Annotated in this window: 72 protein-coding genes and 2 tRNA genes (2 of these 74 running past the window's edge); 45 read left to right on the top strand and 29 right to left on the bottom strand. The window is 32.9% G+C overall.

What is annotated here, in order from left to right; translation table 11 throughout:
• On the top strand, nt 1-87 hold the 3' portion of the coding sequence (locus T478_RS07165; protein WP_048106515.1) for a dual specificity protein phosphatase 23. It extends 408 nt beyond the left edge of the window; the window shows 87 of its 495 coding nt (coding positions 409-495); its start codon lies off the left edge, out of view; it ends in the stop codon at nt 85-87.
• 1 nt (nt 88) lies between these two features.
• Here T478_RS07165 and T478_RS07775 read toward each other — a convergent pair whose 3' ends face one another.
• Genes T478_RS07775 through T478_RS07160 form a run of 3 tightly spaced genes read right to left on the bottom strand, consistent with a single transcriptional unit; the run spans nt 89 to nt 956 of the window.
• Nucleotides 89-241 carry a hypothetical protein gene (locus tag T478_RS07775; protein ID WP_177313245.1) on the bottom strand — a complete coding sequence of 51 codons (153 nt, stop codon included), beginning with the start codon at nt 239-241 and terminating at the stop codon, nt 89-91.
• A gap of 6 nt (nt 242-247) precedes the next feature.
• Complete coding sequence (locus T478_RS07770; RefSeq protein ID WP_177313244.1) at nt 248-400, bottom strand: hypothetical protein; 153 nt, start codon at nt 398-400, stop codon at nt 248-250.
• A gap of 19 nt (nt 401-419) precedes the next feature.
• The gene (locus T478_RS07160) at nt 420-956 is read right to left on the bottom strand and encodes a hypothetical protein (protein WP_048106513.1); all 537 of its coding nucleotides are present in this window, start codon (nt 954-956) and stop codon (nt 420-422) included.
• Nucleotides 957-1,000: 44 nt separating this feature from the next.
• Between T478_RS07160 and T478_RS07155 the strand changes: the two genes are divergently transcribed.
• The 5 genes from T478_RS07155 to cobJ are packed head-to-tail and all read left to right on the top strand — an operon-like array spanning nt 1,001 to nt 4,645.
• The gene (locus T478_RS07155; RefSeq protein ID WP_048107102.1) at nt 1,001-1,273 is read left to right on the top strand and encodes an RpoL/Rpb11 RNA polymerase subunit family protein; all 273 of its coding nucleotides are present in this window, start codon (nt 1,001-1,003) and stop codon (nt 1,271-1,273) included.
• Between the two features lie 9 nt (nt 1,274-1,282).
• Nucleotides 1,283-1,606 (top strand): transcription factor S, encoded by a 324-nt coding sequence (locus T478_RS07150; RefSeq protein WP_048106511.1) that lies wholly within the window; start codon nt 1,283-1,285, stop codon nt 1,604-1,606.
• A gap of 34 nt (nt 1,607-1,640) precedes the next feature.
• Entirely contained in the window at nt 1,641-2,387 is a 747-nt protein-coding gene (gene pcn, locus T478_RS07145) for a proliferating cell nuclear antigen (pcna) (protein ID WP_048106509.1), read from the top strand.
• 35 nt (nt 2,388-2,422) lie between these two features.
• A complete protein-coding gene (locus T478_RS07140; protein ID WP_048106507.1) occupies nt 2,423-3,823 on the top strand; it encodes an aspartate kinase in 1,401 nt (466 codons plus the stop codon).
• Nucleotides 3,824-3,859: 36 nt separating this feature from the next.
• Nucleotides 3,860-4,645, top strand: a complete 786-nt coding sequence (gene cobJ, locus T478_RS07135) for a precorrin-3B C(17)-methyltransferase (RefSeq protein WP_048106505.1) — start codon at nt 3,860-3,862, stop codon at nt 4,643-4,645.
• Here cobJ and T478_RS07130 read toward each other — a convergent pair.
• From T478_RS07130 to T478_RS07105, 6 genes are all read right to left on the bottom strand, one after another.
• Nucleotides 4,642-5,688 carry a tyrosine--tRNA ligase gene (locus T478_RS07130; RefSeq protein WP_048106504.1) on the bottom strand — a complete coding sequence of 349 codons (1,047 nt, stop codon included), beginning with the start codon at nt 5,686-5,688 and terminating at the stop codon, nt 4,642-4,644. The two genes, cobJ and T478_RS07130, sit on opposite strands and share 4 nt — an antisense overlap.
• A 78-nt stretch (nt 5,689-5,766) precedes the next feature.
• The gene (locus tag T478_RS07125) at nt 5,767-6,261 is read right to left on the bottom strand and encodes a winged helix-turn-helix transcriptional regulator (protein WP_048106502.1); all 495 of its coding nucleotides are present in this window, start codon (nt 6,259-6,261) and stop codon (nt 5,767-5,769) included.
• A gap of 80 nt (nt 6,262-6,341) precedes the next feature.
• Nucleotides 6,342-6,728, bottom strand: a complete 387-nt coding sequence (locus T478_RS07120; protein ID WP_048106500.1) for a hypothetical protein — start codon at nt 6,726-6,728, stop codon at nt 6,342-6,344.
• A 53-nt stretch (nt 6,729-6,781) separates the two neighbouring features.
• Nucleotides 6,782-7,357, bottom strand: coding sequence for a hypothetical protein (locus T478_RS07115; protein WP_048106497.1), 576 nt, complete (start codon nt 7,355-7,357; stop codon nt 6,782-6,784).
• Between the two features lie 58 nt (nt 7,358-7,415).
• On the bottom strand, nt 7,416-7,748 hold the full coding sequence (locus tag T478_RS07110) for a dUTPase (RefSeq protein ID WP_048106494.1): 333 nt from the start codon (nt 7,746-7,748) through the stop codon (nt 7,416-7,418).
• A 32-nt stretch (nt 7,749-7,780) separates the two neighbouring features.
• Complete coding sequence (locus T478_RS07105) at nt 7,781-8,674, bottom strand: PfkB family carbohydrate kinase (RefSeq protein WP_048106492.1); 894 nt, start codon at nt 8,672-8,674, stop codon at nt 7,781-7,783.
• 134 nt (nt 8,675-8,808) lie between these two features.
• Between T478_RS07105 and T478_RS07100 the strand changes: the two genes are divergently transcribed.
• Both T478_RS07100 and T478_RS07765 read left to right on the top strand, forming a co-directional pair.
• Nucleotides 8,809-9,237: a hypothetical protein gene (locus T478_RS07100; protein ID WP_048106490.1), complete on the top strand. Its 429-nt coding sequence runs from the start codon at nt 8,809-8,811 to the stop codon at nt 9,235-9,237.
• Nucleotides 9,238-9,291: 54 nt separating this feature from the next.
• Nucleotides 9,292-9,447: a hypothetical protein gene (locus T478_RS07765; protein ID WP_177313243.1), complete on the top strand. Its 156-nt coding sequence runs from the start codon at nt 9,292-9,294 to the stop codon at nt 9,445-9,447.
• Here T478_RS07765 and T478_RS07095 read toward each other — a convergent pair.
• Both T478_RS07095 and T478_RS07090 read right to left on the bottom strand, forming a co-directional pair.
• Entirely contained in the window at nt 9,444-10,640 is a 1,197-nt protein-coding gene (locus tag T478_RS07095; RefSeq protein WP_107734678.1) for a hypothetical protein, read from the bottom strand. The genes T478_RS07765 and T478_RS07095 overlap by 4 nt on opposite strands.
• Nucleotides 10,641-10,644: 4 nt before the next feature.
• Nucleotides 10,645-11,127 carry a peptidylprolyl isomerase gene (locus T478_RS07090; protein WP_048106486.1) on the bottom strand — a complete coding sequence of 161 codons (483 nt, stop codon included), beginning with the start codon at nt 11,125-11,127 and terminating at the stop codon, nt 10,645-10,647.
• Nucleotides 11,128-11,298: 171 nt separating this feature from the next.
• Between T478_RS07090 and T478_RS07085 the strand changes: the two genes are divergently transcribed.
• The 3 genes from T478_RS07085 (at nt 11,299) to T478_RS07075 (ending at nt 12,604) form a co-directional block, all read left to right on the top strand.
• Complete coding sequence (locus tag T478_RS07085) at nt 11,299-11,535, top strand: hypothetical protein (RefSeq protein ID WP_048106480.1); 237 nt, start codon at nt 11,299-11,301, stop codon at nt 11,533-11,535.
• 75 nt (nt 11,536-11,610) lie between these two features.
• On the top strand, nt 11,611-12,024 hold the full coding sequence (locus T478_RS07080; protein ID WP_048106478.1) for a hypothetical protein: 414 nt from the start codon (nt 11,611-11,613) through the stop codon (nt 12,022-12,024).
• 172 nt (nt 12,025-12,196) lie between these two features.
• Nucleotides 12,197-12,604 (top strand): hypothetical protein, encoded by a 408-nt coding sequence (locus tag T478_RS07075; protein ID WP_048106476.1) that lies wholly within the window; start codon nt 12,197-12,199, stop codon nt 12,602-12,604.
• On the opposite strand, the gene T478_RS07070 is transcribed toward T478_RS07075, so the two are convergent.
• The 3 genes from T478_RS07070 to bluB all read right to left on the bottom strand — a co-directional run bounded on the left by T478_RS07070 (nt 12,601) and on the right by bluB (nt 13,978).
• The gene (locus tag T478_RS07070; RefSeq protein WP_048107099.1) at nt 12,601-13,128 is read right to left on the bottom strand and encodes an NADPH-dependent FMN reductase; all 528 of its coding nucleotides are present in this window, start codon (nt 13,126-13,128) and stop codon (nt 12,601-12,603) included. The two genes, T478_RS07075 and T478_RS07070, sit on opposite strands and share 4 nt — an antisense overlap.
• Before the next feature lie 40 nt (nt 13,129-13,168).
• A tRNA-Arg gene (locus tag T478_RS07065) sits at nt 13,169-13,243 on the bottom strand.
• Between the two features lie 30 nt (nt 13,244-13,273).
• On the bottom strand, nt 13,274-13,978 hold the full coding sequence (gene bluB / locus T478_RS07060; RefSeq protein WP_048106474.1) for a 5,6-dimethylbenzimidazole synthase: 705 nt from the start codon (nt 13,976-13,978) through the stop codon (nt 13,274-13,276).
• Nucleotides 13,979-14,043: 65 nt separating this feature from the next.
• Here bluB and T478_RS07055 point away from each other — a divergent pair.
• Nucleotides 14,044-14,118, top strand: a tRNA-Val gene (locus tag T478_RS07055).
• Between the two features lie 15 nt (nt 14,119-14,133).
• Here T478_RS07055 and T478_RS07050 read toward each other — a convergent pair.
• Nucleotides 14,134-14,628 carry a hypothetical protein gene (locus tag T478_RS07050; protein WP_048106472.1) on the bottom strand — a complete coding sequence of 165 codons (495 nt, stop codon included), beginning with the start codon at nt 14,626-14,628 and terminating at the stop codon, nt 14,134-14,136.
• 70 nt (nt 14,629-14,698) lie between these two features.
• Between T478_RS07050 and T478_RS07045 the strand changes: the two genes are divergently transcribed.
• From T478_RS07045 to T478_RS07030, 4 genes are read left to right on the top strand one after another with little or no spacing between them, the layout of a single operon-like run.
• Nucleotides 14,699-15,199 carry a DUF4149 domain-containing protein gene (locus T478_RS07045; protein ID WP_048106470.1) on the top strand — a complete coding sequence of 167 codons (501 nt, stop codon included), beginning with the start codon at nt 14,699-14,701 and terminating at the stop codon, nt 15,197-15,199.
• Nucleotides 15,196-15,690, top strand: coding sequence for a nicotinamide-nucleotide adenylyltransferase (locus T478_RS07040; protein WP_048106464.1), 495 nt, complete (start codon nt 15,196-15,198; stop codon nt 15,688-15,690). The genes T478_RS07045 and T478_RS07040 overlap by 4 nt, the downstream gene beginning before the upstream one ends.
• 44 nt (nt 15,691-15,734) lie before the next feature.
• Entirely contained in the window at nt 15,735-16,889 is a 1,155-nt protein-coding gene (locus tag T478_RS07035; RefSeq protein WP_048106461.1) for a pyridoxal-phosphate-dependent aminotransferase family protein, read from the top strand.
• 31 nt (nt 16,890-16,920) lie between these two features.
• Complete coding sequence (locus T478_RS07030) at nt 16,921-17,655, top strand: peptidylprolyl isomerase (RefSeq protein WP_048106459.1); 735 nt, start codon at nt 16,921-16,923, stop codon at nt 17,653-17,655.
• Here the strand turns inward: T478_RS07030 and T478_RS07025 are convergent, their stop codons facing one another.
• Complete coding sequence (locus T478_RS07025; RefSeq protein ID WP_048106457.1) at nt 17,656-18,684, bottom strand: sn-glycerol-1-phosphate dehydrogenase; 1,029 nt, start codon at nt 18,682-18,684, stop codon at nt 17,656-17,658.
• Between the two features lie 103 nt (nt 18,685-18,787).
• Here T478_RS07025 and psmB point away from each other — a divergent pair, with 103 nt between their 5' ends.
• On the top strand, nt 18,788-19,420 hold the full coding sequence (psmB, locus tag T478_RS07020) for an archaeal proteasome endopeptidase complex subunit beta (RefSeq protein ID WP_048106456.1): 633 nt from the start codon (nt 18,788-18,790) through the stop codon (nt 19,418-19,420).
• Between the two features lie 5 nt (nt 19,421-19,425).
• Entirely contained in the window at nt 19,426-21,363 is a 1,938-nt protein-coding gene (locus T478_RS07015; RefSeq protein ID WP_048106453.1) for a beta-CASP ribonuclease aCPSF1, read from the top strand.
• On the opposite strand, the gene sepF is transcribed toward T478_RS07015, so the two are convergent.
• From sepF to T478_RS06980, 7 genes are all read right to left on the bottom strand, one after another.
• Nucleotides 21,355-21,633, bottom strand: coding sequence for a cell division protein SepF (gene sepF, locus T478_RS07010; RefSeq protein WP_048106451.1), 279 nt, complete (start codon nt 21,631-21,633; stop codon nt 21,355-21,357). The two genes, T478_RS07015 and sepF, sit on opposite strands and share 9 nt — an antisense overlap.
• A 93-nt stretch (nt 21,634-21,726) precedes the next feature.
• Entirely contained in the window at nt 21,727-22,794 is a 1,068-nt protein-coding gene (locus T478_RS07005; protein WP_048106446.1) for a M24 family metallopeptidase, read from the bottom strand.
• A gap of 42 nt (nt 22,795-22,836) precedes the next feature.
• A complete protein-coding gene (locus T478_RS07000; RefSeq protein WP_048106444.1) occupies nt 22,837-23,679 on the bottom strand; it encodes a class I SAM-dependent methyltransferase in 843 nt (280 codons plus the stop codon).
• On the bottom strand, nt 23,663-24,895 hold the full coding sequence (coaBC, locus tag T478_RS06995; RefSeq protein WP_048106442.1) for a bifunctional phosphopantothenoylcysteine decarboxylase/phosphopantothenate--cysteine ligase CoaBC: 1,233 nt from the start codon (nt 24,893-24,895) through the stop codon (nt 23,663-23,665). The genes T478_RS07000 and coaBC overlap by 17 nt, the downstream gene beginning before the upstream one ends.
• Nucleotides 24,888-25,703 carry a 3-methyl-2-oxobutanoate hydroxymethyltransferase gene (panB, locus tag T478_RS06990; protein ID WP_048106440.1) on the bottom strand — a complete coding sequence of 272 codons (816 nt, stop codon included), beginning with the start codon at nt 25,701-25,703 and terminating at the stop codon, nt 24,888-24,890. The genes coaBC and panB overlap by 8 nt, the downstream gene beginning before the upstream one ends.
• On the bottom strand, nt 25,696-26,430 hold the full coding sequence (locus tag T478_RS06985; protein ID WP_048107093.1) for a phosphopantothenate/pantothenate synthetase: 735 nt from the start codon (nt 26,428-26,430) through the stop codon (nt 25,696-25,698). Before T478_RS06985 ends, panB begins: the two co-directional genes overlap by 8 nt.
• A 14-nt stretch (nt 26,431-26,444) precedes the next feature.
• Nucleotides 26,445-27,335, bottom strand: coding sequence for a pantoate kinase (locus T478_RS06980; protein WP_342352452.1), 891 nt, complete (start codon nt 27,333-27,335; stop codon nt 26,445-26,447).
• Nucleotides 27,336-27,400: 65 nt separating this feature from the next.
• Here T478_RS06980 and T478_RS06975 point away from each other — a divergent pair, with 65 nt between their 5' ends.
• The gene (locus tag T478_RS06975) at nt 27,401-28,378 is read left to right on the top strand and encodes a phosphate signaling complex PhoU family protein (protein WP_048106438.1); all 978 of its coding nucleotides are present in this window, start codon (nt 27,401-27,403) and stop codon (nt 28,376-28,378) included.
• Here the strand turns inward: T478_RS06975 and T478_RS06970 are convergent, their stop codons facing one another.
• Nucleotides 28,379-28,894 carry an NUDIX hydrolase gene (locus tag T478_RS06970; RefSeq protein WP_048107089.1) on the bottom strand — a complete coding sequence of 172 codons (516 nt, stop codon included), beginning with the start codon at nt 28,892-28,894 and terminating at the stop codon, nt 28,379-28,381. It lies immediately after the preceding gene.
• Between the two features lie 2 nt (nt 28,895-28,896).
• A complete protein-coding gene (locus T478_RS06965) occupies nt 28,897-29,796 on the bottom strand; it encodes an AsnC family transcriptional regulator (RefSeq protein WP_048106436.1) in 900 nt (299 codons plus the stop codon).
• Between the two features lie 115 nt (nt 29,797-29,911).
• Between T478_RS06965 and T478_RS06960 the strand changes: the two genes are divergently transcribed.
• Genes T478_RS06960 through T478_RS07410 form a run of 9 tightly spaced genes read left to right on the top strand, consistent with a single transcriptional unit; the run spans nt 29,912 to nt 38,276 of the window.
• Complete coding sequence (locus T478_RS06960; protein ID WP_048106433.1) at nt 29,912-31,108, top strand: ABC transporter permease; 1,197 nt, start codon at nt 29,912-29,914, stop codon at nt 31,106-31,108.
• A complete protein-coding gene (locus T478_RS06955; RefSeq protein WP_082008749.1) occupies nt 31,101-31,805 on the top strand; it encodes an ABC transporter ATP-binding protein in 705 nt (234 codons plus the stop codon). Before T478_RS06960 ends, T478_RS06955 begins: the two co-directional genes overlap by 8 nt.
• On the top strand, nt 31,802-33,115 hold the full coding sequence (locus T478_RS06950; protein WP_048106431.1) for a COG1361 S-layer family protein: 1,314 nt from the start codon (nt 31,802-31,804) through the stop codon (nt 33,113-33,115). The genes T478_RS06955 and T478_RS06950 overlap by 4 nt, the downstream gene beginning before the upstream one ends.
• Before the next feature lie 48 nt (nt 33,116-33,163).
• A complete protein-coding gene (locus T478_RS06945; protein ID WP_048106429.1) occupies nt 33,164-34,426 on the top strand; it encodes a translation initiation factor IF-2 subunit gamma in 1,263 nt (420 codons plus the stop codon).
• Nucleotides 34,419-34,787: a type II toxin-antitoxin system VapC family toxin gene (locus tag T478_RS06940; protein ID WP_048106423.1), complete on the top strand. Its 369-nt coding sequence runs from the start codon at nt 34,419-34,421 to the stop codon at nt 34,785-34,787. The genes T478_RS06945 and T478_RS06940 overlap by 8 nt, the downstream gene beginning before the upstream one ends.
• Before the next feature lie 35 nt (nt 34,788-34,822).
• Nucleotides 34,823-35,248: a YbhB/YbcL family Raf kinase inhibitor-like protein gene (locus T478_RS06935; RefSeq protein ID WP_048106420.1), complete on the top strand. Its 426-nt coding sequence runs from the start codon at nt 34,823-34,825 to the stop codon at nt 35,246-35,248.
• A gap of 40 nt (nt 35,249-35,288) precedes the next feature.
• Nucleotides 35,289-37,562 carry an STT3 domain-containing protein gene (locus T478_RS06930; protein WP_048106417.1) on the top strand — a complete coding sequence of 758 codons (2,274 nt, stop codon included), beginning with the start codon at nt 35,289-35,291 and terminating at the stop codon, nt 37,560-37,562.
• Entirely contained in the window at nt 37,562-37,816 is a 255-nt protein-coding gene (locus T478_RS06925) for a hypothetical protein (RefSeq protein ID WP_146150876.1), read from the top strand. Before T478_RS06930 ends, T478_RS06925 begins: the two co-directional genes overlap by 1 nt.
• A 34-nt stretch (nt 37,817-37,850) precedes the next feature.
• Complete coding sequence (locus tag T478_RS07410) at nt 37,851-38,276, top strand: tetratricopeptide repeat protein (protein ID WP_052433945.1); 426 nt, start codon at nt 37,851-37,853, stop codon at nt 38,274-38,276.
• Here the strand turns inward: T478_RS07410 and T478_RS06915 are convergent, their stop codons facing one another.
• Nucleotides 38,277-39,449: a PQQ-dependent sugar dehydrogenase gene (locus T478_RS06915; protein ID WP_048106415.1), complete on the bottom strand. Its 1,173-nt coding sequence runs from the start codon at nt 39,447-39,449 to the stop codon at nt 38,277-38,279.
• 355 nt (nt 39,450-39,804) lie between these two features.
• On the opposite strand from T478_RS06915, the gene T478_RS06910 reads away from it, so the two are divergent.
• Entirely contained in the window at nt 39,805-40,098 is a 294-nt protein-coding gene (locus T478_RS06910; protein WP_048106412.1) for a hypothetical protein, read from the top strand.
• Here T478_RS06910 and T478_RS06905 read toward each other — a convergent pair.
• Complete coding sequence (locus T478_RS06905; protein WP_048106410.1) at nt 40,095-40,967, bottom strand: prohibitin family protein; 873 nt, start codon at nt 40,965-40,967, stop codon at nt 40,095-40,097. The two genes, T478_RS06910 and T478_RS06905, sit on opposite strands and share 4 nt — an antisense overlap.
• A gap of 461 nt (nt 40,968-41,428) precedes the next feature.
• Here T478_RS06905 and T478_RS06895 point away from each other — a divergent pair, with 461 nt between their 5' ends.
• From T478_RS06895 to T478_RS06880, 5 genes are all read left to right on the top strand, one after another.
• Nucleotides 41,429-41,968 carry a hypothetical protein gene (locus T478_RS06895; protein ID WP_048106405.1) on the top strand — a complete coding sequence of 180 codons (540 nt, stop codon included), beginning with the start codon at nt 41,429-41,431 and terminating at the stop codon, nt 41,966-41,968.
• 342 nt (nt 41,969-42,310) lie between these two features.
• On the top strand, nt 42,311-42,703 hold the full coding sequence (locus tag T478_RS06890) for a hypothetical protein (RefSeq protein WP_238573588.1): 393 nt from the start codon (nt 42,311-42,313) through the stop codon (nt 42,701-42,703).
• 445 nt (nt 42,704-43,148) lie between these two features.
• Nucleotides 43,149-43,319, top strand: coding sequence for a DUF5679 domain-containing protein (locus T478_RS07760; RefSeq protein ID WP_177313242.1), 171 nt, complete (start codon nt 43,149-43,151; stop codon nt 43,317-43,319).
• Between the two features lie 209 nt (nt 43,320-43,528).
• Nucleotides 43,529-43,735, top strand: coding sequence for a hypothetical protein (locus T478_RS06885; RefSeq protein WP_048106400.1), 207 nt, complete (start codon nt 43,529-43,531; stop codon nt 43,733-43,735).
• A 64-nt stretch (nt 43,736-43,799) separates the two neighbouring features.
• Nucleotides 43,800-44,882: a DNA cytosine methyltransferase gene (locus T478_RS06880; protein WP_052433942.1), complete on the top strand. Its 1,083-nt coding sequence runs from the start codon at nt 43,800-43,802 to the stop codon at nt 44,880-44,882.
• Here T478_RS06880 and T478_RS06875 read toward each other — a convergent pair.
• On the bottom strand, nt 44,871-45,827 hold the full coding sequence (locus tag T478_RS06875) for a hypothetical protein (protein WP_048106396.1): 957 nt from the start codon (nt 45,825-45,827) through the stop codon (nt 44,871-44,873). The genes T478_RS06880 and T478_RS06875 overlap by 12 nt on opposite strands.
• A 27-nt stretch (nt 45,828-45,854) precedes the next feature.
• Nucleotides 45,855-47,171, bottom strand: a complete 1,317-nt coding sequence (locus T478_RS06870) for a hypothetical protein (protein ID WP_048106394.1) — start codon at nt 47,169-47,171, stop codon at nt 45,855-45,857.
• Between the two features lie 191 nt (nt 47,172-47,362).
• Here T478_RS06870 and T478_RS07590 point away from each other — a divergent pair, with 191 nt between their 5' ends.
• The 11 genes in view from T478_RS07590 to T478_RS06820 are tightly spaced (at most 50 nt apart) and all read left to right on the top strand, a layout consistent with a single transcriptional unit that may run on beyond the window.
• Complete coding sequence (locus T478_RS07590; RefSeq protein WP_048106392.1) at nt 47,363-47,764, top strand: hypothetical protein; 402 nt, start codon at nt 47,363-47,365, stop codon at nt 47,762-47,764.
• Nucleotides 47,754-48,455, top strand: a complete 702-nt coding sequence (locus T478_RS06860; protein WP_052433940.1) for a PD-(D/E)XK nuclease family protein — start codon at nt 47,754-47,756, stop codon at nt 48,453-48,455. The genes T478_RS07590 and T478_RS06860 overlap by 11 nt, the downstream gene beginning before the upstream one ends.
• Nucleotides 48,455-48,595 (top strand): hypothetical protein, encoded by a 141-nt coding sequence (locus tag T478_RS07670; protein ID WP_160271578.1) that lies wholly within the window; start codon nt 48,455-48,457, stop codon nt 48,593-48,595. Before T478_RS06860 ends, T478_RS07670 begins: the two co-directional genes overlap by 1 nt.
• On the top strand, nt 48,592-48,987 hold the full coding sequence (locus T478_RS06855; protein WP_048106390.1) for a hypothetical protein: 396 nt from the start codon (nt 48,592-48,594) through the stop codon (nt 48,985-48,987). The genes T478_RS07670 and T478_RS06855 overlap by 4 nt, the downstream gene beginning before the upstream one ends.
• Nucleotides 48,988-49,269, top strand: a complete 282-nt coding sequence (locus tag T478_RS06850; RefSeq protein WP_048106388.1) for a hypothetical protein — start codon at nt 48,988-48,990, stop codon at nt 49,267-49,269.
• A complete protein-coding gene (locus T478_RS06845; RefSeq protein ID WP_048106386.1) occupies nt 49,259-49,837 on the top strand; it encodes a hypothetical protein in 579 nt (192 codons plus the stop codon). The genes T478_RS06850 and T478_RS06845 overlap by 11 nt, the downstream gene beginning before the upstream one ends.
• A gap of 50 nt (nt 49,838-49,887) precedes the next feature.
• The gene (locus T478_RS06840) at nt 49,888-51,234 is read left to right on the top strand and encodes a hypothetical protein (RefSeq protein ID WP_146150875.1); all 1,347 of its coding nucleotides are present in this window, start codon (nt 49,888-49,890) and stop codon (nt 51,232-51,234) included.
• On the top strand, nt 51,227-54,355 hold the full coding sequence (locus T478_RS06835) for a DEAD/DEAH box helicase (protein ID WP_048106382.1): 3,129 nt from the start codon (nt 51,227-51,229) through the stop codon (nt 54,353-54,355). Before T478_RS06840 ends, T478_RS06835 begins: the two co-directional genes overlap by 8 nt.
• Entirely contained in the window at nt 54,348-55,922 is a 1,575-nt protein-coding gene (locus T478_RS06830; RefSeq protein ID WP_048106380.1) for a hypothetical protein, read from the top strand. Before T478_RS06835 ends, T478_RS06830 begins: the two co-directional genes overlap by 8 nt.
• A 12-nt stretch (nt 55,923-55,934) precedes the next feature.
• Nucleotides 55,935-56,684: a ComF family protein gene (locus tag T478_RS07405; RefSeq protein WP_052433938.1), complete on the top strand. Its 750-nt coding sequence runs from the start codon at nt 55,935-55,937 to the stop codon at nt 56,682-56,684.
• Between the two features lie 6 nt (nt 56,685-56,690).
• Nucleotides 56,691-56,737 carry the 5' portion of a hypothetical protein gene (locus T478_RS06820; protein ID WP_048106378.1) on the top strand. Its footprint extends 742 nt past the window's final position, so the window shows 47 of its 789 coding nt (coding positions 1-47); it begins with the start codon at nt 56,691-56,693; the stop codon falls past the right edge of the window.

Genomic DNA, 56,737 nt, shown 5'->3' with positions numbered 1-56,737 from the left:
CATGTTAGAGAAAAAAGACATGGCTCAATTCAGTCATATGTACAAGAAGAAATGATTTTCCAGTATGCAAAAACTCTAGATGATTAATCTATTCTGGAATTGATTCAGAAACTAGTTTTCCATCAACAATTTTTATTTTTAATCGTATATCGTCTTTGAAAACTAAGGTTAATCCGCCTTCCTCATCAGGATCCTGGACCTCAATCAAATCCTGCATTCTTATTCCATCAAATTTTACCATCTTAAATCACTCCGGAATTGAGACGGTTTCTATCTTTCCGTCTACTGCTTTAATGAACATGAATCTATTATCTTTCAAAATTATTGTAATGCCGCCTTCTTTGTCTGGTTCTTCAACTTCTAAAACTGGTTGTCCAAGTAATCCATCGTATTTTGCCATATTATTACCTCAAATTCAACTAATTAATACTTATTTCAATCTCATCGGATTGGTTTTTTGCATCTCCTTTCTTTATGTAAGGATGTGTTTCCCATGAAGCAAATGCTTCTGCAGAAATTTTATGATTGCCTGTTCCTAATTCTGATGCATTAAATGTGAATTTTTCCTCAAAATCAAAAAATTCTTTTTTTACATCTTCTTCAGTTAATGCTATGAATGGCTCAAAGTTCTTGGCTACCTGAACCCATATTCTTCTATCTTTCATTGGATTAACCAACTTTGGATTTCTGGTCCAAAAAATTGATGCTTTTCTGTAGGTGTCTATTGGTTTACCCAATTCATGTTTTCGAATGCCACCTTTGGCTAATTTTACACCATACTTCAATTTGATAGTATTATCATTTTCATCATATGCCTGCGTCCAATTTTTCTCATTAAATGCATCCCTTAATCCTCCTGTAAGTGAAAATCTAGCAGTAATGGTAATCTTCTCATCACTTGCGTACTCATCTTTTTCTTTACCAAGAGTCATTGCTGAAATCTGAGTTTCGGACATAATTGACATTGATTTATATCCACAATAAGTTCTTTTTTGATCAATTGAACATACAAGTAATTAATTCAGATGCAAAGGAAGCCAGCTTGGCAATCAAAGATGCTGATATTGGTGCTCTTTACATTATTCAGCATGAGCTACTAAAAGATAAGAATACAGACTTTGCAGGTGTAATCATCAAACATCCATTAACCAATGAAATATGGATGCGAGTTAACTCAAAATCAAAACCAATAACACAAATTTCAGCAGCAGCAGATACTGCTATTTCAGAAGTAGCAAATTTACAAAAACTCATCAATTCAAAAATAAAGTGATTTTAACAGATGAAATTCTGTCCTACCTGTGATGTCAGGCTCAAAAAAGATTCCAATACTTCAGTTTTCACTTGCCCAAAATGTAACTACACAGAAGGTGGACCAAAAATAGAAAAACAATCTGTCTCACAGGAAACAGAATCTGATTTTCTTGTATTGGAAGAAAATGAGGGAAAAGATGTATTGCCAACAATGGAAATTAATTGTGAAAATAAAGACTGTGATCATAATGAAGCTGTATGGTGGATGCTTCAGACAAGAAGTGCTGACGAACCAACAACTCAATTCTTTAGATGTACAAAATGCCAACACACTTGGCGAAACTACGCATAAGGTTTAACTTTAGCATTCACAACAAAAAAGTGATTTGGTTTTTTCAGCTAAAACAAATGGGGCAGAGGAATGGAAAGCAATCATCTCTGCAATTTCTACACTTGTAGAAGAAGCAACATTTGAGGCAACTGTCGAAGGAATCTCCTTCAGAGGCATGGATCCATCTCATGTAGCACTAATTGATATCAATTGGCCAAATTCTGCATTTGAAAAATACAACTGTGACAGTGACATAAAATTTGGAGTTCGCATTGATGAATTTTCAAAATTAATCAAAAGATCTGATAAAAGTAATTCAATTGAAATTAACATATCTGACGATAATATGCTTCTAGTCACAATAGGTAAAAATAAAAAATACAAAATGAGATTAATTGAAAGTTCTGCATCTGATACTCCGCTTCCAAAAATTGATTATGATGCAAAAATATCACTAACTGCTTCTGCGTTAGATAAAATTTTAGGCGATGTACAAGTAGTTTCTGACTATCTTACTATCACATCAAATGAATCCTCTGCAACGTTTTCTGGCAAAGGTGACTCTGGTGAAGTTGACATTGCACTAGAAACCGGTCAGGATGAAATACAGGAATTATCCGTAAAACAAGAAAGTACCGGTACATACAGCCTCGAATACCTAAACCCAATTATCAAAGCAGTTGGTGGTAGCGTTGAAGCAGTTACATGTGAATATTCTTCGGCAAAACCACTAAGAGTTGAATTCAAGGTTTCAAATTTAGGCCAAATTCATTTCTATTTAGCTCCTCGTGTTGAGAGTTAAAGAATTTTAAGACCAATTGTTCAAGTGAAACAGATTTGAAATTAGTAGTAAAGTTTGGCGGAACGTCGCTCGCAACCGTGAAGGATATCAAAAACGTAGTGAAAACTGTAGATAAAATAGCAAAAAAGAACAAAACTGTAGTTGTATGCTCTGCTGTTGATGGAACAACTGATGAACTAATCCAAATATCACTGTTAGTAGAAAAAGGAAACAAAAAAGACGCAAACAGAATGCTTGCAAAAATATCTCAAAAACATAAACAATTTGCTGACCATCTTATCACAAATCCTAAAATTTCAAAATCACTTTCAAGCAAATTGAATTCTGATTTATCTGAATTAGAAGAGTTAGTTAATGGATTAATTCTACTAGGAGAAGTAACACCACGGTCATATGATTATCTAATCTCTTTTGGCGAAAAACTATCAATTGATTTGGTATCATTTTCATTACAAGAATTGAAAAACAAATCTATGCCGTTAAGTGGTAAAGAGGCAGGAATAGTTACTGACTCCAACTTTGGTGATTCTCGACCTCTTATGGATACAACAAAAATCCGTCTCTCAAAAACAATTAATGAACATTTGAACAAAAACCTTATTCCTGTTGTAGCCGGATTTGCAGGAGCTGATCAACATGATCATACTACTACATTTGGTCGTGGTGGCTCTGATTATACTGCAACTATAATTGCATCGTGCATTGATGCAGATGAAATATGGCTTATGAGTGATGTTGAAGGAATGATGACAGCAGATCCAAAGTTGATAAAAAATGCAAAACTTCTCAAACAAGTTTCATATTCTGAAGCAATTGAGATGGCTAGATTTGGTGCAAAACAAATCCATCCACGAACATTTGAGCCATTATTATCAAAAAAGATTCCAATGCGAATTAGAAGTAGTTTTGATGTAAATAATCAAGGAACTCTTGTTACATTACCCCATTCCAAATCTAAAGATCCTGTAAAGTGTGTGGCTGCAATTAGAAAAGTGGGATTACTTGATTTGACAGGTGGTATATTGTTTGCAGGGCCAGGTGCTGCTGCAAAAATATTTTCAGTTCTTTCAAAAAATGACATTAATGCAATGATGGTATCATCAAATCCATCTGAATCAAGTATAACAATTGTTGTGAAAAAAGAGGATCTTCACAGAGCAGAAAATGTTTTAGAAATTAATTTGCTAGGTACAACTCTCAAAAAAATCGAAACAATTCCAAATGTTGCTATAATTGCAGTAATTGGTTCTGGAATGAGAGGTAAAGTTGGAATAGCATCCAGAGTATTTCTTGCAGCACAAAAATCAAACTCCAATGTAATGATGATTGCTCAAGGTTCATCAGAACTAAACTTGGCATTTGTTGTGAAAGATAATGATTGCAAGGCAGTTGTAACATCTCTACACAATGAATTCAAACTAAATACCATAAAGTAAGATAGGGATAAATTATTCAATCAATCTTCATTTTTCATGGAAGGTAAACTGTACATTGTTGGAGTTGGTCCAGGCCATCACGATCATATGACATTTCGAGCAAAACAGGTTATTGAGGAAAGTGATACTATTGTTGGTTATACAACTTATGTGAATCTAGTCGAAGATTTGATTCAAGGAAAAGAAATTCACAGCTATGCAATGACTCAAGAAGTAGAAAGAGCGCATCAATGTATTGATTTAGCTAAAGAAGGAAAAGTTGTTTCACTTGTTTCAAGCGGTGATCCTGGAATCTATGGAATGGCTGGATTAATTTTTGAAGTACTTGCAGAATCTGGTTGGGATCCAAAAAGTGGTTTACATGTTGAATTAATTCCTGGTGTTTCTGCATTGAATTCTTGTGCAAGTATTATTGGTTCTCCCTTAATGACAGACTTTGCAGTTTGTAGTATGAGTGATCTGATGGTTCCATGGGAAATCATTGTAAAAAGAGTAGAGGCTGCAGCACAAGGAGATTTTGTTTTAGTAATTTACAATCCTAAAAGTAAGAAAAGAGTTCATCAATTACAAGATACACGAAAAATCTTACTAAAACATAGAAAACCAACAACACCTGTTGCCATAATCAAAGAGGCATATCGTGACTCTGAGACTGTAATTATTACTGACTTGGAACATATGGAAAACTATTCTGAACAGTTAGGAATGACTAGTACTGTTATAGTTGGCAACTCATCAACTTACAACTTCAAAGATTTGATGATTAATCCACGCGGATACAAATCAAAGTACAATTTAGAAGAGCCAGAAATTAAAAACTAGTGACTATTTTTAATTAGTTCAAACAACTCATTACTTAATGAAATTTTATCTCTAATAGGAGCAATTATCTTCACCATATGTTCTCCTACTGTATTTTTCAGATCACCTGGGTGCAAATTCTTTTGAGCAAAATCTGCCTCTAACTCTTCATACGAATTGTATGTTACATTTCCTCCAAACTTTTCAGGTCTTTCTATTGATATTGAATCATATTCATGAAATACAATTTGTCTTGCAATTTCTAAAACAGGATTATTTTCTGTTAGTCCTTCTTCACACCAACCTTTGTTGATTTTCTTTTTAATCTCGTCATCTGAATTGTGTATGAAAATTCCAGAGTTTGGGTCTGATTTACTCATCTTTCCTAGCTCTGTTGTAGAGTCACCTTTTGGTTGTGTTAATCCTGGTAATAATGAATGATGTACAGCAACAGGAACCTTCCATTTCATTTTTGGGAAAATTTCTCTAACTAGCATGTGTATTTTTCGTTGGTCCATTCCTGCATGAACAATATCTAAATCTAAAGAATGAATATCAGCTGCCTGCATCGGTGGATAAAGTAATTTTGCTAAATCAATTTTTTCCTCGTTTTCTGATCTTCCCATGATTGTCAAAGTACGCATTGTTCTTGCAAGAGTCATGTGTTTTGTAAATTTCACAAGTTCTGCCCAGTATTCTTTTTTAGAATCATAAAGATCTGTGCCCATTACGATGTTTACTCCTGGACAAACTAATCGAAATGCATCTGCATAATATTTAGAAACTTTGGAAATTGTTTCAAGATTTCCACCAAGTTTATCGTTAATCAAGGTGTGCCAGTCTGCCAAAAATACGGTACAGTCAATTCCTGCTTTCATAAAGTCATTAATTTTAAAACCTGTGCTGATTAAACTTCCAAGATGTAAAAAGCCAGATATCTCTAATCCTATGTAGTGTTTTGGTTTTGAGTTTGTGTTTAAAAGTTCAATTAACTCTGCTTCATCTTTTACAATTTCTTTTGTAGGAGGTCTTTTGATTAACTCAACTTTTTCTGTAATGTCCATTTTAACAGATTTTTCTTTTATTTATCTATAAAGTCTTGTATTAATCTTTGAAAGTAAAAGCAGAAATTTTCTTACACACTAAAAATCCAGCATCTCAATTGTATTTTCTGAAAGTTTAGTTAGTGATTCTGGATAATATTCACCAAGTATTCCTTTGATTTGCTCTGGATTTTTTAATGAATATTTGTTTGAAGGAATATCGTATTTTTTCTCAACAATTTTCTCTCTGAACAACTCATTGATATTTACAGATACTACTGAAGGTGATTTTTCTATGAATTCTCTAATTTCTTGTGATGTAGCAGTCTTTTTTTTCAATAAAAATAAGATTATTTTTTTCTGGCTGTCCATAGTTAGATATTTGCAAATTTTTGCCTCCTTTTCTTGTATGCCTGCAGGGTATAGGCGTGTAACTCTTGGTGCTCTTTCTAATTCTATGCTTTTTTCTTCTACTAGTTTTTTTACATAGTGACTTAGTGTACCGTTTCTAATGTTTGAAATTCTCATAATCTCATTAAATCTAATGCCCGGATTTTTCTCAATAATTTCTAAAACAATTTCTCTTCTATCCAATCTTTAAATCCCAACTTTGATAATGAATTTCTTTGTTAGCAGTATATGTAGTTATTCTAGATATTTAAAATCAGGAAATGTTAATTTTTTTTATAAAAAACACCAACAGCAAACAGTATTGTCATTATCAAAATTGAAAAATCTAAAATACTTTCACTTGCAGATACATTTTCCAAATCACTTTCTTCAAAAATTTTCACATACATGAATACTGCTTGTCCAAATGCTAAGGCTGCAAACCCAAATGAAGAAAATAACATTCTTGCCATCTTTGATTTTTTGTATCCTATTCCCGCCATAATTGTAAGAAATGCGGCCAAAATGAAACTAATCTGATGTATTACAACATGAAAAAAATCAGCTTGTAAAATCTGATTTACAATTAGAGGTATTGATAAAATTACAACAGAACCAATTATAGTAATTAGAAAAATTGAATACTTTTCTTTAAAAACTGTATATGCCACATTCTGATTTCTGTTTGAGAATATATAACAAAGGTGAAATTTTTGAAACTACTTTACTCGTCAGGTATCATTTCTTCTTTTGATTTTCTAGGTCTCGTACTAAGATAAAATGCGTGTGCACTAATCAAAAATCCTACAGACCAAATTTTTGTTGCAAATATTAGGTTCCATGGTCTATCTGGATCAGGATAATCAACTATCAATCTATCAATGTCTGGTGTTGTACCATCAATTACCATCTGTGCTGTAATTTCTGCATTAAGTACAGTAAAACTCCACAAAACTTCGTACAAACAAATTACTGCAAATCCTAACAACATTAGTTGCAGCAAAGCCATTCTGTATGATTGTAATCCTACAGTTTTCTTCCAACCAATTCTTGAAACACAATACCAAGAAATTACACATGCAAATGATAACCACGTTGTTAGATTTGCAAATCCTTCAAATGGAACATGCGTGTTCACTAAAACTTCTCCCATTACATAATATCCAGTTTCTTGCCACTCTCCAACCATCATGACTACACCGTAAACCATGATGATTCCCATCATTGAGGCAGCAGCATAAAATATGTACAGAAAAACTCTGTACTGTTTGTCTGTTTCATGTAGGTGTCTTGGTTTCAATTCATCGATTTTTAATAGACCTACTATAAAATTATTTCAATCATATTATATGATGAAATTAGTAACCGTCTTTCTGTCGTTGTCTGTTAATTTCATTTTTTCTTTCGTATTCCTTCAAGATATCATCAGGCGTGAGATTTAGCTCTAGCGATGCCTGAACAACAAAGTGCCAAATGTCTATTAGCTCTTCTCTGGCTTCGGCTTCACTAAATTCAGTTGGTGTCTTCCACCACTTCCAGTTTGTTGTACGTTGTAGTTCTACTGCTTCATGCATTATTGCAGTACATAATGCAGAAACCTTACCTTCCGTATCTTTCGGGTATCTGTCAAGATTCATCATATTCTCCAATCCTTTCTGCATAGAAAAAATTGAATCCAGTCTGTCTTCCATAATTTATAAAAAAAAATCTTATCTATAACTCTTCAAAAGGTAACCATTTTTTCATATTGCTTTATTCTTTTTGAAATATCTGATTTTTTCAAAGATGTTAATCCTGCTAATCCATATTTTTCAACAGCAAATGATCCCATGACATTTCCATAAATGATTGATTTTTTTATTTCAGAAAAACTAGTTTTGTTCTTTGCAGCTAAATGTCCAATCATTGCACCTGCAAAAGAATCTCCTGCTCCTGTTGGGTCTACAACTGATTCTAAAGAAAATCCTACTGATGGAAAAATTACATCTTCATGAAATAGTAATGCCCCATGTTCTCCTTTTTTAATAACAACATAGTTGGCCCCCCAACTCATCATTTTTTTTGCACATTTTATCAAATTATCTTCTTTTGTGAGGAGTTTTGCCTCCTCATCGTTAATTACGACGGCATCAACTGATTTTATCATTTTAATTACCGCATTTCTTTTTGTAGCAATCCAAAATTCTATTGTATCACACATTGAAAATTTCACATTATCAAATTCTTTAATGATTTTTGCGTTTTGTTCAGGGTCGTTGTTTGCTAGATAAACAAATTCTGATTTTTTATATGCATCAGGTACAGTTGGTTTGAAATCTGCTAGTACGTTTAGTTCTGTTTTGAGCGTTTCTCTAACGCTCATTGTCGCATCATATTTACCATCATATCTGAATGTCTTTCCATTTAGAACAGTTAGTCCTTTTAGATCAAGATGATTTTTCAATACCGTATGATATTTTTTAGGAAAGTCACTACCAACAACGGCAATTAATCCAGGTTTTGTGAAAAAACTTGCTGAAATGGCTGCAAATGTTGCTGCCCCACCTAGCACATTTTTCAGAGTTTTTTTAGGAGTTCTAATTGTGTCTAGCGCAGTAGATCCAAAAACTGTTAACATGTATTTTTTAGCAGAAATTATGTATAAATCCCTTGTCAAAAAAATTTCTTGTTAGTAATTTGTGTATATCTTTTGATTATTTCTCTAAGCTACTTTGAGCTAGTAAAATAAATCAATAATTGTGTAGATTACACATGGCAAAAATACGAATCAAACAAGGTCCTAATGAAATAGAGATTGATTCTAGAGATTTCTACGTTGATAATGATTCTGCTGCTGAGGTAATTGAATCACTAAAGCAATTACTTAATGAGAGATCGCAACCTGATGTCATGGGTTCATTAGAAGATGCTGAGTTTCACGAGCCTGAATTCTCATCACCATCTACAATTGCAGTAGATGATATCAAACACAAGTTGAGAATTTTAGCAAAAGATTCTTTCTTCGATCAACCAAAAACCGTTGGAGAAACAGTTGCACAAATGTCAGAGTATGGTTGGACTGCAAGTCCATTTGATGTATCAGTTGCATTAACAAAGATGGCATTTAGTAAAGAATTTCTAAAAAATACAGTAGACGATAGAAATCAATATGTTTCAAAAGAAGCACTACTAACTAATTAGAAATAAAGTCTAATCTTAGATAATCTATACATACTGTAAGAGCTATATCATACCATGGATGAAAAACAAGAAATTCCAAAAGAAATTGATGATCATTTCAAACTTTTTGGTAAAGAACCATGGGAAATAGAATATGGCGACAAATGTCCTATATGTAATTCTAGATTTGATGAGTTTGAAGGATGTGCTTGTGATTCAAAGGGCGACTAGTTTTTCTTTAGTTTAAAAATAACTCCTCCAATTATTCCTGCAATAATTACGCCTACAATAATTGCCAAAATCATTGCATTATCTTCAGAATTTTCCACCTGTCCTTTTTTCAAATCATCTGCAAAAGATAATTTATTCACCATTTCTTCCTCATTCATTTGACCAGATTTTTCCGCTAGTTCTGAAGCTGCTTTGGTTCCTGGAATTGGAAGTGCTAACCCTTTTTCTTTTTCTTCAACTTCATTTTTTACTTCTCTTGCTTTGATATTTTCAATTTGATCCAATTTTTTTTGATGTTCTTCTGGTGTTGCACCTACAATTGAAACAGTTCCTTCACCAAATGTTCTAAATGATACATTGACATGTGTCTCATCTTGAGAAAATTCTGTTTTTCTAATTTTATCAACTTGATCTAAATCTATGTCATCATTTTCTGTAAAGTAGACTTCAAATGGATTTAACAAATATTCTAAAGGAATTTTTAAAACAAATAATTGATCTTCACTAATTACATCAAAATTAAGTAATTGTGCTCCTCCGCCAATAAATTCCATTTCAGAAATTTTTCCATTTGATAAGAAGTCTATTGTAAATTTATCATTACTGAAAGGAATTTCTTTTGAAGAAAATTTTTCAGTATCAAAATATTCTAACACCATGTTACATCCAATACAATTAATTCCCTTTGCTTCACTAACATCTATTGGTCTGGAATTAGCAAAAATTAATTCAATGTCATCTTCAATCATCACTGTTATGTCACTTCCAGATTTCAATTCTTTTGTCCATAATCCATAATCTAATTCCATGAAATTATCTAAAGTATATTCTACAATCAAATCATAATTTCCTAATTTTTGATTCAAAATAATGTATTTTGATTCTTCAAATGTTTCTGCATCATATGAGAAATTTAATTTATCTCCATCCTCATCTACTACTGTCAAATTTGAATGAGCACCTGATATTACCTCGATAACTCTAGGCCTATTCTCACTCCATGCACCTGTTTCTATTACATGTTTAACCTGAACATCTGAGTATTTTCCTACTTCAAAAATTATTTCTTGTTGTTCAATTAGTACAGCATTTTTTTCTGCAAGTAAAGAATCTAAATCATCTTGAGCAAAAACTTGAGGTGAAATTGAGATTAATACAATTGAAAATATTATGAATAAAAATTTCTTTTCCAAGATTTTACTCTGAAATTGAAACTTTGAGCATCTTTGCATCTTCATGAGGACAGTCATTTCCATCCCTATCAAGACTTTCTATTTTATGTGCAACATCCATTCCTTCTGTTACTTCTCCAAATACAGTGTATTCTCTATCTAGAAATGTACTATCTTTTGTTACTATGAAAAATTGTGAACCAGCACTATCTGGATCTGTTGCTCGTGCCATTGAAACAATTCCTTCTAAATGTGATCTACTACTAAATTCAGCTTTAACATTGAATCCAGGTCCTCCCATTCCCCATTGACTTTTCATGTTTGGGTCTTTTGTATTTGGGTCTCCACCTTGAATCATAAATCCAGGAATTACTCTGTGAAATAATGTTCCATCGTAAAACCCATCGGTTGTTAATTTTACAAAACTTCTCACAGTTTCTGGTGCTAACTCTGGTAACAAGTTAAATAAAATATTTCCATGATTGGTTTCTATCTTTACACTAGTCAATATCGCATCGACATGCGATTATCATAATAACCTTTTGTTCATTAATTATTTTTTCAATGAAAACCTTTTATCATTGTAATAATTTCATGACTTTTTTTCATAAAGCTGCGAATGACGTTTCTACAATTTTAACAATTGAAATTTTATATAGATCAGTATTACACGATCCTTGTGAATCGTACTAATCAAAGCACTGTAATCAAAGCAGCAATCAATTCTCTGCTCGATAAAGGTGTAACAGACAAACAAGATATCTATACTAAAGTCGTTGATGAATTAGGAGTTCCAAGACCAACTGTAAGAAGAGTTGCTCGTGATTTGAGAAACGAACTATTAGAGAAAATCCAAATCTTACAGTCTGATACTAAAACATCAACTGCTACTGTAGAAGCAACTGCAGAGCAATAATCCTCTTTTCTATATCGATCTAATTCTAAAAATCTACCATTAACGTTATATTTTGGATATTTTTCTTGTTGAACAATGGGTTATGTGAAAAACCATCTTGCTACGCTTGTTTCTGGCGTATGGGCAGCTATTTTGACTGGATTATACTTTCCATTAGTTGACTTTGCACCATCATTATCATTCATCTTCACAATGGCTGTACCAATCATGTGGTTCATGGTGTTCGTCATTTGGATTGCTCAATTAGCAGCAGATCGCAATCATGGAGCCGATCATTCTCATGACGAAAAAAAAAACAATGAGTTAACAGAAAAAGAAATCACCACATACAAACTAGGATTAGAAAAAGATCTTTCTGATGTACATGATGCAAAAGATGAAGAAATTACACATCTAAAAAACGAAATTGAAAATCTAAAGACCAAAGTTGAAATTGAAACAATTCGTGCAGAAATTTATAATCTAAAGATGTTAGCACAACAAAAATAATTATTCTTTACAGTGTTCACACTTGAATTCAAAATTATGGTTCTTCTTACAACTAGGACAGCTCTCTGCTCCACCAAAGTGACATTCGCATAGACATTTCTGTTCTGGTTCTATTTCCATCATGATGATTTATCAGTCATCTTAATATATTATTGATGCAATATTTTTTTTAATGAAGACAAAATATGGAATTTTTGCCGGATTATTTGTTTTAGTTGCAATGATTGGAATGTCACCATCATTTGCAGACTCTAACACAACTGTGCTATCTACCAATGATGGTGTACAACTAACAAAAACAGTTGTACCAATGTCTATTCCTTCTGACAACACAATGCCATGGGGATTCATTGAGGGTACAGTAGAAAATCATGCAGAAGGTTATCCTGTAATACTTCAAATCTATCAAAATGATGAACCAGTTCATTTTGCACAAACAAATGTAAATGAAGATGGTACATACGAATACAAATTTCGTGCAAGAAATCTGGATGGAAATAATGTAGTTACTGTTTACGAAGGTAACTATGAAGTTAAAATCTTCAAATCAATCCAAATTACAGGTCAAAATCTAATCTAATCTTTTTTTGCTATTCCTAATGTTTTATCTACCATTTCATTTAATCTAGATTTCACTTCATCATCTGAAATCTTTCCATCCTCAATTGCTTCTCCTGTTGAATAGACAACGGTAGGATTTGTAATTACTCTGAAATATGACATTAATTGTGTAAATAATGTCTGTACATCTCCAAAGCTAATTGTTCCTCCAGCAACAATTGCCAATCCTGCTGTTTTTCCTTCAGTTTCTTTGTAATTTATGAACTCAAAAATATTTTTCAAGGCTGCACTAAACATAGAATTGTAAACTGGTATTCCTACTAACCACACATCTGCGTCTGTTATGTCCTTGGCTGCCTGTAACGTTTTTTCATTGTAATTAACCTCATTTGCAGCTCCTTTGAAAGATTCAAAACCATCTTCGGCTAAATTGATAAATTTTACCTCTACGTCTTTTTGATTTACATATTCTAGTACATGTTTCATCATGATCTGTGTATTCCCATTTTTTCTTGGACTTCCCGATAAAACTACAACCTTCATGTTCTTCTCCCATTCATACATAATTTAAGTAATAAAAAAGCGGGCTCGAAGGGCTTCGATCCCTCGACCTATAGCTTAGGAAGCTACTGCGCTATCCATGCTGCGCCACGAGCCCAGCAGAAAAATAACTTGAAATAATTTAAGCTTACTTGAGATTGGATTCAATCATTTTTTTAATTATATTCCAAGATTCGTCTTCTTTTTGTTCCCATTTTTCAAAATAAATGACATCTTTTAGATCTAATCTTGGAAGCCAACCTGAGCGTTCTAAATCTGGCTTTGCTTCAAAATTTGTTACATGTCCAAGACAAAGATATGCAACAGGTACAATATGTTCAGGTAAGTTCAATTCTTTTCTTAATACATCATTAGATACTATACTGACCCACCCCAAACCAATATTTTCTGCTCTTGCTGCCAACCACAAATTCTGTATGGCACCACAAACACTGTAAATTCCTGCTTCAGGAATACTTGTTGTTCCAATAATGAAAGGTCCAAATTTTGTTGGATCGTATGTAACGCAAACATTAACGTCTGATTCCATTATTCCTTCTAACTTTAGAGAAAGATATTCAGATCTTTTTGGGTCTTCAACTAATTTTGATGCCTTCTCATGTTCTTTTTGAAAAGATTCTTTGACTTTTTCTTTTGTTTTCATATCTTTTATCAAAATAAAGTTCCATGGCTGTGAGAATCCCACAGATGGTGCGTGATGTGCAGCATGAAGGATTTTCGTTAATGTTTCTTCATTAATTGGTTCTTGTGTAAAATGTGACCTAACATCTCTTCTAGAGTAGATTGCTTTGTAAAATCCTGCCTTTTCATCATCTGTAAATTCGTCGTTCAATTTTCTAGCCTCATTTACATCACCTCTTAAACGTTAATAATGTTCTTTCAAATTTTTTAATTCACGGGCCGGTGGTCTAGTTTGGTTATGATACTGCCTCGACACGGCAGTGATCGAGAGTTCAAATCTCTCCCGGCCCACTCTAAATTTTAAAATTAAGATCTAGTATCAAAATCTAGTTCAACAATGCTCCATGCTGATTCTACTGTCATCATACCTGTTGCACTATATTGAATTGTTTGCCCACTAATTATTTTGTCATAAACGGTTTTGTTAATATCTGACATTACAATAGTTAATTTATTTTTTAATGGAATCTCTGCATCAGGATAAAATGCTGCACGACCTGGCATTGCCACATCTTCTGTTGAATATGTTCCCTGACCAATTTGACTTCCATCAGCATACAACTGATAGGTAATTACTGGCACAGTAACTGTAACTTCACCTGGATTTGCTACAAGAAATATAACTTGTAGTGTTGCACGGCTCTCAACACTGTTCACATCTGTTAGTTCAACAGATTGTAATTCAATTGTAGCCATAGAAAGATCGTCATTATCCAAACTTGCATAATAAACAATTCCTCCCATCATTCCTAATAATGCAACAATTGCAATAACAAGTATCGAACGACCTGGTGGATTCATTAATAATTTTTTTTATTTTATACTAAAAAACCTTGTTAAGAGTCAAATAGAGTTCTAATCATCAATTGTCATGGCATTAGAGCAAGCATTACTAACATGGATTCACATTACAAGTGCTGCAATATGGGTTGGTGGTTCCTTATTCATAGGTGTAGTATTTGCACCAATTTTAAAAAAAATGTCAATGCCTGTTGAAGAAAGAATACAATTGATGGTGCAAGTTGGAAGACGTTTTAACAAACTTGCTTTACCTGCGTTATTCATTTTGATTGCAACAGGAATGTATCAGGCACATCTTGTGTTACAAAAATCTGATATCTTGTATGAAACCAGTTATGGTCATGTTTTAATTATTAAAATGATCTTAGTTGCAGCCTTGTTAGTTCTATATGCTGTTCATGTAAGAATAATCAGAAAAGATGTTGAAGACAAAATTATTGCTAAAGAAATGCCTCAAGAACAATTACAAAAATTAAGAAAAAAAATTATCATACTAGGAGAGGTAACCGTTGTCTTGTCTATCATAATCTTGTTCTTAGCAGCAGTACTCAATGCTGGTGGACAGTTATGATTGGATTTCTAATAGGCAGATTTCAACCATTTCACTTGGGACATTTAGAGGCAATAAAATTTGCATTATCAAAAGTTGAACATCTTCATGTTGGAATAGGAAGTTCAAACAAGAGTCACGAAAAAAGAAATCCCTTTACCGCTGATGAAAGAAAAAAGATGATTTTGTCATCTATGAATAGTGAAATAGAAAAAAATGTGTCACTACACTACATTCCTGATGTTGATGACCATTCAAAGTGGACTCATCTTGTTGATGAGACAATTCCTCAATATGATGTAGTTTTTTCAAATGATGACTTTACACATGAGCTTTACGGTAAACGAGGAAAATCCATAATTGCTGTAGATTTGAAATCCCGCAGTGATTTGTCTGGAACTAACATACGAAATCTTATACTAACCGATCAAAATTGGAAACAATTCCTCCCTTCGGGAACTGTAGAAGTTTTAACACAAATTGATGCAAAAAAACGGTTGGAAGATCTTTAATTATAAATAACCTTCAAACAGGTCAAGCTTAGGAGAAATTAAATTTGGAATATCTAGTTATGTTACCTGGTCCAACAAACGTACCAGAACGTGTTACACGTGCAATGGTTACTCCATCAATTAACCACAGAAGCGATGATTTTGTTGAACTATACGAAGAATGTGTAGATAACACAAAAAAAATATTTGAAACAGAAGGAGATGCAGTTTGTCTATCTGCTTCTGGTACTGGTGCAACAGAATGCTCTGTTGTAAATTTAGTCAAAAAGGATGACAAAGTAATCATTCCTGTTAACGGTGAATTTAGTACTCGTTTAGCACAACAAATTGAATGGGCCGGCGGTCAGGCAATTAGAATTCAAACTGAACCAGGTGTTAATGCAACTTTTGATCAAGTAAAAGAAGCATTTGATAACAACAAAGATGTTAAAGCATTCTATTGTGTATGGAATGAAACATCAACTGGAACTATGATTAATTATTTGGATAGAATTAAAGATCTAACATCAAGAAACGATTCTTACTATGTTTTAGATGGTGTATCTATTGTCGGTGGTGAAGAACTTCACATGGACAAATGGGGAATTGACATTGCAATGACTGGTGCACAAAAAGCATTTGCATGTCCACCAGGAATCTCACCAATTTGTATTAATGGTAGAACTAGAAAATACATGGAAGATAATCCACCTAACACAATGTACTTCAATTTACCAAGATACTTCAAATATTATGAAGAAGCAAAACATACACCTTTCACTCCTGCATTACCTGTACTATACGCATACAGAGAAGCAATGAGAATTATTCTTGAAGAAGGAATGGAAAAAAGAATTCAAAGACATAGAATATGTTCAGATGCATTATACTCTGGACTATCTGCAATTGGATTAACACCATTTGCAGACGAAAACTCCCGTTCTACTGTTGTAATTGCATTAAACTATCTAGATGGACTAGAAGATAAAATCTTCAGAGATACACTTGCAAAGAAATTTAGAATTCTAGTTGCAGGTGGATTTGGAAATCTAAAAGGCAAAGTTTTCAGAGTTGGTTGTATGGGTGAAGTTGATCGTTATCATGTAATGAGATGCATATCTGGAATTGCATCAACATTATCAATGATGGGATACGATACCGACACTCAAGCAGGTCTAAAACTTGCTGAAGAAAAACTAAAGCCATTAGAGTCGCTCTAACTTAATATAAGGAAATTCAAAATCGACTACGTTGACATTCAAAAAAGGACAATTAATTTTACTTGACTACACCGCTAAGATCAAAGATAGTGGTGAAGTTTTTGAAACCACAAATGAAGATGATGCAAAAAAACACTCCATCCATGATCCTAACATAAAATATATGCCAAAATTAGTTTCTGTAGGAGAAGCTTGGGTTCTCAAAGGACTAGATGATGCTTTACCTGAAACAAAAGCAGGTGAAAAAAAGACAATTGAAGTTTCAGCTGAGAAAGGATTTGGTGCAAGAGATAAAGGTAAAGTTAGAATGATTCCTCTAAGAAAACTTGGGGAAGATGCAGAAAAAGTATCAGTAGGCGATACTGTTGAAATTGATAACAAAAAAGGAATTATTCGTTTTATTGGTTCAGGTAGAGTTCAAATTGATTATAATCATAGATTTGCAGGAAAAACAATCGTATATGATGTTGATATAAAAAAATCTCTTGATTCAGATGACGACAAAGTAACTGAAATTTTAAAATCAAGACTGCCAGTAGAAAATGATAAAATTAATTTCAAAAAAACTGGTGGTGTAGTAGACATTACAATACCTGAAGAAATTTACAGAGCAGATGGATTAGCAATAATCAAACACTTTACTCAAATGGACTTGTTCAAATTTGTTCCAGCCCTAACTAAAGTAAACTTTGTAGAATCATACGAGAATAAAACAGCCAAAAAAGAAGAAAAACCAGCAAAACCTGCTGAAAAAAAATCTAAGTAATTAGAGAACGCCTGTAGTTTTTGCAAGCTTTAATGCATCTTTCTCAGTCATTTTAACTTCTTTTAGTATTGTATATCTCTCAGGTCGTAATGATTGTGCTATGACCATTGCTTTAGCTAATGTTTTTGGTTTTAATCCAATCTCTTTTGCTGTTGTTGGTGCACCAGATTTTTTTAGTGTCTTAACAATCTCCTTCCAATTTTGTCCTTGCAGTTTTGCAATCATTATGGAACCAATACCACATTTTTCTCCATGTAATCCAATTCCAAATTCTAAATGATCAATTGCATGTGAAAATAGATGCTCTGCACCTGAACAAGGCCTGCTGCTTCCAGCAATACATGATGCAACTCCTGCACTGATTAATGCTTCAACAATAACTCTAACATCTATGTTCTTTTTTGAAAAATTCTCAGCACTTTCAATTAGTATTTCTGCACTCATTGAAGCAAGATTTGCTGAATATCTTCCATAATACTCCCCTACTTTGTCACGACCTAACTCCCAATCATGAACCGCAGTTACCTTTGCCATCAAATCTCCACATCCACTTGCAAGTAATTTTCTAGGAGCCTTTTTGATTATGTCCAAATCTACAAACACGCCAAGTGGTGCAGTTGCTACTAGTGAGTGTGGTTTATCCCCTCTTACTGAAACAAATGGGCTTGCAATTCCATCATGAGAGGCAGAGGTAGGTATACTGACAAATGGTTTTTTCAGATTAAATGCACATAATTTTGCAATATCTACTGAACGTCCTCCTCCTAAACCTATGATAATATCACTTTTTGTTGATTTTACCTTTTTTTGAATCGTAGCTGTTTCCTTTACTTGATTTGATTTTGCTAGATGCCATACAGCCATTATCTTTGAATTTTTTAATGATTCGTCAATCTCTTTTCCAATTATCTTTTTTACATTTTTTCCTGAAATTATTGAAACTTTTTTTGGGTTGGAAAGTGATCGTAAAAATTCTCCCACTTGTCCAATGTTTTTTTCACCGACAACGATCTGTCTTGGGAGTTCCATTGTATGCGATTTTCCACTCTTCTTGCTCAACACTTCGTTCTTATGACAAAGTTATTTAAAAGGGTCTAATATCATTGATATTATCTCAAAACGAGGTTATCTTATGTCAAACAATGTAGAAGAAAAAATATTACACGGAACAACCACTGTAGGTATCAAGGCTACAGACGGTGTTGTCTTATGTGCTGATATGAGAGCCAGTGCAGGATATTTTATTGCAAATAATAATACAATGAAAATTCAAAAAATTGAACAACATGTTGGTCTTACATTAGCAGGTGGTGTAGCAGATGCACAAAATATTGTCGATGTATTACGTTATCATGCAAATTTACATAGAATTCAAAACCAAGAACCAATTCCAGTTAACTCCTTAGCAAGACTAACCTCTTTAATGTTCCATCAAAATAGAGGTTATCCATTCATTGCAGACATCTTAGTAGGTGGTGTTGATGCAAAAGGTCCTTCATTATTTAATATCGACATGTTTGGATCTGTAGAAAATAAAAATTATGTAACAACTGGTAGTGGTTCTCCAGTTGCATATGGTCTGTTAGAAGAAGAATACAACAAAGACTTGACACTAGAAGATGCAAAAGTTGTTGCATTACGTGCAGTCAAAGCAGCCATAACACGAAATATTGGAACTGGTGACGGAATCAACGTAGCATTGGTTGATAAAAATGGATTCCGTCTTTTAACAGAAGAACAAAAGAAAGCAGTACTTCCTCTTTAGAATAATTGCAAAAAAAACAACAGCAGCAAGCAGATCAATCTAGTCAGAATATAATGGCTACCATACTGACAAGTATACCCAAAGATGCAAATGTCACAAAAATTGATTATGAAGGACCTCGTATTGCTCTTTATACAGACAAACCACGTTTCTTGATGGAAAATAATGAAATAATTTCCAATCTTGTAAATCAAATTAAAAAACGAATTGTAATACGAACAGATGAGAAAATTAGAAAATCTGAAGAAGACGCAAGAAAAATTTTAGACGCCTTAGTTCCAGATGATGCAGGATTAGAAGCTACATTTTTTGATACTGCAACTGGTGAGGTTTCAATTGAAGTAAAAAGGCCATGGCTATGTCAAAGAAATGCTGAGGAGTTCAATCATACTGAAGTTACTGAACAGACTGGTTGGAGACTAAGAATAAGAAAATCAACTACAAAGCCATCAAACACAATAAAATCAATCAATTATCAATTAAAAATCTCATCAGCAGATAGAGCAAAACAGCTAAAATCTGTTGGAGAAGAAATTTTCAGACCTAGACTTGTTCAAAAATCCGAAGTATCCTTGCTAACATTAGGAGGATTCGGGCAAGTTGGTCGTTCTTGTATGTTATTGACTACGCCAGATAGCAAAGTTTTGATTGATTGCGGTGTTAATCCGGGTGCTCGAACTCCATCTGAAGCATACCCTCGTTTGGATTGGGCCAATATTTCATTAGATGAGTTAGATGCTATTGTTATTGGACATGCACACCTAGATCATACGGGATTTCTACCTGTTTTAACAAAATATGGGTACAGAGGACCAATCTACTGTACAGAACCTACTCTTCCTATGATGAACTTAATTCAATTAGATGCAATCAAGGTTGCAGGTGCACAGGGGCGTACCCCAATGTATGCTGAAAGAGATGTTCATCAAATTATGAAACAAACTATTGGTTTGTCATATGGAACTGTAACTGATATTTCTCCTGATATCAAACTTGTATTGGCAAATGCTGGTCATATTTTAGGTTCTGCATCATGTCATTTCCACATTGGTAATGGTGATCATAATTTTGTTTACTCTGGTGATATCAAATATGGAAAAAGTATGCTTTTAGAAAGTGCTGATACAAGATTCCCACGTGTAGAAACCTTACTGGTAGAAAGTACATACGGTGCAAAAGAAGACATCCAGCCTACAAGGGAAGAAGTTGAAGGTGCATTTATCAAATCTGTAAATGAAATTCTCAAAGGTGGTGGCAAAGTTCTCATTCCAATTCCAGCAGTAGGTCGTGCACAAGAACTAATGATGGTTATTGACAAGTACATGAAATCTGGTCAGTTAATAGAATCTCCTGTTTTCATGGAAGGAATGATTCAAGAAGCAACCGCAATACATGAGGCACATCCTGAATATCTTGAAAGATCATTAAAACAAAAAATTCTAGAAACTGATGATAATCCATTTGATTCTGAATATTTCACAAATATCGAACACGCAGATGGAAGAGATGAACCGTTAAGAGAAGATACTCCTTGCATTGTTATTGCTACATCTGGTATGCTTGAAGGTGGTCCAGTCTTAGAATATTTCAGAAACTTTGCGCCAAACCCAAAAAACAAAATTCTCTTTGTTTCTTATCAGGTTAATGGAACTTTAGGAAGAAGAGTCATGGATGGTGCAAGACAAGTAACTATCATGGGTAGAGATGGCAAAGTGGAAGTTGTTACAATTAACTGTGGTACAGAAAAACTTGAAGGATTTAGTGGTCACAGTGACTACAACCAATTAATGTCATATGTACAAAGATTAAGACCAAAACTTCGTAGAGTTTTAGTTAACCACGGAGAAAGAAGAAAATCACAAAACCTCTCATCAGCAATTAATAGAATGTATAGAGTAACAACTCATTATCCACAAGTTCAAGAAGCAATAAAATTATTTTAAATCATAATCTGGTTTCCAAATTTTTACATTTGGTGGAGTCACAATAATTCTTTCTTCTCCTAATCTTGCAATGTCTGCTTCTGCATTGCGTGCAATAACATAGAGTTCTTCAACAACTTTGCGTAATTTTTCAACATCTTTTTGTGCTAATGGTGTAACTCTCAAAATTAACACCATGCCTTTTTTGATATCCTCTTTAATTGAATGCAAATCGCTTGGATCACGAATAGTAATTGCTTTCAAGTAAGTTGTATTTTCTTGCTTTTGCATGAGCTTACTGGCGATCTACACCTTCATAAACTCTTTTGATCTTAAAAAAAATTGACAAAATTTTTTGTGCGTAATTACCCTGAATAATAATGTCTAAAGTGTTAGAAGTTCTTTTGTAAATTTGTGTAGTAAGATTGGATTTTTTTGTGTCACAACTAATGAATCTTCAATTCGTACACCAAACTTTTTTGGAATGTAAATGCCTGGTTCAACAGTAATTGCCATGTTCTTCTCTAACTTTGTAGAACTACGTGGTCCAATTGTTGGTAATTCATGTACATCCAATCCTATTCCATGTCCTGTTGAATGAATGAAATATTTTCCATAACCTGATTCATCAATAATTTCTCTACATGCATTATCAACTTTTTTACAATCAATTTTTGGTTTTACCGCTTTCAGTCCCGCTTTTTGTGACTCTTTAACAATCTCATAAACATTTTTTTCTTCATTAGATATTTTTCCTATTGCAAATGTTCTTGTTGCATCTGAAACATATCCTTTGTAGCGTAATGTTAAATCAACAACAATCAATTCATTTTTTTTAAATTTTCTATTAGTTACTTGTGCATGTGGTAATGCACCATTTGGTCCACCTGCAATAATTAAAGGATTTAATGTAGAGCGATAACCAGTATCAAACATTTCATTTTCAACTGCATACGACATTAAAATTGCTTGAAGCTCTGATTCCTTCTGTCCAGCTTTAATCTTCTTCTGACAAATCCCAAACATTTCATCGATTATCTTAGATGCTTTTTTTAGAATTTTAATTTCAGCATCATCTTTTACTTCTCTTGATTTATTGAATGGCTCAATTGAACTTTTTATTTTTGGAAATGATTTTTTCAGTGATTGCATTACAGGATAATTCTGGCAATCTGTACAGACCTTTCCTTTTAGAAATTTCTTTAATGTTAACAAAGAACTCATACCACGATCAGATTGAATCACTTCACAATCAACTCCTTCTTCTTTAGCTCGTCCAACTTCTAATTCTGGTGCAATAATTGTGGTCTTTCCGTTCTTTTCTAAAATTCCAATTGCCTCTCCCCAAAATCCGGTCATGTAAAATAGATTTTCAGGTTCTAATGCAACTATCATATCACAACCTGTAATTTCTTTACAGTGTTTCAAAAGTCGTTTTCTTCTAACTTTCACACTCTAAATGCATTCTTAATCTGAATTTATGTCTGATGTCTGCTAATTTTTGGCTGTTAGAACTAGTACTTCCCATGGGAATGCAATTTTTCCATTTTTTTTGGTATACTCGAGCGTTTTGTCTTTGATCATTTCTCTAAGATTGGCTTTTTGAAATTTTGTTAAGGAATCGAACTTTTCTCTTAGAGGTTTTGACAGATGTTTTTTGTAATTATTCCAATAGTCTGAAAATGTGCCTGGACTATATTTGAAAACAAACTTCTTCACAACAATTTTCTTAAATCCTGCTTTTTTGATTGCATCTGCAAATGTTTCTTTTGTACCAAATCTATCCATCTCTGGATATTTTGGTAAGTAATCTGGGATGAATTTCTTTACTGATTCTAAAATACAATCAAAGTATGGAACATTATATTTCCCATGAACTGCAAGTGTGATTGTACCGTCTTTTTTCAATAATTTTTTCATATTTTTCAGAACTTTTTGCTCGTTAGGGAAAAAAAACAATGCATACTGACATGTTATTGCATCAAATTTTGTCTCAAATTGAACTTTCTCTGCATCTGCTCTGATGAAATGTAAATTTTTAGCATCCCCTGTCCATTTTTTTGCTATTTTAAGTGCAGATTCTGATGAATCTATTGCATAAATCTGACCTTTACTTCCAACTTTTCTAATCAGTTTTTTTGTAACAAGTCCTGTACCACATGCAAGATCTAAAACTGTATCACTTTTTTTAATTTTTGATAGTTCTAATAATTTTTTTGTTACACCAAATGGCCCGACTTCATTTTTTGCCCATCGTTTATGATAAAACGGTGCAACCTCATTCCAAACTGAAATGGTACGTTGTTTGTATTTTGTACCTTTAGATTCTTTTTTCAATGTTTTTACAAATTATTTTTGAAAGTCTTTCTTTTTTAGTTCTTGGAATTTTTGTTGTACTTTTAGAGTCAACAATAATTATCTCATTATAATTTGGATCTTTGTTATAGTTACGACCAATATCGTTTGCAACTATCATATCTGCTTTAGAGTCTTTTAATTTCTTTTTTGCACGACTAACTAATTCTTTTTTAGAAATATCAGTTTCAGCCTTGAAACCAACAAGGAAAATCTCCTTTTGTTTATTCTTGATAATGTCAATAATTTTTGGTGCTTTTACTAGTTTCACATTAATTTCCTTTTTGTCACTTTTTATCTTACTTGAAATAGCATTTTTGACTACATAATCTGATGCAGCAGCTGTCATTATTGCAATATCAAATTTTTTCTTTAGAGCCTCTTTTACCGCTTTATTCATTTCATCAACTGAATTAACTCGAATTATCTTTGCACCTTTTGGTGGTTCACTTGTTCCTGGGCCATATACCAGAGTAACTTTGGCTCCTGCAGAAATTAATTCTGATGCCAACAAGGTACCTGTTTTTCCAGAACTTTGATTTGTTATTACGCGAACAGAATCTATTTTTTCTACAGTTGGTCCTGCTGTCATCAGAATTTTCTTACCACGCAATTTTTCTGATCCACCAAATTTCTTTAAAACAAATAATAGAACATCTTCAGGTTCTGGGGCTTTTGCTTTTCCTTCAATCATTTGTGGTGATACAAAATCTATCTTTTTTCTTAAGAAATTCATGTTTTTCTTGACTGCGGCATTTTCATACATAGAACGATGCATTGCTAACCCCATAATTATTGGAATTTTTGAGCCAAATGCAACAGTAAGGACTGTAGAAATTGGTGTATCATCAATTCCTGTTGCTAGTTTTCCTAAGGTGTTTGCAGTTGATGGATATACAATTAGTAAATCAGATCTTTTGTAATCGGCTAATTCAATGTGCTCCATATCTCCAGTTAATTTTGTAATTACATTATTTCCTGTAGCCCATTTCATATAATCAGGCTTGATTAATTTTGTACTTGCATTTGACATTACACATTTGACATTTCCCCCATGTCTCATCAATAATCTTGCAAGTTCAATTGACTTGTATGCTGCAACTGAACCTGCAACACATAGAACTATATTTTTTCCAGCAAGTTCTGTACCGTGGCTATCAACTATGTCAAGTGATGGGTGTGGTAATTTTTTAACCAATCTCTTTCTCCAACTTTTCTAACTCTTCTTTTTCCATAGAAAACGTATGTTCTTCTTCAGGAAATTTCTCTTCTTTTACATCTTTTACGTATGAGTTTATTGCATTTCTAATATCCTCTGATAAATTTAGATATCTTTTTGCAAATTTTGGCTTTATTTTTTCAAACATTCCTAACATATCATGAACAACCAATACTTGGCCATCGCAATTTTTGCCTGAACCAATACCAATTGTTGGGACTTTCACACTTTCTGTAATAATTTTTGCAACATCTCTGGTAACCATCTCAAAAACAATACTGAACACTCCTGCTTTTTCTAAAATTCTAGCATCTTCTAACAAATTTACTGCATCACTACTCTTCTTTGCTTGAACAGAATATTTTTCTGCAGTCTGTGGTAGTAATCCTAAATGTCCCATAACTGGAATTCCTGAATCAACTACAGCCTTGATAATTTTTTCAATCTCTTTTCCACCTTCAAGTTTTACTGCATGTGCACCTGCTTGTACAAGTCTTTTTGAATTAGTAATAGCAGAATCCTCGTTTTCATAGGAATTAATTGGAAGATCTGCAACAATTAATGAATCAGTTTTTGCATTTTTTACAGCTGTTGTGAAACGTATCATATCATCCATTGTCACATCTCGAGTATCATCATAACCTAGCATTACCATTCCAGCACTGTCTCCGACCAGAATTACATCAACCTTATCACATAATGTTGCCATAGTTGAATCATATCCTGTTAAGACAGTAATTTTTTCTCTAGATTTCATCTGAATAATATCATTAACTGTGTTAGGCATTTTTTGCTCTCCTTTCTAGATTTTTACGAATTTCTAAAATTGACGATTTTAGATTTTTTTTGTTATCAAATGTAACCTTTCTTCCAGATTTTTTTGATTCAGAAACAAGTAGTTTCATGGATCTAGTGACATTATCTACAATCGTGACATCTGCGGTTTGGGCTGTTCTAGACAGAGGGTTTAGATCGAAGGTTATGACCTTCTTTTTTGCCTTTTTTAGAGCAATTGTTCTATCTCCATCTTCTAATGGAACCAAGACTACATCTGCAGAAAAAATTCCATTCTTATCAACAATTCTTCTAGCACTGTCTATTCCTTTTAGTTTGGCAGATTGTTTTTTGTCCATTCCTAAAACCTGTTTTGCACCTGATTTTTTCAAAATTTTTGAAATTGCTTTTTTTCGTTTTTCACTTGAATAAAACAAATTTACTTCTATCTTTGAGTTTGTTGTTTTTGCTAATTGTATAATTTCTTTTGGACAAAGTGCAGCAAAATTACCATTAACAGAAATTACAGAATTCTGTGCCTGATTCAACATGTATGCTGCAGCCTTGATGGCATTTTTTGCAGATTTTGTAGTTTTTTCACCAATAAGATAATCAAATGCTTCACCTCTCCCATGAGCTAACAATCCTTCTTTTGCTACTAAATTATTAACAAAACCATTAACCAATTTTTCTCTAGTTTGAAGAGATAGATATCGAGGATGAGACTTTGGAATATTCATATGCATCAAAAAATTTATTGTAATCTGGCACCAGAATTGTCAATTTTTGATGTAATTATTAATCCATCATCAAATTGTTTGAGAATTTCTTTTACTTTATTTTTTTCATCTTTTGTTACTAATGAAAAAATTGTTTCACCAAATAACGCAACACCACATTTTATTCCATTTTTATGTAAAAGATTGATTACCTGATTCATTTTTGGCGTTATAACGTTAACATATTTTGCAAATTTTACTGACATATCCTGAAATTCTTCAGTGTCATTACTTTCAATTAGTTTTTTCACCATCTTTCCTCCTAAACCGTTAATTGATGAAATTTTTTCTTTAAGAAATTTTTTTGTTGAAATTGGATTAAAACAAATTATTATAACATCATGCTTGTCCATCGAATTCATTTTCTTTACTTCACCAATACCTGGTGCACCAGGTTTCACTCTAATTTCAAATCCTCCATGATATGATGCCAAAACATCTCCTAATCCTGTTTTACAATCTATTTCAACATCGTGTGCAATTTGTGCCACTTGAATTTTAGATAGTTTACATCCTAACGCATCATTTAATGCAATAGATAATGATAACGCAACTGCCGCACTACATCCAAACCCATATCCTACGGGAACATCAATTTCATGTGTTACATCAATGAATTTTTTATCTATAGGAAATTTACTAAGTACTAATTCTGATACACGCATATCTCCTGATTCAAAACCATTCACTTTGATTGAGAAATTTGAAATGTCATGTTTTGTTTTCTCTCTAACTGAAACTGTAGTTTTGACGCCTTTTTGTATAGAAAATCCTGCCCCAAGAGAACCTAACTGCTTGGAATCCTCTTTGTCTAATTCTGCCTTGAAAAAACCTGTAATGTGTGCAGGACAAAATGCTGTCGCCATTATGATCAAACCGACATAGATGGAAAATATTAATACTTGGCTTAAATAGTATAAATTAGTATAAATTGACCACGTTCACACGACGCCTACAAAAGATTGGAAGTAGCATTTTGGTATCATTGCCCAAAGAATGGATTGATGCAAATAATTTGGATAAAACTAATCAAGTTGAGATTGAAACAAATCAAAACAATCTTTCTATCAGGACCCAACTAAGTAAAAGACCTTCTAAAGAAATTGAAATTTCATATCCTTTACCAAAAGGAGAAAGTATTGTTCCAACAATTACCGGCGCATATCTTTTAGGTTATGATATCATTAAAATTGTCAGTAAATCCCCTATCTCAATTGCTGATAGAGAAAGTGTACGTGGTTCTATGAGAAGATTGGTGGGAATGGAAATTATTGATGAAGATGCAACAAACATTTCTGTTCAATTTTTACTTGATGAAACATCTGTAAACCCACAAAATATCTTAAAACGAATGAGTTCAATTGCACTTGGAATGTTTACTGATGTTGTATCCTCTTTGGAAAGTGGCGATAAAACAAATCTTGAAACTATCTCAAATCGTGATGCAGAAATAAACAGACAATATTTTCTTCTTGTTAGATTAATTCGTAGTACCATTATGGATACTAGATTAGCAGGTATTTTTAATCTTGAAAATATTGATATTCTTGATTATAGAATTGCTGCAAATACACTTGAAATAGCTGGTGATACTGTTGTTGAGCTAGCTGAATCTTTAATTAAATCAAATCTCTCTAAAACTGAATTAAAAAAATTACATGGATTCACAAAAGACATGCCTGAAATACAATCCAAATCAATTGATTCTTTTATTTCTAATGATAGATCCCTTGCAATTAATGCAATTACACTACAAAGAAACAATTCTGCAAAAATTTCTAAAATTCGCTCTTCTTTAGAAAATAAAAAACAAATTTCACTTGCATTGTTTGATCTTATCTATATGTTTGAAAAGATTTTACAATCTTGGTCTGATATTACTGATTTGGTTAAACCAAGTTACAAATAATTATAGTAATTTTTTCTTTGCAGCATAAATCATTACTGCACAAATTGTTTTGGAATCAATAATTTTTCCAGCTTTAATCATTCCAATTAATCTTTTAATATCCATTTTTACAACTGTGATGAACTCATCATTATCTAGTTTCAAGTCAAACTCCTTTTTTGTTCCTGATGCAACAAAAATGTGAATTTCCTCTTTGTTATAGCCTACTGAAGGGAAATATGAGACTAATTTAGTCATCTTTTTGGCCTTGTAGCCAGTTTCTTCTATAATTTCCCTATATGCACAATCAATCGGTTTTTCTCCTTTTTCCAAAGTTCCAGCTGGAATTTCTAAAATATATCCGTGAGGGAATCTATGTTGTTTTACTAAAAGCACTTTGCCTTTTTCATCAAATGCAAGCATTGCAGCAGCTCCTGGGTGTTCGATAACTTCTCGTCTAACTTTTCTATGTTCTACTTGCATATGATATGCATTTATTTCAAACAATTTTCCTTTGTACAGTTTTTCTTTTTTCATTTTTAATTTACCTGAGAAAGATGTAATGTTTGTGACTTTGTTAGCGTTTCTAATCTTTTTTCTAACCATTTTTCAGGCATATCTATTTTTTTTGGAATAAATAATTCAGTTGTTATAGTTCCTTCTACTTTAGCCACTCTTTCTGTCATTTCATCCATCTTGAAAATACTTTCACTATACAAAAATAGAACAACTTGATTTTTTGCTAAGAATGGTGTCATTAGATAATCTTCTCCAAACTCATCTTCAAATTTCTTGAGCATTTTTGGAATATCCTCTTGTGTCATAGCTACTACTGCATAACATAAGAAACCCTCAATTTTGCTAGGATCATATATGAGTGTAAACTGAATTGATTCGTTATTTTGTAGTTTTTCTAATCCTCTGTTAATTGTTTTTGTTGATAATTCAGTATCTTTTGATAACTGCTCAATTCTTTTTCTAGGATCTTGTATTAACTCATTCAGAATTTCTAAATCTGTTCTAGTAAGATTATGTGTAATTTTTGTATTATCTGCTTCAAAAACTGACATCACACGTACATCTTCCATTAATTTCTGCAACAACTCAATTTTTTGTTGCATATCTTCTTTCACTATTACACCAATAACTGTAATTCCACCAACACATGGAACAATTGCAAATGGCATTCCAGCTAACTTTACATTTTTTATAATTTCTTTTTGGTTTTGACTATTTACTACAATGTAAAACATGTTTAATCCCAACAGTGGTGGTTCAACTTTAAGACAAAATTTTTCTATGATTCCTAACTTTTCCATTTTGTTAATCCTTGAACCAACTGCTCCTCCGGAAATTCCTAATTCCATCCCGATTTGTCTATCTGGTTTCCTGCAATTATTCAGTAATCGACTGAGAATTTTCATGTCTAAAATGTCCAATATGTCAAGTAAATAGTATGTTAATCTAATAAATCTAGCCTTTTTAGGTAATAATGTCCTAAATGTTAGCACTATAGCTGATCAGTATTATATATTCGACATTTCATAGTAGAACATGGATTATAGGGTTAATCTAGCAGCTAGAATGCTTGCAAACAAGAGAGGTAGTCTAATTGGTGCTGTTCTTGCTGTATCAATTGGAATTTTAGTAATTCATGTTAATTTTGTAATTTTTCAGGGAATTTATGATGCAATTATTCGTGATATGACTGATTACAGATTTGGTGACATCTTTGTGAGTCATGAAGAAGAAGCAACAATAGAAAGATCTCATGTAGTTTATACAAATTGGTTTGAAAGAGTACCGTTGGTTCAGTCCGCGACACCCCGGCTTTCGGGCAGTGCAGACATAGAATTTAGAAGCATGGGAAAATTTAATGAAGAATTTGATGTTCCAGTAGTAGGTGTAGAACCTGTATCTGATATTCTTGCATCAAAAATTCATACAACAATTAGTGAAGGTCAGTATGTCTATGCTAGAAATTCAATAGTAGTCGGTGAAACTGTTGCAGAAGATCTTGGTGGTGTAAGAGTTGGTGATAATCTTAAATTAATTATGACAAACCAAGGAGGAGAAGAAGAATCAAAAAGATTTGTAGTTACAGGAATTTCTAAAACAGCTGGTGGACAAGGATTTGATACTAGTGTCATAATTCACATTGATAGTTTGAGAAGTCTACTTGATAGACCAGATGAATCAAATTCTATCTTTGTAAAACTTAATGAGAAAAATCCAGAGGCAGCACTTGATATTAGAAAACAATTCCTAGCCGCATATGCAAATGATGATCTAAAAGCGCAAACAATTGAAGAATCTGCTGAGGCAACACTCAAAGGATTCCGTTCTGGAATTGCAATGATTAATCTAATTGGATACTTTGGAATGGGCTCTTCTGCTTTTGCAATTGTTACTATACAAATGATGCTTGTAAATAGTAAAACTAGAGAAATTGGTGTCATGCGTGCAATTGGTGCAAAAAGAAAGGATATTCTAATGGTCTTTATTTTACAAGGAATGATTATTGGTGCAATTGGTGCAGGTGCAGGAACCGGAATAGGATTAGCATATACAACATATGCAAAAGAAACCAATATGCAATTCGGGGGAAGTTTAGCACTTGAGGTAAATTATAACTGGCCAAAAATTGCAGAAACCGCACTTTTAGCCTTTTTCTTAGCAATGCTTGCTTCAATATATCCCTCTTATAGAGCGACTAAACTACAACCAGTGGAGGCTATGAGAAATGTCTGATATTGTTTTAGAACTACAAAATGTTTCAAGAATATTTGGTGAGGGTGACGCTCAGGTAAAGGCATTAGATGACGTCTCATTAAGTATTAGACGTGGAGAATTTGTTCTAATAGTTGGAAGTTCAGGTTCAGGAAAATCTACATTGCTAAACATGATTGGCCTTCTGGACAAACCAACAAGTGGAAAAGTAATTTTAGATGGAAAAGAAACTACCACTCTAAATGATGGGCAGGTTTCACAATATAGAAATGAAAAATTAGGATTTGTTTTCCAATTTGCTAATTTACTTCCTGATTTGACCGTCTTAGAAAATGTTATGCTTCCACAGCAAATACAGAGAAGTTCTGAGGATGTACGCCAAAATGCAACTGATTTGTTGATTAAAGTTGGATTAGAGGATCAAATCCACAAACGTTCTAACAAAATTTCTGGAGGACAAGCACAAAGGGCTGCAATTGCTAGGGGATTAGTAAATCGCCCAACCATAGTTTTGGCTGACGAACCAACAGGAAATCTTGATTCAGTGACAGCTGGAAAAGTTGTAAAACTAGCAAAAACAATGGCCAAGGAATTGAATCAAACTTTCATAATTGTTACACACGATAAGCACCAATTCCCAGATGTTGACCGAATAATTACAATTAAAGATGGTAAGGCATTCAGTGAAGAAGAAACTACAATGGAGATAACTGCATGAACAAATTCGTTATAGTGTTTTTAGGATTTTTGATGGTAAGCTCACTCACTCCTTTATCATTTGGAGAAAGACTTGGTCCAGCTGATGCACCTCTAGGTGTATTAAGAGACTTTGTGATTAGTATAAAATTCCTAGATGCATACTTTGGAACTGAAGGAAATAAAATTGAAGTTGCACCAGGTGACAAAAATGTTCCATTTACAGTGATAATGAGCAATGTGGGAACACAAGATATCACTGGAATCAAAGGAAAACTTTCTCTTCCTGCGGCATACCAATCTCCTAGTGGAAGAGGAGTTGCCATGATGGCTGACAATGATCAAAAAGCTTCAGCTGGTAATACATTTGCTTTAACATTCTTTGTTGATGTTTCAGACAAAGCACCTATCAAAGATTATTCTGGAACTATTGACCTTACATTTTCAAGATTACGTGAATCTGGTGAGCGAAGTGAAAACTTTGCTTTCACATTCAAACTAACTGGTGATAGTATAGTTAATCTCAGACCTATTTCTGGGGCTCTAACATCAATTACAAATAATGATGTGGTAATTGAAATCTCAAATGCAGGTAGTGCACCATTGAATAATGTAGATATTGTTTTACAGAACGATCAAACATCTGTTGCATCTACTTCATCATCTGTTACGAATTTAGAAAATGTAATCTTTGATCAAACACATTGGGATGTTGGAACAATTCCTCCACAATCATCTGTAACATTTTCATTGAAAGTATTTGTTCCAGAAACGGTCAAAAATGAACCATTACATCTTCCTATGACAATATCATATTATGATGCTCATGGTGAATTAGAAACTGTTACCCGAGTTACTGACTTTTACATTAATGGATTAGTTGATCCATCAATTTATGGTGTTAAGGTAATTGATTTATCTGGAAAACAAACAGTAATTGGTGAAATTCTAAATGAAGGAAATAGTGATGGATTGTTTGGATTTGTTACTCTAAAAGCAAGAGGAGACTCTAACATTAAAGAATCAACACAGTACATTGATGAAATAGAGCCTGACAGTCCTGTTCCATTCAACATTCCAATTGATTTTGAAGGTGTATCGCTAACTGGTGAGCATGACATTACAATTGAAGTTAGATACAAAGATTCTATGAGAGAAGAACACATTTTATCATATGATACAACCATTGATGTTTCCGCATTGTCTATACTAGATACAGAAGAGGGAGATTCTCCAATGGGTGCAATTGCAGCAGTAGTCATTATCGGAGCAATTATTGGAATTCTATACAAGAAAGGAAAATTGCCAATGATGAGTAAAAAATCCCAATAATCAAAATTTAATGCATAAATTAACATACTCTCGATTTGTAATTTTATTATGCATTGGAAAGATTCACTTCCTGACTCGTACGTAAAAAAATATGGTAATCAACCATGTGTGAATATTGGTACTGCTGGTCACGTAGATCATGGAAAAACTAGTTTAATTCAAGCACTAACAGGAAAATGGACTAGTGTTCATAGTCAAGAATTGAAAAGAGGAATTACAATTCGAGTCGGTTATTCTGATGCAGCATTTTACAAATGTCCTGATTGTGAACCACCAACAAATTATTCTACATCACCTAAATGCCCGAATTGTAAACAGGAAGGAGAACTAAGTAGAGTAGTTAGTTTTGTAGACAGTCCTGGACACGAAAGTTTGATGGCAAATATGTTGTCTGGTTCTGCATTAATGGATGGTGCTATTTTACTAGTTGCTGCAAATGAAAAAGTTCCACAAATGCAAAGTAAAGAACATCTCTTAGCACTTCAAACATTAGGAATTAAGCAAATTGTTGTAGTTCAAAACAAAGTTGATCTAATCACGTACAAAGAAGCAATGAGTAATTATTCTGATATTTCAAAATTCATCAAAGGTACAAATGCAGCAAAATCTCCTGTAATCCCTGTTTCTGCACAAGCTAATCTAAATTTAGATGCACTCATTTATTCAATCGAAACTGAAATAAAAACACCAGAACATGATACTAAAACATCTCCTGTAATGCATGTTTTACGTTCATTTGATATTAACAAACCTGGTTCAAAAATTACAAATATCAAAGGTGGAGTAATTGGAGGAAGTTTAACTGAAGGTCAATTTAACATTGGTGATGAAATTGAAATTAAACCTGGATTGTTAAATGAAAAGAAAAAAAATTATGAACCGTTAATCACTGAAATTGTTTCTTTAGGTACTGGTGCAGGTACGGTTGACAATGTTAAACCTGGTGGGTTGGTTGCAATTGGAACCAAACTTGATCCAAATCTAACACGTGGTGATTCATTCATTGGTTCTGTGATTGGTAAGCCTGATGCCTTACCAGAAAATTCTGATGTTGCAAAACTAAAGGTCAGTTTGTTTGATTCAGCAGTTGGTTCTGCAAGTAATGAAAAAATTGCTCCAATTAACATGGGTGAGATGTTGAGGCTAAACATTGGTACTGCACCAATTCCTGGAAAGGTTACAAAAGTCAAAGAAACTGATATTGAAGTAACATTAAGACGCCCTGCATGTTTGTTTGAAAAAAGTAATGTTGCAATTAGTAGAAGAATCGCTGATAGATGGAGATTAATCGGTGCTGGAATAATTGGTTAAGGTAATCTCTGATACTAGTTTTTTAATTCATTTTGCTACTCATAGAATAAAAAATATTGATTCTATAGAGACGGAAATTGGTACTCTATCCTTCATTGTTCCTAAAATTGTTAAAAAAGAATTAGAACATCTTGCAGGTGATCCAGATAAAAAAATTATTTCAGAACAAACACTAGATTTTATTAAAAATTTTAAAACAAATGACATTGATGGCAGTAATGCTGATGCAGCAATTCTTGATTTTATCAAAGAAAATAGAAGTATTGTAGCTACAATGGACAAAGAACTGAAAAATAAAATTAAACAATCAGGAAGTTCAATTTTATCTATTCATAATGATAAGATTGTACTTGAGAACTAGAAAACTTTATTTTAAAAATAATAGTTTAATGAATTATGTCTGATTTCTCTATCACTTGTTCGGATTTTGATGAAGGAGCAGAAATTCCAAAGAAATTTGGTTACAAATTTGAAAACGAAGAACCAAATATTTCATTTAATCGTCCGCCATCTAGCACAACAACGTTGGCATTAATCATGGACGATCCAGATGCAATGGGTGCAGTAGGGAAAGTTTGGCTTCATTGGTTACAATATCATAATCTAACTGAATCTTCTCCAGTAGAAGGTAAAACTGATTTTGATGAAATTGGTTATGGTGGACCTGCACCTCCAGATGGAAGACACACGTACGTCTTCAAAGCATATGCATTAGATACGGAATTAGAACTGAAAGAAGGTTTTTCAAAACAGGAATTAGAAGATGCAATGAAAGGTCACATTATTGCCGAGGCCAAATTGACTGGTACTTTTGCGCCATAGTGCAATAAACTGTAAATAAGTATCAAAATTGAATTGAATCATGGTATCTAATCAGAAATTATTTACAGTTGGTACTTTTGATTTTAGATTACAACACTTACTAGTAATTGGAGTACTAGTCCTTGCCGTTTCAATTGGAATGTTAATTCGCTCTGGTCCTAGCTCATACGGTTTTGAATTATTTGAATTTGATCCATTTTTTAATTTTAGAGCAACTGAATACATTTTAGATAATGGAACTGATGCTTATTTTAATTGGATTGACGAAAAAACTTGGCATCCATTCGGCAGAAATGTATCTGAAACATCACAAGTCACACTTCATCTTACAGCTGCATTTCTGTATCCAATTTTCAATTTTGGTTCATCTCTTTATAATTTCACAATACTTTTTCCATTAGTTATTGGTTCATTAACTGCAATTGTTGTTTTTGCATTTGTTCGTGTTTTAGGTGGAACTACTGCTGGATTATTTGCAGCATTAATTTTTTCAGTATCTGTTCCAATTTTTTCAAGAGGATTAATTGGTTGGTTTAAATCCGAACCACTAGGTTTATTTTTTGCATTCATAGCAATGTACCTTTTTGTTTCAGGAATAAAATTCAACAAAGGAAAAATATCCTTAATTAAATTAATCATAGCTGGATTATTTTTATCGTTAGGATTATCTGCTTGGGGTGGAATTCTGTTTTTTGTTATACCTATTGTATTATTCTATTTTTCATTACCATTCTTTAAAAATAAAGATAATTTCATAATGTGGGCAGCTCCATCATTTTCAACATCAGTAATATTATTTTCTTTAGTATTTGAAAGAACAACTACCTTCATAATTGGTTACGCTGGATTGGCACTTTTACTTCCAACAATATTCATAATTATTGCAGGTATTGTTATGAAATTTAGTAGTGAACGTGCAAAAATTCGTAATTGTGCAATAGTTTTAATCTCATTTGTCACATCAGGTATAGGTATAGCAAGTTCTGGAATTATTGGGTTACCTTCATTTAGATATCTTAACGCTGTAAATCCTTTCTTAACTACCCAGGATACTTTGACTGATTCAGTTGCAGAACATATGACTACAAGTTTATCATTATCATTTACATTTTTGTCGGTTTTTCTTATTTTTTCTGTAATTGGAATATGGTTTCTTTTCTCCAAAAAAACAATTAATCTAAAAACCGACATGAGAATTTTTGCTATTTGTAGTAGTATTGTTGCTATCTATATTAGTTCGGCATTTATTAGATTAGAATTATTTGCATCTGTTGGAATCATAATTTTAGGTTCTATTGGATTAACAATCTTAACACAAAAAATATTTGAACAGAATAAACAAAACTTTACAAAGATAATATTTCCAGCTGTAATTATTATTTTATTCATTATACCTATGACTATGCCTGAAAATAATAACTGGTTAACATGGGCTGACTTCACGCCATCTATACTAAATGGCGGTTCTTCATTCACCAATTTTTCATCTAATGACTGGAAAGATGCAACATTATGGTTAAAACAAAATACTCCTGAAGATGCAATAATTGCATCATGGTGGGATTATGGATACTGGATTACTACCTTAAGTGAACGTACAACTTTAGCTGATAATGCAACACTAATTGATTGGCAAATCAAAAAAATTGGTTATGCATTAATTACAACTCCTGAAAATTCATGGCATATACTAAAATCGCATTATACTGAGGATGTTTCACAGTATATTGGTCAAGAAAATATAAAATTATGGGGAATGATTAAAGATCCTACATTAGAAATGACATTTGATAAGTCATGCAAACAAATATTCAAAAAAGAAGCACAAGAGTTAGGTGTTCCTGAACGAAGTTGCCATCCAATTTTACAAGGAATGGATGCAGATTATGTTGTTATCTACATTGCTGGTGAAAGATTCTATTCAGAAAATTCTAACGTACCTTTCTATACTCTTGAAGGTGGAGGTGATGAAAGTAAAAAAACTTGGTTTACCGCAATCTCTAATCATCCAGTTTCTAAAATGATTGAAAATGATAATATTACTCCAACTCCATATTATATGGAAAACAGTACACTCGGATTGTTAACTCCTTTTTCAATATACAAGTATGTTGAACCTAGTACAGGTAGAGCATTTGATGTATATCAGAATGGTCTAATTCCTGTTTATGTTAATGATTTAAAATTTAAAGATCCTGAAAGTGATCCATTCTATTTAGTATATGCATCCCCAAGTTTCTACAGTCAACAACAAGGAGCTATGTCAGCAGTTTTAATTTATAAAATTAATCATGATTATAATCCTCAGAACTAATGAAATTTTGTCCTACATGTAACGACCGAATGAACGGTGAATTTTGCACCACATGTGACAAAGAAAAACTTCCGAAAAGAATAAAATTTTCAGATTATTCAAATCAAAAACTTAACAATTGTGATAAGGGGTGTGGAAAGAAAATTTACTTTGATGAGGATTTTAAAACAGAAGAGGGAAAATTCATTCCCATTGACAGGAATACAGGCAGACCTCATAACTGTCAAAAAATAAAATACAAAAAGAAGATTTAGAAATGCTTATCTAAAATTACGATAATTAATCGTGATGGGATTAACTGAAGCCGATGCAAAAGCTCTAGTAAATGAAGGGGTTCTTTCAGCAGATTATGATGAACATAAAGAGGCCATAGAATTTTACGACAAGGCTCTAAAAATTATTGAAACTTCAGAAACTTATCTAAACAAAGGAATTTCTCTTGTAGAATTAGAAAAATATGAAGATGCTGTAACATGTTATGATAAAGCAGCAACAATTGATACTAATGATTCTCTTATTTGGTACAATCGAGGTGTTGCATTGACACAATTAGAAAAATTTGATGATGCATTATCAAGTTATGAAAAAGCAATTGAGGTATCACCTGGTTACGCAGATGCATGGTATAACAAAGCAGAACTTTTGAAGCACAAGGGTCAAGATGTAGAAGCTGAAACCTGTTTTGCTAAAGTCAAAGAATTAGAAGGAGAATAATCATCTTCTTCGTTTTATTACAATAACGGCAATAATTCCTGCAATAACAATTCCAACTATTGCATATACTATAGCTAGATTATCACCAGACTCACTTGAAGTAAATTTTGTTACTTCTTCTAGCGGTGCTTCAGAGATACGAATTATCTTATCATTGTCTCCATTTGCTGTTAGTAAATACAAAACTCCATCAGAATTAATCTGCGCTGTTCGAATTCTACCGAAGTCACCTTCAAACATTTTTTCTGCACTGATTAACGAACCATCATTTGCAACATCTAACACCATCAGATGTTGTCCTCTTAACGCTCCTACCAAAAACTTTCCTTCCAAACTAGAAATTTTATCTGAATTGTAAAATATCATTCCACTTGGAGCCCACGTTTGCTCGCCGCTGTGAATAATTGGATTTACAAAACTATCATCAGATGAATCACCTACAACTTTTGGCCACCCATAATTTTTGCCCTTTACAATTACGTTAATCTCATCATGACCGTATCCCATTTCTCCAGATGGTCCGTGCTCTGATGATACAAGCATTCCATCTTCATTCCATGCAATTCCTTGTGGATTACGATGACCATAAGAAAAAATTGCACTTGAATCAAATGGATTGTCATCAGGTATGCTTCCATCTGAATTAATTCTTAAAATTTTTCCTGCCAGTGATGAAAGATCTTGTGACCATCCGGGATTAACTGCATCACCTGTTGTTATGTACAGTTTATCATCAGGACCAAACGCAATTCTACCGCCATCATGCCATGGTGCACCTGGTATGTCATCTATTACCGTTTGCATATCTACTAGTTCATCTCCATCAACTGTAAAGCTAAAAACTTTGTTTTGAAAAAATTCAAGTTCTAAATTTGTCTGGTAAATGTAAATTTTCTTGGTCTCTTCAAAATTTGGATCTAAGGCAAGACCAAGCGTTCCTCCCTCATATGATCCGCTCTTTGGGAAAGTTTGGATTACTTTGGCCTCTCCGAAATTTTCAATTTTCCATACACGTCCGTCTCTTTCTGAAAAGTAAATGTCTCCGTTTGGTGCAAAAACCATCTCCCATGGATTATTCAAGCCGTCAACTACCACATCTATGTTCATCTCAGCAAATGCTGGGGTAATCAATGAAACAAAAGCAACTGCAATCAATGGAGCAAAATGTTTCATGATTAAAAGATGCGTTTTTTGCTTAAAATCCTATGCAATTATTATACAATTTTTTTCCAATAAAATTTTCTTGCTTCATAATTCGGCGTTCAAATGAACTTTATCTCATCACTGTTTGAGGAAGTCAGAGAGAACCTCGTCTAATCTATAATCATCAGCAAATAATACAACACACATTGCCTATTTAGAATCACTCTTTTGTAATACAAGAAATCCTGAAAAGACAACGTTTGTCGTCTCTTCAGGCAGAGAAATTAATCTCCTGTTGGCGTGCAAACCAATAGAAATTATCAATTTTAATTCAAACTAAAACCTTTCTGATAACAATGAAATACTCTTTTTACCAAAGATAGGTATGGTATATGCTTGGATAATTCCAATCTCAATAGTCGCAATTTTAGGAATATCTGGCTATCTGGTGTATAGATACGTGATTTTTGACATCCTGGCAAACAGCTCAATCAATAACACCTTGAAAAGGTACAACATCAAAAAAACACAGTATGAGATTATCAAAGAGTTCAACGAAATGAAAGGTGAAACACTTTCTGATGGAGAGATTAGACGCTTAGCAAAACATTATCGTCGAAACGAACCTGATCAATTCTTGTCAATGTACGATAATTTACGAGATAGACCGAAGAACTAAGGTCTGTTATCTGTTGGAATTTCAATAAATGGAGTTGCTCCATCACCACCAGTAACTAGCGGTAGTATTCCATCCCATTTCTGAATCTTGAGCCATTCTAGATAGTATGGGTTGTTTGCAAGTGCTTGGTTGATAATGTTAATTGCTTCTGCTTCACCTTTTGCTTCGGCAATATTTGCTTCTGCAATACCAAATGATTGTGCTTCAAACTGTCTTGCTTCTACCTCAATTCTCTTCAAATCATTTTCTGCTTGTAGTGCGCGTTGTTCTGCCTCTACTTTAGATTCAATTGCTTGTGCAAATAATACTGAGAACTGGAAGTCTGTAATTGATACAATCTCAGTTGTAATGTTAAAGTCAGCAAGACGTGCAGTAATCTCATCTTGAATGTCTTGTTTTACTAGCGGTCTTTTTGTGATTAACTCTTCAGCGTTATAATTCGCAGTTACCTGTTTTACAACCTCTTCTACAGTTGGTTGAATGATACGATTCTCATAGTCTAAACCAACTTCTTTGTATAGATAGTTAACACGAGTTGGTTCCGGATGATAGTTTACTGTAATCTCAGTTGACACTGTCTGCAAGTCCTGTGATGCCGACGTTGTCGACTTTGTATACTTTAAGGTACGAACCTCAAGTGGAATAACTGAATCTTGGAATGGAACAATAAAATGCAGTCCTTCTTCTAGTGGAGGATCAACTAAATCTACAGCATTCCAGTGGAGTAGTACGCCTCTAAATCCTGCATCTACAATTGATACTGCAGAACCAACCATTACTCCTATGATAATTAAAACAATTAATCCTAAAACTACTCCTTTAGCCTTACCAAAGTTTACGTTCATTGGCTGATTCTGATACTTTGACATGTTTCAATTATGATTTTACTCTAAATATAGTATGCGAAAAAAACAGGCACATTCTCGAAATTCTTAATTTGAGTATGGGATACTAAATGGTATGTTCTGTCAAAAATGTGGCATAAAGATAGTCGAACATGGAGATTATTGTGCGTCATGCGCTACCCCATCAAAAAAGACTCTCTCCTGGTGGAACAAGCTTTCATTACCAAAGAAAATTGTAATTGGATTTGCCGTGGGCTTTGGTGGCTTTCAGGTGGTCAATTTCATCATCGCATACCTCATGGATCTGACTGCTAACATTAGCGGATCCTGATTAAATTAAAATATGATAATTGACCTAATCTAATCACTGTCTTCGTCAGTCAGCGGTCTATGCTAGACCGTTGTGGTTACGGAGATGGTGAGTAGCTTTGAAAAAGGTGAAAGCCGTTTCCATCTTTAAATTATTTGATTTATCAGAGTAAATTATGATGAAAATCTTTGTTCTATTTGCTATTGCAGCTATTATGGTGATTGGTGTTGAAAATGCATATTCAACTCACGTATCACAGCCAATCTTAACAATTGATGACAATTTTGTATATTCAGTTGGCGATGATCTTTCCATAACAGGCTGGGTTGAATACGATGATGCAGCAACATCAGATGTTTTACTAAGTGTAAAGATATCAAATCCAAATGGAACAGTTATCTCTGATTTCTTTTTGACTAGTGACTCTAATGGACAGTTTGAGTTTCCGTTTGAACTGTCTGATGATGATACATCTGGTGATTATCTAGTGAACATAATGAGTATGTGCAGAGAGATACATCGAGATATTTGTACACACAAGACTGCAGAAACTACTATCAGTGTAATAGGTGAGCAAAGTAAGATTCCTGACTGGGTTAGAAACATCTTTGTCTGGTATGCCGAAGACAGCATTTCAGAAAAGGAACTGTTACAAGCCTTACAGTATCTGATAAAAGAAAAGATTATCCAAGTCGATGACGTAACTAACACATGAGCAAATACATGAACATGGAGTGTCCAAAGTGTGGACGCAAACTAAAAGCACACTCTAGAAGTGAATTAGCAAAATGTTCTTTGAAAAACTGGACCTCGGGCTGGAAGAAATAATGTCTGAAGACGAGGAAAACAAAATTGTTAATCTTCGTGGAATTGCAATAATCTCAATGTTTGTTACTATTTGTGTAATTTTGTACATTCAGACTAGTCAGTAAAATTTAGTGTGGAAGAGAAACCGAAATCTCTCTCCCACCCATGAACTGCGTGTTCATGGAATCAACGATTGTGCTAGCATGACCAGTGATAAAAACCTAAATCTCACGGTGACGTATACGATCCCATGCAATATGATGCAACCATGAAACGAATAATGGACTCTGATTCAAACATAAGAAACTGCATTGTAGCTGATACGGAAGGAGAAATCAAAGCAGTAATGCATAGAGATGGAATTCGTAACTATCTTAGCGATGAAGAAACATCTGAATCGCTAAAACGAGCAGCAACTTCATGGAAGGCACGAAAACAACTATCCCCAAAAATTGGTCAAGGGCAATATGCTGTAGCAGCATTTGAAAAGCTAACACGAATGACTTTTCCTGCAGGAGAAAATCATTTGGTTTTTGTCAGTATGGCCTCAAATCCTGTAAGGGAAGACTACAATCAAGGTGGAAGAGAAGACGTTGTTGAACATGTCTTGAACATCCTTAGCGGTGATCCTACAAAAAACTAAACATCAGAGATTACAATATTGGATATTTCTCTAGATTTCTCTATGCCCATTTTTCCAAGTTACTATCAAAGATAGTATTCTTGTGAACTTTGCGTAGATTCATTTTTGTTTTGTATTTTAAAATGCAAGACATACAAATTTTGTGTGGTTTTAGACAATGGTTACAATGAAAAGATTTTGTCGCTTGTTTTTTCTTACAAAACTCACAAATTGATGAATCCATCATTTGCTATTTTGCATCAAAATTTGATTAAAAAATAAATGATGATTTTTCAAACTTGTTCTATGAAATTGTAAAAGATGGGAAAAGCAGGATATTTGTTTGAATTTACCACCTTTTTGATAATCATATATAACAAAACTCGAAATGTGTGAATAAATTAAAGCTCTAAGATAACTTTCCCTCATAATTTTATTTCAAATACTATTCGGGCTGTCGTATATCATGGTAGAAGCATATGATGTGAAGGCCAGAAAGAAAGTAGAGATTAAGGATCCTAAAGTAGTCCAACTAAAGAACGGACGTTATGCTATCAAAGGAACATCTTCTGAAACAGGTATCACAGTTATGAGAATATGTGGTTCAGATAAGGCTAAAGCAGAAGCACTCATCTAGAACCTTTAACAAAAATGCGGTCCCTTTTTGTTTTTTAGAAACTTTAGCAAGCTCTTGCTATCAAATATTTTTTAAAAAATGTGAGCAGAGACAGTAGTTTCAGTTCTTTTACAAGAAAATTACTAAAGCTCTTCCATCATTGTGTATGCATGGTTTGGTTATAGGTATTTCAAATGAAGATTATTTAGCTAGGAGTGAAATGTACATTCATGCAAGAAGATTCTGCTAATGACTTGAAGATGTTACAGGAATGGTTTGAGACTAATCGTATTAGAGAGACAGGAATAGTTGAGAATGTACAAAAACAGCCAGCCTCGCCTGAGAGAGACGAGATGTTGGAAATCTGTAAGGGAAACATTGAGGAGTTTACTATGATGATTCAGTTAGTTGCATCAATTATTGAAAGAGAAAAGTGATGTAAAGTGGTGTACAAAACGCCCCGGATAATTTAAAATCAATTAGAATACAATATGTATAATCTTGAAAAAACCAACCGTTGCTACACTCTTTGCAGGTGGAGGAGGAGATTCTCTTGGATTTACGTCTGCAGGATTTGATCTAGTATTTGCAAATGATAACAATCCTGATGCTTGTGAAACACTAAGGAGTAGGTTTGAGAATGGTTCAGGAAAGAAAATTGTTCATAAGGGAAATGTTGAAAAAATTAAAAATTTTGGAAATGCAAATGTCATAACTGGTGGTTTTCCATGTCAGGGATTCAGTCTTGCAGGACCACGAGAGGTAAAAGACAAAAGAAACAGTCTATATCAAGAATTGAAAAGAGCAATTTCTCTAGTAAATCCTGAATTTTTTATCGGCGAAAATGTAAAAGGTCTTGTTACAATTGGTGAGAAAAGTAAAGCAAAATATTTCCATAATGGTAAAATTGTAAAGCTTGGAAAGGTCGCAGAAGCGATAATCAAAGAATTATCTGAGGTTGGAAAAGGTTACAATGTCAGTTACCAATTACACAGCGCAAAAGATTTTGGAATACCACAAGATAGAGAAAGAATAATCATAGTTGGTGTCAGAAAAGACATTAATTTTGAGTTTAAATTCCCAAAACCTACTCATGGAAAAGGTTTGAAACCATATGTCACAATGGAAGAATTTGGAATCAAAGATATCCCACTAAAAGATGATGAAGTTTTTAGAGAAGCAAAAGGAAAACGCAAGGACTTTTTTTCATCACGATACATGTCTCGAAATAGAATTCGAAAATGGAATGAAACAAGTTTTACAATTCCTGCCGAAGCTAGTCAAGTTCCTGCACACCCATCCTCAAAGAAAATGTGGAATGTAGATGTTACAGGTGAAAATAGACCAAAAGATAGTGAGTGGGCGGAATTTAGAAAGAAACATGAAAAAGATATCTCAAAAAGTTTGGTTCGTTTGTCTTGGAGACAGTGTGCTGCTATCCAAGGATTTCCAAAGGATCATCCATTTTCTGGTGATGTGGTTTCAATTTACAAGCAAATTGGAAATGCGGTTCCACCATTATTGATGCAAAAGGTAGCAGAATGCATCATGCCGTATTACAAAGGTAAGAAATCATCCTATTGAAACTGTATCTTCCGTAAGACAATCTCGTAATAATTCAAAAGCAAAATTTGATTCATATGTAATATCCATTTCTTCTAGACAATCCTTGAGATTCTGTATTACATCTCCAGATGTTCTTTCAAGTGGATGATTAAACACAGGTCTTCCTCTAAGATTACCATCTATAACATTCCATTTTATCCAAACTGCAAATGCACGAGAAAGTCCTTCCGTTTTCCAACGGTTGCCGTTTTCATTCCATCTATTGTTCTGAGTAATAAAACCTGCACGCATTTCATTATGTTCTCTTGCGTGTTCTCTGATATCCTCGATATGATTGAATACATCATTTGCATTTTGAATCTCTTCTGGGTCTCTAATCAATATAAAATCTGGAATTCCACTATCTGGAATTATATCGCCATTCACTATAGCATCTCGCATTTCATCGCTACAACCCTCTCCCCAAAAAACTTGTGATGATATGTCTTGTTCAATCATTCCAGAATGTAATCTAGTTCCTGTTTTTGGTGCATCTAATTGTTCAATCTCATATCTCCATCCAAGCACGATTTTTTTCTTATTGAAATCAATTACAGGAAAATTATTGAAAGAATCAACTAGATGTTCATTGGGTCTCTTCTTCATCCAATGAATGTTTTCTTGTTCGGTGTTTGTTTGAGATATTTGAGATTTTAGAATCTCTGACCAATCTTCACCATAGATCATTCTAATCCTATGTGGCTGTATCTTATTTTCAATGAAAGAATATGATGGTTTTTTGTACGATATCTTGAATTCTCTCTCTGTTTCATCATCTAGGTCTCTTGCAAGTATGTAAAAATCAGTCTTAGTTTCAGGATATGGTTTTGCATTCGTAATTATTTTGTAAAGTCTATTCTCAAAGGTGAATTCTGAATGATCAAGTATATTCCTAACATCCTGTTCACCTCCATCATCAGCCATTTCTTATTGATTCAAAAATCACTTTTCTCATTTATCTCTTAGATAATATGGTCCGAATTTTGAGCCTGGTTCTTTAACAAATATGCCTAATTCGACTAATCTGGACATTATTACTAATGAGCGCATTCTCACAAAATCACTCAGTTTTCTATCATCTTTGCCTGTAAGTTCCTGATAATCTTGAGGATAATTCAATTTTAGCCATTCCAAATATTGTCTCTCAAATAATTCCTTTATGTCTCCACTCTTCTCAAAACGTCCAATAGATATCATTTCGTCCACAAAACTATGTTCAAATTCAAATTTTGGTAAAATCTTATCAAGGTAAAATTTTTGTTCTTCATGTGAAAAAATTGGTGCATCATTATCCCACTCATAAGTATATACTTGATTATCTTCAGCTAATTCTACTTTATCAAAAAAATCTAATAATGGATTGTTTAATCCAGCAAATTCTAATCCAAGTTCTGTTATAGAAACATAAACAATATTTGTTATATTTTTATATGATTTTCCTGTCATTGTTTTACCCCATCTCTTTTTAACAACTCTCTTAGCTTTGATTAATCCCATTTCAAATAGAGCGCCAGTTAGATAGTGCCCATCAGATGTATCATACAATTTATTTTCTTTCTTTTTAACTAATTTCCCAACAAATGTATGTGCGAATCTTCCTTCTTTTCTTTCAAAGTTTTTATCTCCAGATGATGCTGGAAATGTTGAAATTATATCTTTTAATTCATCTATTACATTTCTTATTATAAAATCAAATTGTTTAACATATGTTAGAAAGTCCTTTTTTAATTCGTCAAGTTCTATCCAAGCATTTTCTTCTTTATTTATTTTTTGAATAAGTACAATTGCTGCTAGTTTGACTGGAAGTATACGATTATTAAAATACCAATTTAGTCCAATTGATTCACTACCATATAGTTGTCTTTGTGTTGCTAATTTTTCATCAAATACCTCTAATTTTACATCCTGTTCTTGTTCAACTTCTGTTAAATGTGGTAAACTAAATTCGGGGAGAATTTTTAACAAGTATCTAGGTGATCTGACTATCTTCTTATTTTCATTCCAGTATAATTTTTTTCTTTCTTCAAAATCAAATCCGTAAATTTGTTTTAAATCAGTTGACAAAGATTCCGACATTTCACCCTTACTCCCATTTTCTCTTGCCTTTGTTCTTTCATGGAGATTTTTTATGGCCTGAATGATAACCTCTTTTTCAGAATCATATGTTCCGCTTCTCACCAATTTTTCTAGCATGGTCCAGACCTCTTTTTCTAAAAAGAGCTCAAATAGTCTACCATTTCCTTCAATTTGATCATTTTTTTCTACCATATTACTTAAGAAAATAACTAACATTATAGTGTTTAGTCAGAAATAACCAAAAAATGGAGAAATTAGCATCGATCAATGTAATAATTTCACTTTCACGCCTAGATTGTGCCTAACCATTGTGAAATTAATTTACCCATTATTAGAAAAAAAATTGCCAAAGAGTTTTTAAGATGCTTCGGTTAAGAATAACCGTGAACAAAGAAAATAACCAGAATCCATTGAATTGGGAAGATGAGCCTCGATCAATCACACGTCAAGAGCTTGTTGCTCAAAAGCGAAGGATGGTCGAATATGCTAAGAAAGAATATGTGAATAGAGGTTTCATGGTTGTTGATTTCAATCAACCACCATTATCTCGAAACTCATTTCTTGTCTTAGAAATACCTGGACCAACTATAGATACTGCAAAGTCTCTACCTGTGCTCAAATCAATAGTTTCTGCAGAAAATGGATTACAAATCCAAACTCCTAGAATTGAAGTCGATTGGAAATTAGGCAATGGGGTCTCATTGGAGACTTGTTACATACCAGAGTCTTATCTTGAGATGGAAATTCAGGAACACAACAGAACGGTGGGTGCAAATGGTCAGTAGAAAATTCACCCACACTTCGATCCCTCAAGGAGTGGAGTACACAGAACCAACTGTACAAAATATTCATGGGAGTAGAATGTACAGTAATGGAACTGGAGTATACCACTCCATTTCTTTTATTTTGAAAGTATTGGCTACTGATCATGATTCATTAGATAGATGGAGGAAAAGAGTTGGTGAAGATATAGCAAAGAAGACATTACATGATGCAATACAAAGAGGTAATTTATTTCATAAAATATGTGAATCTTATTTAAAAAACGAATGTACATGTCAATTTGAAAACAATCTTCTAGTTTACTCAATGTTCCAAAATGTCAAATCAGAATTAAATAAAATTGATAATATTATGGCCATGGAGTTTCCAATGATTTCTGAGAAATATGGTTTTGCTGGAAAATTAGATGTATTGGCTGAATATAATGGTGTTTTATCTATAATAGATTTCAAGTCTTCTAGAACAAAGAAGAAAGAAGTTTATTGCAAAAAGTGGTTTTTACAAGAAGCTGCTTACTCACTTTTAGTTGAAGATGTTCTTGGTAAACCTGTTGGACAACTAGTTACCATATCTGCAGCAGAAGATGGAACTGTTGAAGTTTTTGTTAAACACAGAGATGAATTTCTTGATGAAATAAATTTCATTTTGGATGAATTTAGAAAAGTTCATCCTGAATGTGAGGTGTGTAAGTAATGGATAAAAAAATAAATTATGAGCGAAATGCCATAATAGATTTTCACCTAAAACGAATCGCAATAGTTAGTGTCTATTATCTTGGTGAAGAAGGTGCCGATGTGGCATTTGTGTTACCAATTGAGGTGCGTAAGAAATGAGTATGTGCCAAATATGTCATAAAGATAGTGAAGAACACAGTCAAAAGCTATGGGAATCACATCAACAAAAACAGATTTGTGGTTTTTGTAGTAAAAATGGGCTCAAACACACTGATGAGCTATGGGAAATTCATCAATTACCATTAAAACAGATTCGAAGAGGCGAGAAGATCTCTTATATCCAGATTGGATTTGGACCAAAAACTCCTGCCAGAGTTGAAAAGTGGCCAATGCATAATCCTGATTGGCATCAAGTTGATTTTGTTCCAATCTATTTGCACTGTAAAGATTGTGGGTTAGCTCTAGGTGGTGATGAAGTAGATTATGCTGATTTATTGAGTTGTTTCTGTCTAGATTGCTTTTCTAAGATACGTCAAGAGGTGGAGATGTAATTGATCTGTGAAAATTGCAAGTGCACACTGTCTAAGCCAAGTAAAACTAGTCTACAAACTGGAGTTTGTAATCAATGTAGAGTACAATTAAAGACAGAAAATGAGGATTCTGAAATCGTTAAGGAAGAACAATTTTGTGAATCTTGCAGACAAGATGATTCACGGATTAAAGATGCAACACGAAAATTATTTGGAAGATTAAGTCAAAGAGAAAGAGAAGCCGCACAAACTTGGCTCTCTTTTTATTATCATTTAGTAGGTGAGGAAGAAAATGATTGTTAATGGTCCTGCTTATTGTTTCAAATGCGACAAAGTTGTTATTACAAAATTAAAAGAATCTTCATCATCTGAAGCAAAATTTCATAGTGTTGGTGCAGAAATTAGAGATAAACTTTCTCCAGGATCACCAATACTTCTTGGAAAATGTTCTATTTGTCATGGTGCAGTTGGTCGTTTTGGTTATGATGATTGTGAATATGAAGACCATGAATCAAAATATGCAGGTGCACCTTACGATAAAACTACTGATGAGGAAAAGATACGTAAAGCTCTTTCAAAGCTTACCAGTTCAGACCTTTGTAGATCTCTAAAGGAAATGGAAAACTTTGAATCCGAAATAGATAGGGAATTAGAAAAACGGAATTTAACGGAATATTGGGATGAATTAGAAAAGAAGAAAGATAAAATCAAAAATAAATTTTTAGACAAATTTACTGATATTGACATTTTGAAGTATAGAAAACCCAATGGAGGTATAGACTGGGACAAATACCATGCAGAACGCAGGCGTAAAAGAGACTGGACTAGAAAATCAGAGTTTAGTGATAAAGATAAGGAGGACATGAAATAATGTCTAATCACGCACAATGTTCATATTCTAGGAGAGATCTATTGATCAGCTTGAATCCTCTAGAGTATTGCAATAATTGTTTTCATGAGACGGAACCAGATATAGTTCAAACTAGAACAGATCAATTCTTAATTTTAACTAGACTAGATTATAAAAAATACAAAGACATACAGGAGTTTGTTGAATTAAATTCTGGTAAAATGAACAGTGAATTCAGACTTGCTGGATTTAGAGTTCCTTTAGAAATTGTTGATCAAACAATTGATTTTCTTAGGAAAATAGATGTAACTGTACATGATCTCTTAACACACGTACGAAATGTTTTTTCAGGTTACACAAAAGAAACACTATCACTTGGTCGTCATAGATTTGTAAAACTACCAAAAGGACGAGAACACAGATTCCTTGATCCTAAAACACGAAGATGGATTTACATAAAAAATCCAGAAAACTCGATTGGTGTACCTCTGAGAGAACATCAAATAATAAAATGTGAAAATCAAGGAAACGACGAATACTACTATCTAGGTGCTGAAGAAGAACTTCATTTAGTAGATAAACGTGCAGCATTCAATCTAGCATCAAGGACTTTCACAAATCGTACAGTCTATTGGGCAGATCATAAAATGTTAGGATTTGGCACAATAAAACTAAATTCATTAGGAATGATACCTGATGATATTTTCAATTCTCTAACACGTCTTAGACCAAATGAAGTTATTTTGTATGGAATGTTATATTTCAAAATAACATATTTTGAATTACTCAAAGTTTTCTTAAAAGCAAATAAAATTAATCTTTTAAAATGCGAAGATTTTGTTACTCTTCCAGGTGATAATGGAAAGGCCAGTGGAAGTCCATTAATTTCGCTCTCAGATATCGAATCTGAAAAAATACAAACAATCAGTAATTTAATAGAAAAATTAAATGGAAAAATTACTAAAACTAAAACCGAATTAAAAGTAACTTTTGAAAATGACTCTTACTCTATTTTGTTTGTAGACAATGATTCTTCTCGTGCTATTCCTGTACATGAAGAAAATAAATTGTATATTCCTATTGCTCTAATCGAAAATATCAGAGAATTTGAAGCATCTGCTCACAAAATACTTTATCGTGCTGGTAAAAAATTAGATATTAAAAAAACACTTGCAGAATGTGTAGAAATTTCAAATGATGCAGATCTCTCATTTGTAACTGAATGTTTAACTGAAAATATTGATGATATAGATTTCATCAAAAAATTACTCAGTGATCCCTCAAAGGAGTCATACCTTAGAAATTGGTTTGAAGATTTAGTTAAAAACACAACACTGGAAGGATGGATTAACGCACCAGAAGGATTATTCAGAAAACTCAGTCATATTTTTTCAAAAGAGGTAGTGAAAAATGTCTAATTCACAATCTCCTACTGATGTCGTACAGGCAAATATTACATCTTTAATTGATCATCAAAAAATGGACTCTAGTACGTCTGAGACTCAATACCTGGATAATCTTACAAGTGAATTTTTACGATCAATGGTTCTAGATGGGCAATTGGATATTGATGAAAAAGGATTAAGACGAGCATCAATTTGTGGTCTACTTGTTCCACAAGAATACAATGAAAGATGTTTACAGAATTGGGGAATGAAAAATAAATCATTTCCTTTCCATCAGCAAGTACAATTTTTGATTAAATCTACAAAAGAAAATAAAATTGAGACAAATTTTTCATTTCTACGTCCTATTCTAAAAAATGTAAAAAAGATGGAAGAAGTAGAAATTAATTATCAAAAATCTGGAAAAGGATTAGTTACCGAGAATAGATTAAACTCCACACAATCAATTAGTATTTCTGGTAAAGAACATAAACAAGGAATTGAAGATGTACAAAATTTTTCATTTACTGGTAATGAATCAATTGAAAGCTTACTTTCAAAAGAAAAATTAATTCCAATTGAAATACCAAAAATTGAAAATGAGACATTTTATGATGAAGATGATAAAGAACAAACAAAACGAAATGATAGTACAAAAAAAGCAATTGAGATAAAAGCAAAGAAACTTGGAGGAGAATTACGAATTTCTGCTAGAGAAATTGGAATAGATGGATTTTATGAAATTACAATTAGAATAGAAAATAATTCAAAAATGAATCTAACCGCACCTAAACCAGGAAAAATACCCTCAACACCTTATCCAAGTACTGTTCTTCCTTTTGCTTTTTTTGGAACTCAGTTGATTGTTAAGGCAAATGATGGAAAATTACTCATAGATGATGGTAATAATGAAGTAAATTCCGCCGAATTGAAACTTGCAATCAAACAATGTTCTTCACTTAACACAATACCAAAAATATCATCATTAGGAAATGAATTATTTGCTAACCCTATTGGAATAATTGATCATGCAAGAATTACGCCTGTAAAATCAGACAGTAATTTTGATTTTATGCTGGATTCTGAAGAAAATCTTTTACATAGTTTAACTATGTTAGATGATGCTGAGATTGAGTCTCTTAAGAATGGAAAAATTTCTATACTTTTAGAAATATTTCGTGCAATTAAGGATGCAAACCCGAATTTTAATGAATTATACAAATTTCAATTTGAGGCTATACAGAAATTTATTAAAAAATTATTGAATAAAGAATCCTCTCCATTTATTGTTAGAGCACCAACTGATTCTGGAAAATCATTAGTTTTCTATGTTTGTTCAGTGATTCATAAAACTTTCAATGAATTAGATGGTACTTCAACACTAATCACATTTCCAACAAAGGCACTAAATGCAGCACAATTCAATGATATGGTTAGATATTTCTATCATTTGAATAAACGAGGAATTGAAATATCAATTGGTTACTATACTGGTCAATATAGTGATGGTGACATTGATCCAAATGCTATTTTACGACCTGCATCAGTTTCAGGAGAAGAACCTCTTAATCTGATAAGAAAATGCCCAAAATGTAAAGAGAAAAAAATTATTGTTGAAAAAATTAATGATTTCAGGTTAATTCCAAAATGTGCTTCTTGTGATGAAAAATTTGAATTTGTTTTTGTCACTAGTAGTGAAGTTGAATGGTATTGTCCAAGTGTTGTAGTTGGAACACCAGATAAATTTTGGTTCTCATTAACAACTAGTTCATGGTCTCATACCATGTTTGGTGTATCATCTAAGAGATGTCCAAAATGTAATCTTGTTCAACCATTAATTTTAAAGAATCAAAATGACGAAATTCACAAATGTAAAAACTGTCAAACTGATATGGACAATAAAACAAAATTCCATTCAAATCCATCTTTGATTGTTTTTGATGAGGTTCATACTCTTTCAGGCACATCTGGAAATCTCTTCGGTCATTTTCTTTCATTACTAAAAGTTACAAATGAAAAATATGGTATTACAAATGCTATTCAGCATTTAGGAGCCACTGCAACTATTGCAAATCAGGATGAATTAATTACAAATCTTACTGGTTGGAAAACAAATGAAGAAACAATTTTTCCTAAAGAAGAAAATTTCTGGGCAGAATATTTTACTAAAAGCCAACAAGAAATTAGGCATAGATTTGTAATTGTTGAACCAATAATTGCAAGTACTCTTGATTCCGTAGAACGAATGACATTATCGGGATTTGAAGCGATAAAAAATATAGTCAAACCAGATCCTTCTATGGAAAAGTTCTACAAAATACAGACAATCTATGTACGAAGAAAATTTGATGGAATTTCTATCTATCAAAGTTTACCTAATAGAGCATATGATGATGGATATCCAATTGATCCAAATAATATAAAATTTGGTTCAGGACGAAATACAAGAAAAGAACTTTTTGATTTACTATCACAGGTAGAAAAAAATGAACTTGATGTTTTGATTACAACAAGTGTTCTTGGTCAAGGTGTTGATTTTCCAAATATTAACATCATGCATTTTTTTGGTGTTCCTAATAGTTTTGTAGAGCTTGCTCAAGTAGCAGGAAGAACTGCTAGGGGAAACGTTCCTAGTCTAATATTTATCCACATACGTCCAGATATCCCACGTGATAATCTAATTTATCAAAATTTGGAAAAAACATTAGGTAATTTAGAAAAATGGTATGAACCAATGCCAATTAATGTAATGAATTCTTATGCGATTGATTTGTCATTACCAAATGTAACATTAGCTACAATTTTGAGTCAACAAGTAAATGATTCAACTGTAATGAATTCTTCAAAAGCTTTTGAAGCATTTGATAAAATGATTGAATCTGGAGAATTTGAAAAAGATCTAACAAAAATCTACAAAAAAGATTGGGTTAAAGATGAAGGCTGGAAAGAAATTCTAAATCAATTACAAGTTCAAGCATATATGAAAGTTAAACAAGCATCATCTCCAAGTGACTTTACATCAAAACGTTTTCATGATGAAAAAATGCTTACTTCGACTTTACATGAATCTGATGATAGAGTAAAAGTAAAACCAAAAATACAATATAGTATTTTAAATTCACTTCGAAGTTTTAGAGGTAAACAAGATGACTGAGTTTCGTGAATTAGGTAAAAGAGAAATTCTCCAGAAGTATCTCCCTGATCAAGTTAATTATTCATATGAAAATTCATCTGCTTGGAAAACTGAATCTATCGAAGGTCGCGATGTATTTGTTGATGAAACTTTGAGAAGTTTAATTGGTGAATTGTTGTACTCAATTGAAACTACATTTGATACTGCTCCTGACTCTGATCCTACTAAACAAACTAAGATTCAGGCACTAATGGCCACATATTCTCAAAGTTCAGCTAAACCATTAATCAAAAAAGAACAAATTCGAATAATGAAACCTGAAGTTGCACATCTAGAGTGCTTTCCAAAAGGTTTGAACTGCAAAAGATGCGGTCATTATGAAATACTAAATCCAGATAAAAAGACAGATTGGAAATGTCCAATTTGTAAACAAAATGAACTGGAACAAATTCCAAGATATTTTTCTTGTAACAAATGTGGAAATGTTAAAGACGTTTCACCGATGGAAAATTTTACTGATCCAACATTTTCTTGTAGAAACCATCATGGTCCTATAAAATTGAAAATGAATAGTCAAGGTAGTAAATGGAAATGGATCTGTGAATCTGGTAATCATGAGGACCCTGTTATGGGATTTTGTCAGGTATGTAAGGCAAGAACTGGAACCGCAACGAAAATGGATCTTATACCTTCAAATCGCTCTCAATTAATTGCTGCAAGAAAAAATTTCATTTTATTTGGCGAATCTAAAAATGAAATACCTGAATCTTCAGATTCCTCATGGTCAATAAAAGACTCCTCAATTGATGAGGAATTACAGATATTGATCAATTCTTTTGGAATAACAAATATAGAAAAAATTGATCAAGTTCAAAATAATGATGTAATATTTGGAACAACAACTTATGATGCAACATCAGTTCCTAATTTATTTAGAAAATTTAATCGTTCAGAAAATCAAAATGAGTATTCTGTTTATCTTAATCAAACTGTGGGAAAAGGAATTTTAGTAAGATTTGATAAAAAGAAATTAACTTCAATTGTTTTACAATTTTTAATTAAACAAGAACTTTCTGGCACCGATAAGGCACAAATAGAAAAATTTTTGGGAGATATAGAAACTGCATCAGAATCAGAAATTAATGAAATGTATTCATGGCTTTGTTCTAAACTAAAAGATGATGATGATAAATTAGATAAGGATTCAGATTTTTCTGTATTATTCAAAATCTTACATACGTTTGAGCATTCTCTAACAAAAAATGCTGCTCTTGTCACTGGATTAGAAAATGAAACTTTTACTGGTACAGTTTTGACCGAATTAGGTGCAGTCTTAATTTATGAAAACAAGAATGTTTCTGCAGGCGGTGCAGATTTTCTTACATTAGATGATAATCTAAAAACATGGATTTTCAGATCAAAAACTCAATTGGTAAATTGTAGTAATGACTGTGAGGATGGATGTGCAAAATGTGTTTTTCATAGTGATCCAAATTGTCATCCAACATGGCAAAGAGAATTCCCAAAAACATGGGTAATTCCAAATTCATTATTAACAAGAAACCTTGCAAAACAATTTGTTTCTTAATTCTAAGTTAAAATGAATAATTTATCTGAAAATGAATGGAAAATAAAATCCCAAGGAGATCATTATGAATTATTTCAATATGACAAAAGATTCAAAGATTTTTTGTCATCTGGGATCTATAATATCACTGTAAATCTGAATATTTGTGAAATATGTGGTTTAGATAAAAGATCAAATCTTGATAAAATCTGTCACAGAAAAAACAATCATGAAAGATTAAAGTTTACAGATGGAGTTTTTCAAATTGGGTATTATTACAATAGACATGTACTTGATAAAAAGCCAAAAAATGATCAACTTACAACTCATATCCAAAATCTAAAAGATAGAATTGAATTTGCAGAACCTTTGGCTATGGTGGCTATAGATATTATCAAAAATAACCATAATTCGTTATTGGAAGCAGATTTTATAATTCCTGTACCTAGTTTTTCAAAAGATAATTTACAAAATGTAAATGCATATGCATTTGCTAATGAGATTCATAGAATTCTCCAAAATGAAGGACATGAAACTAAATTACTTGATTGTATCAAAAAAACAAAAAAGATTAAAATTCAAAAATTAACCACAGAAGAAGAAATCTCTGAGGCAGTTAATGATCTCTTTGCAGTAGATGAAGAAACTAATCTAACCGGGAAGAAAATTCTCCTAGTTGATGATAATCTTACGTCTGGAAATACAGCAGGCAAATGTGCTGAACTTTTAAAAAATAATGGTGCAGAAATTGTTTGGGTCTTTGTTGCAGGTAGGACTATCTGATTAAAAATGGCACAAAAATGTACACATTGTGGAAAAAAATATGGAAGACAATT

Source organism: Candidatus Nitrosopelagicus brevis, from assembly GCF_000812185.1.
In the GTDB taxonomy this organism is placed as follows: Archaea; Thermoproteota; Nitrososphaeria; order Nitrososphaerales; family Nitrosopumilaceae; genus Nitrosopelagicus; species Nitrosopelagicus brevis.
The sequence above is the reverse complement of the archived record's forward strand: the minus strand, read 5'-3'. Positions and strand labels throughout refer to the sequence as shown.

What these genes read in the sequence shown, in the direction of transcription:
- T478_RS06955 (WP_082008749.1), top strand. Translation starts at nt 31,101, where the DNA reads ATGTCTGATATTGTTTTAGAACTACAAAATGTTTCAAGAATATTTGGT.
- T478_RS06960 (WP_048106433.1), top strand. Translation starts at nt 29,912, where the DNA reads ATGGATTATAGGGTTAATCTAGCAGCTAGAATGCTTGCAAACAAGAGA.
- T478_RS07150 (WP_048106511.1), top strand. Translation starts at nt 1,283, where the DNA reads ATGAAATTCTGTCCTACCTGTGATGTCAGGCTCAAAAAAGATTCCAAT.
- T478_RS07670 (WP_160271578.1), top strand. Translation starts at nt 48,455, where the DNA reads ATGGATAAAAAAATAAATTATGAGCGAAATGCCATAATAGATTTTCAC.
- T478_RS07775 (WP_177313245.1), bottom strand. Translation starts at nt 241, where the DNA reads ATGGTAAAATTTGATGGAATAAGAATGCAGGATTTGATTGAGGTCCAG.
- T478_RS06835 (WP_048106382.1), top strand. Translation starts at nt 51,227, where the DNA reads ATGTCTAATTCACAATCTCCTACTGATGTCGTACAGGCAAATATTACA.
- T478_RS06915 (WP_048106415.1), bottom strand. Translation starts at nt 39,449, where the DNA reads ATGAAACATTTTGCTCCATTGATTGCAGTTGCTTTTGTTTCATTGATT.
- T478_RS06875 (WP_048106396.1), bottom strand. Translation starts at nt 45,827, where the DNA reads ATGGCTGATGATGGAGGTGAACAGGATGTTAGGAATATACTTGATCAT.
- T478_RS07405 (WP_052433938.1), top strand. Translation starts at nt 55,935, where the DNA reads ATGAATAATTTATCTGAAAATGAATGGAAAATAAAATCCCAAGGAGAT.
- T478_RS07410 (WP_052433945.1), top strand. Translation starts at nt 37,851, where the DNA reads ATGGGATTAACTGAAGCCGATGCAAAAGCTCTAGTAAATGAAGGGGTT.
- T478_RS07050 (WP_048106472.1), bottom strand. Translation starts at nt 14,628, where the DNA reads ATGAATCCACCAGGTCGTTCGATACTTGTTATTGCAATTGTTGCATTA.
- cobJ (WP_048106505.1), top strand. Translation starts at nt 3,860, where the DNA reads ATGGAAGGTAAACTGTACATTGTTGGAGTTGGTCCAGGCCATCACGAT.
- T478_RS07105 (WP_048106492.1), bottom strand. Translation starts at nt 8,674, where the DNA reads ATGTTAACAGTTTTTGGATCTACTGCGCTAGACACAATTAGAACTCCT.
- T478_RS07765 (WP_177313243.1), top strand. Translation starts at nt 9,292, where the DNA reads ATGGATGAAAAACAAGAAATTCCAAAAGAAATTGATGATCATTTCAAA.
- T478_RS06970 (WP_048107089.1), bottom strand. Translation starts at nt 28,894, where the DNA reads ATGAAAAAAGAAAAACTGTACAAAGGAAAATTGTTTGAAATAAATGCA.
- T478_RS07075 (WP_048106476.1), top strand. Translation starts at nt 12,197, where the DNA reads ATGAAGACAAAATATGGAATTTTTGCCGGATTATTTGTTTTAGTTGCA.
- T478_RS07100 (WP_048106490.1), top strand. Translation starts at nt 8,809, where the DNA reads ATGGCAAAAATACGAATCAAACAAGGTCCTAATGAAATAGAGATTGAT.
- T478_RS06860 (WP_052433940.1), top strand. Translation starts at nt 47,754, where the DNA reads ATGGTCAGTAGAAAATTCACCCACACTTCGATCCCTCAAGGAGTGGAG.
- T478_RS06870 (WP_048106394.1), bottom strand. Translation starts at nt 47,171, where the DNA reads ATGGTAGAAAAAAATGATCAAATTGAAGGAAATGGTAGACTATTTGAG.
- T478_RS06855 (WP_048106390.1), top strand. Translation starts at nt 48,592, where the DNA reads ATGAGTATGTGCCAAATATGTCATAAAGATAGTGAAGAACACAGTCAA.
- T478_RS06910 (WP_048106412.1), top strand. Translation starts at nt 39,805, where the DNA reads ATGGTATATGCTTGGATAATTCCAATCTCAATAGTCGCAATTTTAGGA.
- T478_RS06985 (WP_048107093.1), bottom strand. Translation starts at nt 26,430, where the DNA reads ATGAATATTCCAAAGTCTCATCCTCGATATCTATCTCTTCAAACTAGA.
- panB (WP_048106440.1), bottom strand. Translation starts at nt 25,703, where the DNA reads ATGCCTAACACAGTTAATGATATTATTCAGATGAAATCTAGAGAAAAA.
- sepF (WP_048106451.1), bottom strand. Translation starts at nt 21,633, where the DNA reads ATGCAAAAGCAAGAAAATACAACTTACTTGAAAGCAATTACTATTCGT.
- T478_RS06945 (WP_048106429.1), top strand. Translation starts at nt 33,164, where the DNA reads ATGCATTGGAAAGATTCACTTCCTGACTCGTACGTAAAAAAATATGGT.
- T478_RS06980 (WP_342352452.1), bottom strand. Translation starts at nt 27,335, where the DNA reads ATGGCGACAGCATTTTGTCCTGCACACATTACAGGTTTTTTCAAGGCA.
- T478_RS06925 (WP_146150876.1), top strand. Translation starts at nt 37,562, where the DNA reads ATGAAATTTTGTCCTACATGTAACGACCGAATGAACGGTGAATTTTGC.
- T478_RS07160 (WP_048106513.1), bottom strand. Translation starts at nt 956, where the DNA reads ATGTCCGAAACTCAGATTTCAGCAATGACTCTTGGTAAAGAAAAAGAT.
- T478_RS07110 (WP_048106494.1), bottom strand. Translation starts at nt 7,748, where the DNA reads ATGGAAGACAGACTGGATTCAATTTTTTCTATGCAGAAAGGATTGGAG.
- T478_RS06845 (WP_048106386.1), top strand. Translation starts at nt 49,259, where the DNA reads ATGATTGTTAATGGTCCTGCTTATTGTTTCAAATGCGACAAAGTTGTT.
- T478_RS06930 (WP_048106417.1), top strand. Translation starts at nt 35,289, where the DNA reads ATGGTATCTAATCAGAAATTATTTACAGTTGGTACTTTTGATTTTAGA.
- T478_RS07770 (WP_177313244.1), bottom strand. Translation starts at nt 400, where the DNA reads ATGGCAAAATACGATGGATTACTTGGACAACCAGTTTTAGAAGTTGAA.
- T478_RS06890 (WP_238573588.1), top strand. Translation starts at nt 42,311, where the DNA reads ATGCAATATGATGCAACCATGAAACGAATAATGGACTCTGATTCAAAC.
- T478_RS06905 (WP_048106410.1), bottom strand. Translation starts at nt 40,967, where the DNA reads ATGTCAAAGTATCAGAATCAGCCAATGAACGTAAACTTTGGTAAGGCT.
- T478_RS07130 (WP_048106504.1), bottom strand. Translation starts at nt 5,688, where the DNA reads ATGGACATTACAGAAAAAGTTGAGTTAATCAAAAGACCTCCTACAAAA.
- T478_RS06950 (WP_048106431.1), top strand. Translation starts at nt 31,802, where the DNA reads ATGAACAAATTCGTTATAGTGTTTTTAGGATTTTTGATGGTAAGCTCA.
- T478_RS07760 (WP_177313242.1), top strand. Translation starts at nt 43,149, where the DNA reads ATGGTAGAAGCATATGATGTGAAGGCCAGAAAGAAAGTAGAGATTAAG.
- T478_RS07025 (WP_048106457.1), bottom strand. Translation starts at nt 18,684, where the DNA reads ATGGAACTCCCAAGACAGATCGTTGTCGGTGAAAAAAACATTGGACAA.
- T478_RS06885 (WP_048106400.1), top strand. Translation starts at nt 43,529, where the DNA reads ATGCAAGAAGATTCTGCTAATGACTTGAAGATGTTACAGGAATGGTTT.
- T478_RS07040 (WP_048106464.1), top strand. Translation starts at nt 15,196, where the DNA reads ATGATTGGATTTCTAATAGGCAGATTTCAACCATTTCACTTGGGACAT.
- T478_RS07070 (WP_048107099.1), bottom strand. Translation starts at nt 13,128, where the DNA reads ATGAAGGTTGTAGTTTTATCGGGAAGTCCAAGAAAAAATGGGAATACA.
- T478_RS06895 (WP_048106405.1), top strand. Translation starts at nt 41,429, where the DNA reads ATGATGAAAATCTTTGTTCTATTTGCTATTGCAGCTATTATGGTGATT.
- T478_RS06830 (WP_048106380.1), top strand. Translation starts at nt 54,348, where the DNA reads ATGACTGAGTTTCGTGAATTAGGTAAAAGAGAAATTCTCCAGAAGTAT.
- T478_RS07045 (WP_048106470.1), top strand. Translation starts at nt 14,699, where the DNA reads ATGGCATTAGAGCAAGCATTACTAACATGGATTCACATTACAAGTGCT.
- T478_RS07080 (WP_048106478.1), top strand. Translation starts at nt 11,611, where the DNA reads ATGGGTTATGTGAAAAACCATCTTGCTACGCTTGTTTCTGGCGTATGG.
- T478_RS06935 (WP_048106420.1), top strand. Translation starts at nt 34,823, where the DNA reads ATGTCTGATTTCTCTATCACTTGTTCGGATTTTGATGAAGGAGCAGAA.
- psmB (WP_048106456.1), top strand. Translation starts at nt 18,788, where the DNA reads ATGTCAAACAATGTAGAAGAAAAAATATTACACGGAACAACCACTGTA.